We start from the raw sequence: 57,258 nt of genomic DNA on the forward strand, positions 1-57,258 counted from the left end.
GTGTCATCACCTATCTGGCGGAGAGCGCCAAACCCCATCGCCGGGCCACACTCACCTGCTGGAGCGAGAACTTCAGCTTTATGGCCTTTGTCTGCGGCTCGGGTCTGGTGCTCTTCCTGACCCATACGCTGGGTGAAAGCGCTATGAATGACTGGGGCTGGCGTATTCCGTTCCTGCTGGCGGCACCGCTGGGGCTGGGCGGGCTGTACATGCGTCGAAACATGGAAGACTCCGCCGAATTCCAGAAGTTGAAAGTCAGCGGCAAGCTGGAGAAATCCCCGCTGCGCAAATCGTTTTCCACCTCTTCGCGGGCATTGCTGTTCTGTACCGGTTTCGTGGTGGTGAAAGCGGTCAGCAGTTGGGTACTGCAATCCTTTATGCCGGGTTACCTCTCTACCCATTTGCACTACAGCAAAACCGATTCGTATCTCATCACCACCCTGGGGTTATTGAGCGTGGCGGTGTGCATGCCCTTTACCGGCTACCTCTCCGATATCTGGGGGCGTCGCCCGCTGATGCTGATGGGCTGCGGCGGTTTCATCCTGCTGACATGGCCGGCGATGCTGGTGATGAGTCAGGGCTCGGTCGGCTCTTCCATCGCAGCCATGAGCATGCTCGGGGTGTTTGTCGCCATGTTTAACGGTGGTTGCGGGGCGGCCATGGTGGAACTGTTCCCTACCGCCATTCGCTACGGCAGCATCGCCATTGCCTATAACCTCACCGTGGCCGTGTTTGGCGGGGTCACGCCGCTGGCTGCTGCCAGCTTAATCTCCTTCACTGGCGATCCGCTGTCGCCTGCGTGGTACGTGATGATCACTGCGCTTATCTCCTTCATTGTCGTATGGCTGGCCAAAGAGACCGCCGGCAAAGAACTGGACTAACCTCACCCGGAGTTGTTATGAAAATTCGTCACGTTGAATGTTTTCCGCTGAAGATCACCCCTGAGCAGGCCTATCTGGGGGGCAGCGCAGAGGGGCACGACAGCGATTACTATTATCGCCCGGAGTACCGCTGCGTCTATTCCCGCAAAATGGAAACTTGTCTGGTCAAGATAACGACCGACGACGGCTGCGTCGGGTGGGGAGAGGCGCTGGCCCCGGTGGTCCCGCAGGTGATTGCGGAACTCATCACCCAACTTTTTGCTCCGCTGCTGGAAGGGCAATCTCCTTTTGCCAGCGCAGTGCTTAACTCGCGAATGTACGATGCGATGCGCGATCGTGGCCATATTACCGGGTACCACATCGACGCCATCGCCGCCGTGGATATCGCCCTCTGGGACCTTAAAGGCAAGCTGCTCGGCCTACCGGTGTGGCAATTGCTTGGTGGTGCTTATCGGCAGACGATTCCCTGTTATGTTTCCGGGTTGCCCGAGCCGGATCTGCCCGCCCGCTGTCAGCTGGCCAAACGCTGGCAGAAAAAGGGCTTCAATGCCGTGAAGCTGGCTCTGGGCTACGGGGTACGCGAAGACATCGCTAACGTGCGGGCGATTCGCGAAACCTTGGGTACTGATGCACAGATTTTCCTCGATGCCCACTGGAATTACAGCGTGGCAGAGGCCGCTGAACTGGGTGGGGCGCTGCGGGAACTTGGGGTTGGTTTCCTTGAGGCACCGCTGCTGCCGGAAGATGTGGCAGGGCATCGGGAACTGCGGGCCAAAAGCCCGGTGGCCATTGCACTGGGTGAAACGGAGCGCACCCGCTACCAGTTCAAACCCTTTATCGAACAGCGGGCGGCCGATATCTTACAGCCGGACGTGGGCCGTACCGGTATCAGCGAACTCATGCACATCGCCTCGCTGGCAGAGACCTGGAATCTGAAGGTCGCTCCACACCTTAGCGTCGGTCTTGCGCCCTGCATTGCCGCCTCGCTGCACGTCGCGGCCGCTATCCCAAATCTCTTTATGCTGGAGTATCAACCGCCCGTTTTTGAGATTGCCAACCAACTTCTCACCACCCCATTAATCTGCCAGCAGGGGGCTTATCAGCTTCCGCAGGGGCCGGGCCTGGGTATCGAAATCAACGAAGCAGCAGTACTGGAGGCAACATGTTAAAAGGCAATATCCCGATCCTGGCCACCGCGTTCGACGCTCAGGGCGAGGTAGATTTCACCTCCATTGAGCGTCTGGTTAAGTTCCTGTTATGGCAGGGGGTTGATGGCCTGGCACTGTTCGGCAATGCTTCCGAAGGTTATGCCTTGACGCAGGGTGAGAAAGAAGCGCTTTTTACCTGCGTCAAAAAACTGACTGGCGATCTCCCGCTGGTGGCCGCCGCTGGGGGAGCCGCTTCCGCTGTCGCTATTGAAGACATTAGCCGGGTGCAACGCTGGGGGGCTCAGGTGGCGATGGTTAACCCGCCTGCGGTCGTCAAACCTGGTCCTGATGAAATCGTCACTTTCTACCGCGATATTTGCGAGGCCTGTGCAATCGACATCATGATTCAGGATGCGCCGCTGATGACGGGGGTGAACATGCCGGTGCCGACGCTGGTGAAACTTTGCCAGTCATTTCCGGCCATCAAATACATCAAAGTGGAGCAACCGCCTACCACACTGAAAATCTCCGCTTTGAAACAGGCGTTAGGTGATAGCGTCGGGCTGTTTGGCGGCCTGAATGCGGGTTTTCTGTATGAAGAGCTGCGTCGCGGCGTGACGGGTACCATGCCGGCCTGTGAATTCCCGGATGTCATTAATATGATTTTGCAGGCCTGGCAGCATAATCCGCGAGAAGCGCAATCGCTCTTTTATCGCTATCTGCCCTTCCTGCGCTATGGCGTGCAGTCAGGTATTGGCGTGGCCATCCACAAAACCGTGCTGCACCGCGCAGGGATCTTCGCTACCGATGTGGTGCGAGAACCGGCCAAAGGGCTGGACGCGGCCACACGAGAAGAACTTCAGGATCTCACCGACGCTCTGCCGCTGGCGGTGTTCGGAGTGCGCGCATGAACTACATTGCCGTCGACTGGGGAACCAGTAATTTCCGGGCGATCAGCGTGCGGGAGGGGCAGGTCATCCGCTCGGTGCAGGACACCTGCGGCGTGGCAAAGTGCGAACGCGACGCGCTGGCGGAAATCCTGCGCCAGCAGCTGTTACGGCTGGAAGAGGCCTGGGAGCCGAGTCTACCCGTGCTGCTCTGCGGCATGATTGGCAGCAATATTGGCCTTGCCGACGCGGGATATCTGACGCTACCGCTCAGTTTCAGCGATCTGTTGGGAAAGGGGCGGGTATTGAACGGCATCCTGCCCAACCCCCTGACGCTGCGACCCGGCATCAGCGATCCGCGGGTCAATGAGATTTGTCGTGGCGAAGAGATGCAGTTGGCGGGGGCCATTGCCCTGACGGATGCGCACACTTTCGCTGCCGTGGGGACCCACAGCAAATGGATGACCATCGACCGCCAGCAACAGCGCGTGACGGGCCTGCGCACTCTGATGACCGGCGAACTCTATCAGTTGGTGTTAAACCATTCGGTGGTGGGGAAAGGTCTGCCGCCACAGGTTGCCTCAGCTTCGGCCTTCAGCGAGGGCGTTGTCGTGGCGCAATCTGTGGGCGCGCAGCACAGCGATCTGGTCAGCGAGCTGTTTCGTTGCCGGGGCCGCTATATCTTCGGCAAGCTCGACCCGGCCTTCGCTGCAAGCTGGCTCTCGGGCCTGCTAATTGGCCACGAAATCCTGTGTGGTCATCCGATCAATGCGAGCGTCTGTTTTATCGGTAGCCAGGCTTTGCTCTCCCTGTATCAGCAGGCCAGCGAGGTATTAGGCGTCTCCTGCTCCACACTTGAGGCGGAAACTGCACTGATTGCCGGGCTTAATGAGGTATTTCGACATGCTGGTTGATTCACAAATTATTGCGATTTTACGCGGTATTACGCCCGATGATTGCGTAGAGCATGTGGCCTGCCTGCTGGATCATGGCGTTACTACCATTGAAATCACCACCAACTCGGTCGCGTGGGATACCAGCCTGCACAGGGTACAAAACGCTTTTGGTGGGCGGGTCAGAGCAGGGGCTGGTACGGTGTTAACCCCGGAGCATGTGGAAACCTGTGCCAGCGTCGGGGCGCATTTTATTCTGACCCCGAATCTGGATACCCGCGTCATCAGGGCGGCAAAACGCTATGGACTGAGTATCTGTGCAGGTGTCATGTCGCCCAGCGAAATTTTCAGTGCCTGTGAGGCGGGTGTCGACGTGTTGAAAATTTTCCCGGCGAGCGCATTGCCCTGCAACTATCCAGAGATGATCAAAGGTCCGCTATCGACGACAGTACGCTTTTGTGCGGTGGGCGGCGTCGACGTGGATAACGCCGCTGATTATCTGCATTACTACGATAGCGTGGGCATTGGCAGCTCGCTCTATCGCCCCGGGCAATCGGTGGCGACGACGGCTGCGCGTTGCGCCAGGCTGCTACAGTTGGGGGAGAGAAGCACCGCTGATTTTGCGTGCGGCAGAGATCAGAAAGTCACGTAACTTCGCGATGTCCAGCTTATCGCCCTGAATGTTCGACAGGGCGATGGCGGCCTGCATACCCGGAATGACGCAGGCCATCCGATAATCTGTGTCGTTAAAAGTTTTACCAAACACCTGATGACGGCGGGCCTCTTCGATATCACTTTTTAGCAACTGGTAATCATGGCTTCCGAGCCGGGCAACGATTTCTTCATCACTCATTGCGGCGAGCAATTTAATTCCGATAACCGAGTCATGCACCGGGTAAGACTCATAGTTGCCAATGGCTCTGGCAATGCTTTTTCCGCCACGCGTATGAATGAGGTACACCACATTCTTTCCGCTCAGCACCCCAACGACGATCGATACCGAGTGGCTGCCTGTCTCCTCCAGCATCTCCAGCACCGCGGTGTAAAACGCTGAGTTATGGATCGCGCTGGCCGAGAGCCGGTGGATACCCATCCCCAGGCTGTACTTGCGTTTCGCATCCTGCTGCACCATCTCCAGCGCCAGCAGCGTTTGCATCAGCCGGGATACTTTCGCGGGATCCAGCCCCATTTCGCGGCCGATTTCGCGAATACCAAAGGCACGGTTACCGGTCGCCAGCAAATTTAGACAACGGAATGCATCGAAGACCGTGCTGTTCATTTTATCTTCCGGGAATGGATTCAATGTCTTAAGTGTAATAGTGGACGGGAAGGAAAAGTATCGTCGGGTACGATGAGTGTGAATAAGGCGGGGAAAAAAGATCAACCGGGGAGCAAAGTCCCCGGTCATAACCCTTACAGCGACTTCACAAACGCCAGTAAATCTTCATTCAGCGGGTCCTGATGGGTCAGCGCAAAACCGTGCGGCGCATTGTCATACACCTTCAGTTCCGCGTGGCTAATCAACTCTGCCGCCACCTTGCCGGTGGTTTCGAACGGCACGATCTGGTCGTTGCTGCCGTGAATAACCAGCGTCGGTACGTCGACTTTCGCCATATCCGGGCGGAAGTCGGTCTCACCGAATGCGGTTACGCAGTCGATAGTCCCTTTCAGCGACGCCAGCAGGGCGATGTTCAGCGTCTGGGTCAGTGCGCCTTCCGACACAGTTTGTCCGGCGTTGATGCCGTAGAACGGGGTGGCGAAATCGCTGATGAACTGGGCGCGATCTTTGCGCAGCCCGTCGCGGATACCGTCAAACACCGACTGATCCACGCCCTGCGGATAGGAATCAGATTTGCCGAAGATTGGCGTGACTGCCCCCAGCAGCGCCAGCCCGGCCACGCGTGAAGTGCCGTAGGTGCCGATATAGCGACTTACGTCGCCGCCGCCCATCTAGAAGCCCACCAGCGTCACGTCCTGCAGGTCGAGCGTAGTGATCAGGTCGTTGATGTCGGAAGCAAACGTATCGTAGTCATAGCCCGTCCACGGCTGATCCGAGCGGCCAAAGCCGCGGCGGTCAAAAGCGATGGCGCGAAAACCGCGCTCGGCCAGATAGTTCAGCTGGCTGTCCCACATGTCTGCATCCAGCGGCCAGCCGTGGCTGAACAGCACCGGTTTACCTGCGCCACAGTCTTTGTAGTAAATCTGCGTCCCGTCTTGCGTTTTAATCGTCGCCATAGAGTGTTCCTCAAAAGTGTCTTTATTAGTATCAACAAACCGGCGCGACCAGATAACGGATCGCCGGAGGGGTAGCGCCCTGATGAAAAGCCAGCACGCGGCTTTGCAGCAGGTGATCGTTCATGGTGTGGCGCTCCTGCAGGCGCAGGTGTTCCACCCACGAACCCATCAGGAAGGTCTCGATATACAGTCCCGGCTGGTCGATATCTTCATACACCGCCCAGCTTATCGCCCCCGCCCGGCGCCGCACCCGGCGCAGCTCGTGTACCGCCTGCAAAAAGTCGTTGGCAGATTGTGGGTCGATTCGGTATTCCCAGGAGACCAGCACCGGACCACGTTCGTTGGGGATCGTCTCGCGTGCGTCATCGGCAATCTGGCCGCTGGTATCCAGGTTGAGGTTCGGATCTTTTTCCAGCTTCCAGCGCAGCACCGTGGCGCTGGCCAGCAGCATCCCGACGGTCGCCACGCACAGCGAGGTCGCGGTATTGAAGTGCGAGGCAATCTGCCCCCAGATGGCGCTGCCCGCGGTCATCGAACCGAAGAACACCGTCAGATACACCGCCAGCGCCCGGGCCTTCACCCAGCGCGCGGCACTCCGCTGCGCGCCCAGGTTCAGGGTTGAGAGCACCGCAATCCACGCAAAGCCGGTGAAAAACTCAAAGAGGTTCAGCAGCCAGAAGTGGCGCACAAACGCCAGCGCCAGCATGGTGAGAGCGAACATCAGGCTCGCGGCCACCATCAGCTGGTCGGCATTCAGCCGCTGGCGCAGGCGCGGCAGCAGGATCGCACCGCTCACGGCACCCAGTCCGATACAGGCCAGCATGATCCCGTATCCTGCCGGGCCGAGGCCGAGCTCGCGACGCGCCACCAGCGGCAGCAGCGCCCAACCGGCGCTGGCAAAGACAAAAAACGCCACGGTGCGGATCAGCACATTACGCAGCACCGGGGCGGCATGCACGTAGCGCACCCCGGCCCGCACCGCCGAGAAAAAGTGCTCCGGCGGCAGGCGCTGCACGCCGAGCGCAGGCTTCCAGCGCCATAGCACCCAGGCCACGCCCAGCACCGACAGGGCATTGAGCAGGAACACCATCCACGGCCCGGCCAGCGACAGCAAAAAGCCGCCCAGCGCCGGGCCAATGGCGCGACTGATGTTGACCCCCAGCGAGTTCAGCGCCACCGCCGGGCCCAGCTCGGCTTTGCTGACCAGATCCGGGACAATCGCCTGGAACGGCGGCGAGCTCATGGCGCTGCCGACGCTTAACAGGAAGGCTGCCGCCAGCAGCACCGTCGGCGTGACATGCCCGGTAAACGACAGCACCGTCAGCCCCGCAGCGGCGATAAACATCCACAGCTGTGAGAAAAGCAGGTACTTACGCCGGTCGACGATATCCGCCATCACCCCGGAGGGCAGGGCGAACAGAAACATCGGCAGGCTGCTCGCCGCCTGCACCAGCGCAATATCCAGCGGATCGGCGCTCAGGGTCAGCATGCTCCAGTTCACCCCCACGTCGCTCATCCATGAGCCAACGTTCGACACCACCGTGGCAATCCACAGCATGCGGAATACCCGCTGGCGCAGCGGCTGCCAGGTGGAGATCGCCGGGGTGCTGACGGGTGGCAGATGGGCATCGTTGAGCTGGGTCATGCGAATCGCTCCGTGACCCGCGTGCGTAGCCGCCACCCGCCGGGCCCGGTGATCGCAAGCGTGGTGAAGATGATCAGCAGCAGCCAGCCAAACTGACCTTCGGCAATCGACCAGCCCGGATGCACCACCAGCATCGCCACCAGCAGCACGGCGATGATCGGGACGCAGGCCAGACGGGTGGCAATGCCGAACAGGATCAGGACAGGGCAGACCACTTCGGCAACGATCGCCGGGATCAGGCTGAAATACGGCCCGAAGCCAAACGGATCTTCAATGCGGGTCAGCTCTTCGCTGAAGTGCAGCACCTTCGGCAGGCCGTGCACGTACAGCAACAGCAGGCTGCCGGTGATGCGCAGGAACAACAGCCCCAGGTCAATCCGGGGCGCGGTGAGGTGCGTTGAGTTCGTCATGATTAAAACGCGAAGCAGCTGCAGCCCAGCGCTCCCCAGAAGGCATTATCGTCGGCCACCGGCATCTCTGCGCTGCGGGCAAAGTCGTGTCCGTGGTTGTGCACGCCGCACGGGCCGCTGCAGTGGTGGACGGCACTCATGCCCACGCGGGCGGCCTGCGGTGGGGCACTGCGGTAGTGACCAGGTACTTTCACCACCGGGGACCAGTCCGGCAATACCGGGATCGACGGCGGCGACAGCGGGCCAAAGCTGCCTGCGGCATAGACGATATCGCCGTCCACCACCGTCAGCACTGACTCGATGCCCTTGATCTCTTCCTCTGGTACGCGGAAGTAGTCTTTGCTCAGTACCGCCAGATCCGCGAGCTGGCCTTTTTTGATCTGCCCTTTCTGGTTCTGCTCGTTCGAGAACCACGCGCTGCCCTGGGTCCACAGCATCAGGGCGGTATCGCGATCCAGACGTGCGCTGTGATCGTACATCTGCATCCCGCCGACGGTGCGGCCGGACACCAGCCAGTACAGCGCGGTCCACGGGTTGTAGCTCGCCACGCGGGTGGCGTCGGTGCCCAGGCCTACCGGCACGCCGGTCTCCAGCATGCGGGTAACCGGTGGGGTATGGCGAACCGCTTCCATGCCGTAACGCTCGGCGAAGTACTCACCCTGGAAGGCCATCCGGTGCTGCACGGCAATGCCGCCGCCCAGCGCCTTGATGCGGTCGATATTGCGCTGCGTGACGGTCTCGGCGTGGTCAAAGAACCAGTGCAGTCCGTCGAACGGGATCTCGCGGTTGACCTTCTCGAAGACGTTCAGCATCCGGTCGATCGATTCGTCATAGGTGGCGTGCAGGCGGAACGGCCAGCGATGCTCGACCAGATGGCGCACCACGCGCTCAAGTTCGTCCTCCATGCCGGGGGCCAGATCCGGGCGCGGCTCGAGGAAATCTTCAAAGTCGGCGGCGGAAAACACTAACATTTCGCCCGCGCCGTTATGGCGGAAGAAGTCGGTGCCCTGGCCCGGCTTGAGCATGTCGGTCCATTTCTCGAAGTCTTCCAGCTCGTGGCCGGGGCGCTGGGTAAACAGGTTATAGGCGATGCGGATCGTCATCTGCTTTTTGTCGTGCAGCTCGGCGATCACCTCGTAATCTTCCGGGTAGTTCTGGAAGCCGCCGCCCGCATCGATGGCGCTGGTCAGCCCCAGGCGATTCAGCTCGCGCATAAACTGGCGGGTGGAGTTCACCTGCTGTTCCAGCGGCAGTTTCGGGCCTTTGGCGAGGGTGGCGTACAGGATCATCGCGTTCGGACGGGCGATCAACATCCCGGTCGGGTTGCCGTTGGCGTCGCGCTGGATCTCGCCGCCCGGCGGGTTCGGGGTGTCTTTGGTGTAGCCCACTACCTTCAGCGCCGCGCGGTTGAGCAGGGCGCGATCGTACAGGTGCAGGATAAATACCGGGGTATCCGGCGCGGCGGCGTTGATCTCGTCGAGGGTCGGCATCCGGCGTTCGGCAAACTGGAACTCGTTCCAGCCACCCACCACCCGCACCCACTGGGGCGACGGGGTACGCAGGGCCTGCTCTTTGAGCATTCGCAGGGCATCGGCCAGCGACGGTACACCTTCCCAGCGCAGCTCGAGGTTGTAGTTCAGCCCGCCGCGGATCAGGTGCAGGTGCGAATCGTTCAGGCCGGGGATGGCGGTGTGACCTTTCAGGTCCACCACTTTACTGCTGTCGTCGTGGTACTGCATCACCTCGGCAACGGTGCCGACGGCGAGGAATTTGCCGTCGCGTACGGCAACTGCTTCGGCAAGGGGGTTTTCACGATCGACGGTATGAAACTGGCCATTAACCAGAATCAAATCTGCTTTAGCAGAGGAAGTCATAACTGCTCCTGACTGAGAGGGGAATGGTCAGGATTATTGGAACCGCTTACCGGAAAAAACCAGTTATACAATGGGATAGCTATACCAAAGTATAACTATACGAAAGGTTAATTATACAAAGAGATAATTACGCCCGCCGGGGGGGAAACATAGGATAAAGCCAACGTCTCGTCGCCACATTGTGCGCCGGGTTTCGCCTGCTAACCACACTGGATACCCTTATGTCTAACTCAAAGCTCGAAGTGTTAACCCCGGATAACTGTCAGATGATCTTCATCGACCAGCAGCCACAGATGGCGTTTGGCGTGCAGTCAATCGACCGCCAGGTGCTGAAAAACAACGTGGTAGGGCTGGCGAAAGCGGCCAGCGTGTTCAACATCCCCACCATCATCACCACCGTTGAAACCCAAAGTTTCTCCGGCAACACCTTCCCGGAACTGCTGGACGTCTTCCCGGGGAAAGACATTCTTGAGCGCACCTCGATGAACTCCTGGGATGACCAGAAAGTGCGTGACGCCCTGAAAGCCAACGGCAAGAAGAAAGTGGTGGTCTCCGGCCTGTGGACGGAAGTGTGCAACAACACCTTCGCCCTGTGCGCGATGCTGGAAGGCGATTACGAGATCTACATGGTGGCAGATGCTTCCGGCGGCACCTCGAAAGAAGCCCACGACTTCGCGATGCAGCGCATGATCCAGGCGGGCGTGATCCCGGTGACCTGGCAGCAGGTGCTGCTCGAGTGGCAGCGCGACTGGGCGCACAAAGAGACCTACAACGCGGTGATGGATATCGTGCGTGAGCACTCCGGTGCCTACGGCATGGGCGTTGATTACGCCTACACCATGGTGCACGGCGCACAGTCTCGCCAGAAAAGCGAGCACAACACCCTGGCCCCGGTTCCGGCCCGCTAAGTTCCGGCAGCAGGCTGGGCCCTCATCCGGCCTGCTCCCCCTCTCTGGAGTCGATCATGAGTACTGGGTTAATTTCCCTCGCAGCAGGCGTGCTAATCGGCCTGCTGTACGCGCTGCTGAAAGTCCGTTCCCCGGCCCCGCCCGCGCTGGCGCTGATTGGCCTGCTGGGTATGCTGGCGGGCGAACAGGCAATGCGCCATGTGCTGCACGCCGATGATACCGCGCAGCAGGCCCCCGTCACCCGCACCACAGGAGCATCATCATGAAGGCCTGGGTTGTCTCGCTGGGTTGTGGAATTTTGGCAGGGGTTATTTATGCCGCGATTACGGTACACTCGCCTGCGCCGCCGGTCGTCGCGCTGTTGGGGCTGTTTGGCATGCTGGTGGGTGAACAACTGATCCCGATTGGCCGCCGTCTGCTCAGCGGCCAGCTTACGCTGACGTGGTTCCGTCACGAATGTGTACCCAAAATCAGCGGCACGCCGCCTCCATCCCGTCCCAACGACGGTCGCGAGGAATAATCACACTCATTTGAGGAACGCCAGCATGCCGCAGCGCATAGCCATCATTGATGATGAACGTTCTGTCCGCAGCGGGTTAAGCAACCTGCTGCAGTCAGAGGGGTACGCAACGGAAGCCTTCGACTCTGCGGAGGGGTTTCTCAGCCACCCCACTGCGCTGGCTGAGTCGGCGCTGGTGATTGCCGATATCCGCCTGCGCGGGATGAACGGGCTGGAGATGCTCGACAAACTGAACCTCATCGCCACCTCGCCGCCGCCGCTCATTTTTATCTCTGGTCATGCGGATAACAACATCCAACGCTACGCTGTTCAGAACGGCGCAGTGGCTTTTTTACGCAAGCCGATTAATGTTGATGTACTGCTGGCGCATATTCAGCGCGCACTCGTCACCTGACGACACCGTCGCACCGTCCCCACGAGAACCATTAATCAAGAAAAATAAGGAACGTGGATGAACACCCCATCGCTGCCTGCCTGCTGGCCCGCCCCCGGACATTTATCCGAAGGGCGGGCTTTTGTGCTTAAAGAAGACGTTATTTTTACCCCGCTGGGGCAGGAGGGGAGCCTGTGCTGGCTGAATGCCCGCCTACCCAGCTCCGGCGGGTCGTTTATTATCGCCACCGGGGTGAGCGATGACGAAGAGGCCAGCGCAACGCGTCTGCTGCAGAACGAGTTTGCCCTGCGTGACTATCTGAGCGACGACTGGGCCATTCGCCCGGTCGCCAGCACCCAGTACCACGGGCGCTTTGCACTGGTTTATGCCCCCTTTTCGTTTGTGCTGCTGACCCGCATCGTCGGCGCGCCGCTGGCCTGTATTCAGAGCTTTCTGGAGCTGGCGATCCGCATCAGCCTGCCGCTGCGTCTGATGCATCTTCGCAACCTGGTGCACGGGGATATCAAGCCCGGCAATATTTTTATTCACGATGACAACAGCTGTCGGCTGGGGGGCTTTGGCCTGTCGTCCGGTAGCCCGGATACGCTGCAGCCGATGCCGCTGGCGGGCGGGACGCCTGCGTACATGTCGCCGGAACACACCACTCGCACCCATCGGTCGGTGGACAACCGCAGCGATCTCTACAGCCTGGGGGTGGTGTTTTACGAGCTGCTCACCGGCAGCCTGCCGTTTGAACTGGGCGGCGAAGATCAGGGCAAATGGGCGCACTACCATATCGCCTCTGAGCCGCGCGCGCCGGGTGAAGTATGCCCCGGCGTGCCCGCGATGCTCTCGGCCATCGTGCTAAAGCTGCTGGCAAAAAAACCGGAGCAGCGCTACCAGACGGTGGACGGCCTGATCGCCGACCTGCGCCGCTGCCAGGCGACGTTAAGCGACGACGGGGATATCGCCGCCTTTACCCCTGGGCTGCAGGATCGCTCCCCGGCGTTTCATCTTCTCGACACCCTCTACACTGCCCATCCGCAGGCGGGGGAGTTACTCCATGCCTTTGACCGGGTGAGCCGCGATGCCATCGCTGTTCTGGTGGCGATCAGCGGCCCGTCAGGGATCGGCAAATCATCGCTCATCGCCTCGGGACTCAGCATGCTGCAGCACCGCAACGCGCTGCTGGCGGTGAGCAAGGTGGATCAGTTTTCCCCCACGCTGCCCTATGCGGCATTGACCTCGGCATTTCGCAGCCTGGTGCTGCACCTGCTGGGGTTGTCGGCACAGGAGATGGCTCCGTGGAAAGTCCGCCTGTCGCGCGAGCTGGAGGGCTACGAAGCGTTGGCCGTCAGCCTGGTGCCGGAGCTGCGCTTGCTGCTGGATAACACGCCGCGTTTTGCCAGCGACACTTTTGCTATCGATGCCCGGGTGCGTTTCAGCCAGATGGTGCTGGCGCTGGTGAACACCTTCGCCAGTGCGGGCTGCCCGCTGGTTCTGCTGCTGGATGATATCCACTGGATCGACGCCGCCAGCCTGCAAATTCTGGAATACCTGCTGATTAACGCCAGCAACGTGCCGCTGCTGGTGGTGGTGGCGCACCGGGATGCCAGCGCGCTGCCGGATAACGCCTTGCGACAGCCGCTGGAGAGCCTGCAACGCGCCTCGCGCAACACCACCGAGCTGCGCCCGGAGGCGCTGTCGGTGAAGGCGGTGTCGCGCTGGCTGGCGAATATCTTTCATACCCGCTCGGCCAGCACCGCCGATCTGGCCGAGCTTATCCATCAAAAGACCGGCGGCAACCCGCTGTTCGTGCATGAGTTCTTTCGCCGCATCGTCGATGACGGGCTGGTGACGCACAATAAATATCAGGATAAGTGGTGCTACGATCTGCAGGCTATCCGCGCCCGGCATTACACCGAAAACGTGGTCGCTCTGGTGCTGCAGCAGCTGGAAGAGATGCCGGAGGACACCCGTCGGCTGCTGGGCAGCATCGCCTGTCTGGGCGGCAGCGGCGAGCTGGAGATGGTTTGTCGGGTGGTGGGAATGTCGGTGGCGGAGATCCGCTATACCCTGCATCCGGCAGTGACGGCGCAGCTTGTCACCCTCAGCGCCGACGGCTACGCCTTTACCCACGATCGGGTGCAGGAGGCAGCCTTTGCCCTGCTGGATAGCAGCGAAAAAAGCCGTCTGCACCTGACCACCGCCAGCCTGCTGGCGGAGTCGGCCCGGCAGGCGGCGGGCAACGAGATCCTGTTCCGCGCTGTGCATCACGTGACGGCGGCGCTGGACTGTATTCAACCTGCGCCCCAGCGCCAGATGTTCCGCGAGCTCAGCCTGCTGGCGGCCCGGCGGGCCCGCCGTTCGGGGGATTACCGCTCGGCCCTGAGCTATATCCAGACCGCCCGCACGCTGGGCAACGTGGGTTTAGCGCTGGACGTTGCCAGCGACTTTACCCTCGACAGCGAAGAGGCCGGGTGCGAATTCGCGCTGGGCAACCTCGACAGCACCCGCAGGCTCTGCGACCGCATTCTACGCTCCTCCGGCGGGCGGGCGGAAAAAGCGCTGGCGGCCAACCTGCTGGCCGAAGTCTATCTGCGCCAGTCAGACAACCGACTGGCATTGGAGACGGCCCTGAGCTGGCTGGCGGTGTTTGGTATTCACGTCAGCCGCGATCCGCAAGCCGCCGAGTGTGACGAGGCCTGGCATAGCCTGTGCAGCCGCGTCAGCGACAACCCGCAGGGCCATTTTGCCGGGCTGTCGCGGATGACCGACACGGAGACCGAAGCGGTGATGAACCTGCTGAATAGCGCCAGCCTGTTTGCCAGCTTTACCCGTTCGCGACTGCATTTCATTTTGCTGTGCCGGATGATGCACCTGACGCTGGATCACGGCATTACCGGGGCTTCCACTTCGGCGATGGCGTGGTTTGGGGTACTGATTGGCCAGCGCTACGCCGAATACCGGTTGGGCTTTCAGTACGGCACCCTGGCGCGGGAGCTGGTGAACCGTTACGGCTACGATGCCTTCGAAGCTAAAACCCTTCTGCCGCTGGAGCAGCTCAGCGTCTGGACTCAGCCGCTGGGCTACACCATAGAGTGCGCCAAAGCCTGCTTCACCTCGGCCGTCACCCACGGCGACATGACGGTGGCCTGCTTTGCCGTCTGCCATCAGGTGATCAACTTCCTCACCCGGGGCGACCATCTCGACGGGGTGCTCACCAGCATCGAGCGCGGGCTGGCCTTTGTGCGCAAAACCCATTTTCAGAATGTGGAAGCGGCCCTGCTGATCCAGCGCCACTACGTTGAACACCTGCGCACCCCGGTGAGCGGCAGCTGGAGCGCCCGCGCGGTGCTGCCGGAATCGCTGCTGCCTGCCGCCGCGGATCGGGGCAGCGAGCAGCTTTCGACCCTGCAGTTCTGGTTCTGGCTGTATCGCGGGATGGCGCACTTTGCCTGCGGTGAATACCCGCAGGCAGCCGAGAACCTCGAGCAGGCCGGGCGCTTTGCGTGGTCTGCGCCCGGGCATATCCATCAGCTGGATTACCATCTCTACAGCGCGCTGGCGCTGTCGCAGCAGCTTACCCCGGAGACCTTCAGTGCCGATCTGCGCCGTCAGATCCACCTTCATTACGACAAAATCGCCCTGTGGGCGCGGATCAATCCCGGCACCTTTGCCGATAAAGAGGCGCTGATTTACGCCGAAATTGTGCGGCTGGACGGCATGAACAGCATCGCCCTCGAGCAGTACGAAAAGGCAGTGCGCCTGTCGCGCGAGGGGGGCTTTCACCCGTTCAATGCGCTGGCCCACGAGCTGGCCGGACGCTTTGCCCACGCCTGCGGCTACCCCACTGCCGCCGATGCCCACTTCCGTGGGGCGATGACCGCATGGGGTCGCGCCGGCGCGCAGTCTAAAGTGTGCCAGCTGCAGCGGGATTTCCCCTACCTGCTGACCCCCGGCCAGGCCAATGCCTGGGATACGGTAGCCTTTGCGCGTAACGAGGAGATCCGCGACCTGCAGAGCGTGATCAAAGCTTCGCGGGCGCTGTCGGAAGAGATCAACCTTGAGCGGCTGATTGAGACCCTGATGACCATTCTGCTGGAGCGGGCCGGGGCGCAGCGGGGTTTGTTGATCCACGTCAGCGACAACAACATCCCGGAGATCGAGGCCAGCGCCCTCACCACCACCGACGGGGTGCAGGTGCGGATGATGAAAGAGGTGCCGATAGCGACCGACATGCCGCTGACGGTGCTGGCGGCGGTGATCCGCACTGGTCAGGAGATCCACACCGGTAAACCGGAAGCGTTTCACCCCTTCAGCCAGGATCCTTATCTGGTGACCTCCGGTGCGGCGGTCATGTGCGTGCCGATGTTCAAGCAGGCGCGGCTGGTGGGGGTGCTGTATCTGGAAAACCGCCTGATGCCGGAAGTGTTCACCGTGGAGCACTCCCGGGTGGTGAGCCTGCTGGGGGCGCACGCCGCCATCTCGCTGGAGACCGCCCGGCTGTATGCCGAACTGCTGGAAGAGAACCTGCAGCGCCGTCGGGTCGAGAAAGAGCTGCGGGCCAGCCAGACCTCGCTGATGCTCGGGGAGCAGATCAGCCACACCGGGAGCTGGCGCTGGGAGCTGCAGCAGGATCTGATGTATATGTCCGAGGAGTACGCGCGCATTCTGGGCCTGCCGGAGCAGCAAAAGATGATCTCAATGGCGGAGTTTCTGACGTTTGTGCATCAGGATGACTATCCGCGCATCAGCAGCCTGGTCACCGAGAGCGTGCGCGACGGCCTGACCATGCGCGCCGAATTCCGCATTATCCGTGCCGACGGGGCGACCCGCACTATTCTGGGGATTGGCGATCCGGTCGGGGTGGGGCGCGAAGTGAACGAGTATTACGGCATCATCACCGATATCACCACCCAGCGGATGGCCGAAGACGCGATGCGCGTGGCGCAGGCCGAGCTGGCCCGCGTCTCACGGGCCACCACCGTCGGGCAGTTAACCTCGTCGATTGCCCACGAGATCAACCAGCCGCTGATGTCGATCGTCGCCAACGCCGGGGCCAGCCTGCGCTGGCTCAACCGCGACCCGGCCCGGCTGGATAAGGCCCAAATCGGGCTGGAGGAGATCGTCTCCGAGGGCGAGCGGGCAGGGGAGATCATCCGCAGCCTGCAATCCCTCACCCGCAAACAGGATCCCGCCTTTACCCGCATCGATCTGCACTATCTGGTACGCCACATTATCACCCTGTCGCGCAGCGAACTGGAGCTGAGACGCATCAGCGTGACCTGGGCCCTGGCGGCGCAAAACAGCACGATCGTGGGCGACAGTGTGCAGATCCAGCAGGTGCTGCTGAACCTGGTGATGAACGCCGTCGAGGCGATGGCCGAGATCAAAGACCGCCCTGGCAGCCTGCTGCTGACGACGTCGAACCCGGAGGGCGGAGGGGTGACATTTGAAATTGCCGACAGCGGCACCGGCATCGAACCGGGGCTGACGGAACGCATTTTTGACTCGTTCTACTCCACCAAAGCCCAGGGGATGGGGGTGGGGCTGACCATCAGCTACAGCATTATCGAGCGCCATCGTGGCAAGCTGACGGCCCGCAACCGCGCGCCGCACGGCTCTGTTTTTGCCTTTACGCTGCCGCTGGCGGCAGACGAAACATCACATTGACGGCTGGCTGCGGGTCAGACGCTCGGCGGCCCTGACCAGGTCCGCCAGCGAACGGGCCTGCATCTTGTCCATCACCCGTCGGCGGTGCACTTTTACCGTGATTTCGCTGACGCCCAGCTCGGCGGCGATCTGCTTGTTCAGCAGGCCGCTGATCGCCAGCTGCAGCACCTGCTGCTCACGCGGGGTCAGGGAGAGGTGACGCTGCTTCAGGGCGTACTGTTCCCGCTGCTGCGAAGCGTTATTTTCCGCCAGTTTCAGTGCGGCGCTGATCGAGTCGATCAGATCGTTCGACGCCACCGGTTTGGTGAGGAACTCGTACGCACCGCCTTTGATCGCCTTCACCGACATCGGGATCGTGCCGTGCCCGGTGAGATAAATAATCGGGATCTCGCGCCCGCTGGCCTTCAGAGTATCCGCCACCTCAAACCCGCTGATGGTGGGCATCAGCATATCGAGGATCACGCAGGAGGGGATGTCTTCAAAGGTGTGTTGCAGAAAAGATTCTGCCGAGGAAAAGTCGAGGGCGTTCAGCCCGGCGGACTCCAGCAGCCCGACCACGGACCGCCTGACAGCGTGATCATCATCAACGACGTAAACAATGTGTTCCATTAATAGCCCCAATGATTCAGCCTGACAGAGATGAGAGGATTTTCGCTCAGTGTGAAAACTACCCCCTACTGTTCAAGTGGTTATGGTGGCAGCTTTCGAACGTAACCACTCTAACACATTAGTTATCATTATCATTTAACAATGTGATAACGGTATTAAGGCGATGGGTGAGTTTCAAAACCACTTTTCACATTGGGTAAGCGTAGGTCAGAAATGGTTAAGTTGTAGGCAATGAAGGGGCGCATCGACGGACCATCGTCTGTGTGGGAGAGGTGCGGGTACGCAAGCGCGATCGCCGAAGCGTTTCCTGTAGGCCGGGGCGAGGCGCAGGGATGCGCCGAGAGGGCGTGACCTACATGGACGTAGGATCGCGCCCGACCCGAAGCCGTAAGGAATAAGCTGAGGGTACCGCGTAGCGGCGATTTTCTTTGCCGGGAGCCGGGGTAGCCAGGGGGGAGGCGGTGCCCCCCCTGGCACGTTCACGGGTGGTGTGACTGACAGAGAAGCACAGAAAATAAAGTGAACGGAACCACCACCTAAGCCTCATGCTCCCCCTCACCCCAGCCCTCTCCCTGAATGGAGAGGGAGCCGACCGTGCCAATTTTTTGTGAGGATCCGTTAGCGCATTGCGGGCTTTTGCTTCAACGCTTATCCAATAGGCAGATCACTCCCCCACCTTCTCAATCCGCTTGCCGTCAGGATCCGCTATCTCTACTGCTGCTGGGCGTCCAGTTGCGGATCCAGAGTTTCATATTAACCCTCGTTTTGCGCCGTTTGGTTGGCGGTGACGGTCACGGACAGCGCGGCGACAATCAGCATCAGCACCATAATGACCATAAACGCCTGGGTGAGTGAGGTAGCGTGCGCCACGTAGCCGATAATGGCGGGCCCGGCGAGCACCCCGAGATAGCCCAGGGTGGTGATCGCCGGAACGGCAACCGCCTGCGGCATGTGGGTCTGGCGGCCGACGGCGGAGAACATCACCGGCACGATATTGGCGCAGCCCGCTCCCACCAGCACGTAACCCAGCAGCGACAGGTACCACACCGGCACGAACGTCACCAGCGCAAAGCCGATGGCGGCGATGATTGCGCCACCCACCACCGCGCGCAGGGCACCGATGCGGGCAATCAGTTTGTCGCCGGTCAGGCGTAACAGGGTCATCGCCATCGCAAAGCAGGTAAAGCCCAGCCCGCCCAGCGACTCCGGTACGCCGCGCACCTCGGTCAGGAACACCGCGCTCCAGTCCAGCACCGTGCCTTCGGCGAGGAATACCGCAAAGCAGATGGCACCAATCAATAACACCACGCCGCGCGGGATGGCGAACGCCGGGCCGGAGGCCGGATTGGCCCACGGCAGCAGCCCTTTCAGGCTCAGGGCCAGCATCACCGCCACGCTCAGGGTCAGGATCAGGCTGGCGGTAAACGCGCTGCTGCCCAGGGTCAGCAGCAGGGTCATCGCCCCCGCGCCCGCAATCCCACCCACGCTGTACATGCCGTGAAAGCCGGACATCACCGGCGTGGACGATCCGCGCTCGACGATAATCGCCTGAATGTTCATTGCGCAGTCCGTCACCCCCACACCGACGCCAAACATCAGCAGCACGGCGGCCAGCAGGCGTGGATCCGCAGTCGTTGCCAGCAGCGGGGTGGTCAGCATCACGATAACCATCGCCACCAGAATCACCCGGCGACAGCCGAAGCGGCTGGTCATCATCCCGGTGAGCGGCATGGCGATTAACGCCCCCATTCCCAGACACAGCAGCAGCGAACCGAGGGTGGCTTCATTCACCCCGGTATTGGCCTTGGCGAACGGCACGATCACCGCCCAGATCGCGGTAACAAACCCGGCGATAAAAAAGATCACCCGGGTCGAGAGGCGCTGTCCGGCGCTGGCGGTGTAAGCGGTCATCGTACTTCCTTAGGTTGGCGGAATTCGCCCGGCTGGGCATGAACGGGGGTCAGGGTGCCTAACTCTTCCCGCTGGACGGTTTCCCGGGCGCGATCGCCGAGGTGACGGGTTCAAAGTAGAACCCGTCATGAGGTTGACTGGCGACCACCTGTGGGTGGTGTGGATCATAGCGTTGCATCATGACGCTCCCGTTTCTGACTGCAGGATTTGACAGAGCGAGCCGTCATGCAACATTATGCGCATTGATGCTCGATTCAGATCCAGAGAAGATTAATTATGCTCGATTATGCAGCTTTCCCGGAACAACGACAAGACCTGATCCGCCAGATCCTGCAGGAGAATGGCAGGGTGGTTTGCGCCGAACTGGCGACCCAGATGCAGGTCTCCGAACACACCATTCGCCGTGATTTACATGAACTTAGCAAAGAGGGATTTTGCAAAAAGGTCTACGGTGGCGCGGTGTTACAGCTGGCCGATGCGGGTAATTTCTTTAGCCGTGAGCAAAAAAATCATGCAAAAAAAGACAGGATCGCGCAGAAAGCAGCAACGCTGATCGCACCCGGAAGCTGTATTTTTATCGACACCGGCACCACCAACCTCGCGCTGGCGAAGGCGCTGCCTGCGGATCTGGCGATCACCGTGGTCACCAACTCCCCGGCGATTGCCGCCGAGCTGCTGCGTCATCCGCTGTGTGAGGTAATCATTACCGGCGGGCAGCTCCAGCGCACCTCTGGCGGCACGGTGGGCGCGACGGCGGCCAGTCAGATCCAGGGGATTATTTTCGATCAGGCATTTATCGGCGGCTGCGCGATGGATCCCGGCATGGGGCTGACCGGGTTCGACTTTGCCGACTGCGAGTTCAAGAAAGCGGTGATCGGCCAGAGCAGCCAGACCATCGTGGCCCTGACCACCGACAAAATCCCCGGCGTGGCGCGTTTTGTGGTGGCAAAAAGCCGCGACATCGACGTGCTGGTGGTCGAAGCGAGCATGGATAACGCGCTCAGTGACGCGTTTACTTCGCAGGATGTGCGGATTGTCAGTGCCTGAAAGAGAGTACATTATCCGCTCGTTTGGGTGCATGTTTTCACCACCACCTGATGGCCCGGGCAAAACGCAATCACCGCCTCGCCATCCGTGCGGGGGATGACTGTCACGCCTGTGAAATCAGGAATAGTGACGCTGGCCCCGTATTTCAGCAATTCCGTGCCTCCGATCCCTACACAATATGCCCCCGCGGCGTGCGCAGAGGTTACTCCACTTCGGGAATCCTCGAAGACCAGAGTTTGACTGGCCGGGATGGCAAGGCGTTGTGCGGCAAGAAGGTAGGGATCCGGGAAAGGCTTGCCTCGTGATACGTCATCGCGCTCGACAATCACTGAAATGCACTCCTTAACCTGGAGCATGGCCGCCACGCGATCTATTTTCGCCTTCCAGCCGCTTGTCACAATACCCACGCAGATGCCCGTTACATCGAGGGCGGAGATCAACTTTGCCACGCCGGGGATAGGGTCGTATTCGGCAGTGTTTTCGACATGAATAATATGTGCCTGAACCTTTTGCTGATCGGAGAGGGGGAGATCGCTAAAGAGTGCCTGAATTGTATGTGGGCCCGGTTGCCCATGAATATGCTGGACAATATCGTCTTGCGTCAGATTTTTTCCATACATCTTAGCCGCTTCACGCCAGGCGTGCTCAATAACAGCATTGGAATCAATCAGCACACCATCCATATCGAATAGCACTGCTGTCATTCTTTTTATGGAATTAAACACGTTAAATTTCCTTTTATTATCCATTGACCCTAAACCGCAATCATGTCACTTATTGCGAGGGTTTGTATAATTCCATTACGTATGGATTCGATAAATGACTGGAATAGATATAAGACTGTTACGTGCATTTGTTACGTTAGCGGATAAAGGCAATTACCAAAAAGCTGCAGAGTTTCTATTTCTGACTCAACCTGCTTTATCTAAGCAGATTAATCAGTTAGAACGGGCAACTGGAGGGCGCTTGTTTCACCGAGGCAGGCATGGTGCCATGCTGACGCAGACGGGTAATCAACTGTATGCAAAAGCGCAGGATCTGTTAACGTCTCATGCTGAGTTTTTATCCTTCGCGCAAGAAATACATAAGGTTAATAACGGGAAAATAAAAGTCGGCTTTGGAATCTCGACATTTAAGAGTGCTCCGGCATGGATTAATATATTCCGAAAACAATTTCCCCAATGTGAATTCATGATTAGCCAAATGCCCTCTGCCTTGCAGGTCAAAATGTTGCTGGAAGGAACATTACAGGCGGGGTTTTTACGATTACCGGTACCCGACTCACTGGCCTACAAGGTGTTAATTGAAGAGCAACTTATGCTTGCTGTGCCTACGGAGAGTTTTGACGACCCCGGTAACATCCAGCAGGTGCTTTTATCGTATCCGTTATTACAAATCGATCCTGCTGCCAGCCCTTGTCTCGCACATCAAACAGCCTGCTTTCTGAAAGATAATCACCCTTCCACCACGCCTGTCTCCGTGACAGAGGATCTTCCATCTTTGCTGGCGTTGATTGCCGGAAAAAATGGTGTGGCATTTGTACCCGCCAGTATCAGCAATATTTTGCCCGCGGGCGTCAGATTGATGCCCCTTGCAACAAAGCAAATATGTTGGCGTATTGGCGTTGCGTGGGATCCAAAAATTACTAACCGACTAAGAGATGATTTTTTGCAGATCATTTGTGATAACGACGGACTTTCATCAGATATCACGTGGAATACCTGTGCCTGACGCCCCTGGCGGAAAAAACAGGTTACACTCTGTCTTTGTGCATCAGGCGCTGAGGATAAAAAACAATGCAATACATACAGAAGAACGACAACACCGAGAAAGCAGAGCAGAAAAACGACGCGGGTGCGCTGCAGCAAAAGCTCCTGGAGTCACGTTCAATTATTATTTCGGGTGAGATTAACCAGGCGCTGGCCGAAAAAGTGATCGCCCAGCTGATCCTGTTGCAAAGCATCAGCAACGATCCGATCAAACTGTACATCAACAGCCAGGGTGGCCACGTGGAAGCGGGCGACACCATTCACGATTTCATTAAATTTATCCGCCCGGACGTGCATGTCATCGGCACCGGCTGGGTAGCGAGCGCGGGGATCACCATCTTCCTGGCAGCGAAAAAAGAGCACCGCTACGCGCTGCCAAATACCCGTTTTATGATCCATCAGCCGCTGGGCGGCGTGCGCGGTCAGGCGACGGATATCGAGATCGAAGCGCGGGAAATTATTCGCATGCTGGATCGGGTGAACAAGCTGATTGCCGACGCCACCGGTCAGCCGCTGGATAAAGTGAAAAAAGACACCGACCGTAACTTCTGGATGTCCCCAGCAGAAGCCCTCGACTACGGCATTGTGGGTAAAATCATCACCCATTATGACGAGTTAAAACTGGATTAATCTCCGTATCTGGCGCCCGTTTCGCGGGCGCTAACGCACCTCAAATACCACCGCCGTCCATTTGGTTCGGGTATTTTCCGGAAACGCAGGATAGGGGTCGATGCGGGTACACGCCCCCGCCCAGATATACGTATCCTCATTAATCCGGTACCAGTGCGGATTACCCTGCACGGCATCGCCCAGCACCGCCGCCTGAATACTGACGCCGCTCCCTGCCGGCAGCGCGTCGGCAACGGGTGCGAACACGGACGGACTCTCTTTGCGGGTAAACGCGCCTGTCAGGGTATTTACCGTGCCAACAACAGGAATTTCACTATACGGGCTCATCGCAGGCCTCATAACAACACGCTCTTAGGGTTAACGATATAGGTCGCGGTTAATCTGGCGCTCACGATAAAGCGTGAAACTGTCAGGGCGTGTCATACGAATGGCTTAAAGCGTCGGGTTTTCATCAGCGCTTGACCCAAGACAAGGCAATGCGGCGGCCTCTCTTCCTATAATCAGCCCCGTTTGTCTTCTTACTGGTGCTTCTCATGGCGTATCAACTCAACCTGAACTGGCCGGAATTTTTAGAAAAATACTGGCAAAAAAAACCGGTCGTTTTAAAAAACGCACTGCCGAATTTTATCGATCCAATCAGCCCGGATGAGCTGGCAGGGCTGGCGATGGAGCCGGAAGTGGACAGCCGCCTGGTCAGCCATAAAGAGGGTAAATGGTCTGCCAGCAACGGTCCGTTCGAACACTTCGACAACCTGGGCGAAACCGGCTGGTCACTGCTGGCGCAGGCGGTCAACCACTGGCATGCGCCTGCGGCTGAGCTGGTGCGTCCGTTCCGCGTGTTGCCGGACTGGCGTTTAGACGATCTGATGATCTCGTTCTCGGTGCCGGGCGGCGGCGTGGGCCCGCATATCGATCAGTACGACGTGTTTATCATCCAGGGGATGGGCAGCCGTCGCTGGCGCGTGGGTGATAAGCTGCCGATGCGTCAGTTCTGTCCGCATCCGGCGCTGCTGCATGTCGATCCGTTTGAGCCAATCATCGATGAAGATCTGGCCCCGGGCGATATCCTGTATATCCCGCCTGGATTCCCGCACGACGGTTTTACCCACGAAACGGCGCTCAACTACTCGGTGGGCTTCCGTGGGCCGAACGGCCGCGATCTGATCAGCAGCTTTGCCGACTACGCGCTGGAAAACGATCTGGGTGGCGAGCACTACAGCGATCCGGATCTGACCTGTCGTGAACATCCAGGCCGCGTGGAAACCTACGAACTGGATCGTCTGCGCACGATGATGATCGAGATGATCAGCCAGCCGGAAGACTTCAAAAAATGGTTTGGCAGCTTTATCTCCACGCCGCGTCACGAGCTGGATGTCGCGCCTGCCGAGCCGGAATATGCCCCGGAAGAGGTGCTCGACGCGCTGCTGGGCGGCGAAACGCTGAGCCGTCTGAGCGGGCTGCGGGTGCTGAACATCGGCGGCAGTTTCTTTATCAACAGCGAGCAGTACGAGACGGTCGATGTTAACGCTGCCGATGCGCTGTGCCGCTATACGGAACTGGGCCAGGCCGAACTGGGCGCTGCGCTGCAAAACCCGGCGTTCGTGGCTGAACTGACCGGGCTGATTAACCAGGGCTACTGGTTCTTCGACGAGTAAAATACAGGCGGCGCAGGGCACAGGCCCCGCGCCGCCGCGTTTACACCAGCATATGACAGGCTTTCCAGTAACCCAGAAGCCGCTCGTCATCGTTCTCGCGCTCCGCTTTACTCTTCATGGCCCGTGCCAGATTTTCTCTCGACACTTCCTGGCCTTTTTGCACAATCTCTAACACCGCTTCACCAAGAGCCAGGGATATTTCAGTATCATGCGGTTCGCTTACCATATATGCCTCCATGTTGAGTAGGTGAAGGTAATTATGAATCATAATAACGGCTGTAAAATATTAATCGTCTTATTCTTATATCATCATTGCTATGCGCCTGATTATTTTCAGGTAGTCGTTGAATGTCGTTAAATCAATAATGTTTCGAAATGCTAATGAGGCGATTAATAGTGATTTTTTAAGCTACAGTTAATTTCGTGTGACAAGCCAAATAACCTTTTGAGGAGAATTGATAATGGTAAACAAGAGTGAAATCAAGGATCATGCTGAGGTTGTCGCGAGCTGCGGTACGCACGTAGGCGTTGTTGACCATCTTGATGGCGAACGTATCAAGCTGGCGAAAAGCGATCCGGCAGCCGGTGGGCAACACCACTTTATTCCGCTGGAATGGGTCGATAAAGTTGACGGTAATAAAGTGATTCTGAACAAGAATCATGAAGAGGCGACGGCCGACTGGCAATAAGCATAATAACCGCAGAAACGACGTTGTTATATTTACGCTCTGGCATTGTGCCGGAGCGTAATATTGATAATTCCTGCGGGAAATTTGCCTGCATTGCCGCCGCGCTGAAGGAGTGATACTGTTTTATTTTTATTATCTTCCCTCCAGGCGCAGGTATGTCCAACACAACGCTCAATGACCCGGCCCCGGCGGCGAAAAAAACCTTTTTCGTCGCAGATTTTAAGGTATTTGGTGAGCGCTACGGCATTGACTACCGCTTCCCGCTGCTGACGGATGCCTGTGCCACTACCAGCCCGGTGCTGCACGGCGATGTGGAAGAGATGACCCTGCCATCCGGCATTTCCTTAACCCATTCCGATGTGCGTGTTCTGCAACCTTATGAAACCACCTCCCGCCACAGCAGCCCGCTGTATGTGCTGGTGGTGCTGGAAGGCTGCGTGACCCTGACCCTCAGCGGCGAAGTGTATTCGGTGCGACCTGGGATGGCCTTCAGCGCCAGACTTAGCGAGCAGCAGGCGATGTCTGCCCGCCACGATGCCGATATCGCATTACGCACCCTTTCTTTTGGCGTCTATCCCAACGATGCCCGTCGGGAAAGTTTGCTCGCCTCGCTGCTGGAACAATGGGAAAGGCTGAAGGCGCCGACCTTTGTCTGGCAGGTGCCGGACTTTGTGCTGGCCGGGATCCAGCATGCCCGCCAGCGCGAGCGCAGCAGCCTGTCGCGCCAGCTGCTGCTGGAAGGGGTGATGTACCAGCTGCTCGGCCACGGTCTGCACCTGCGCGAGCAGCAGGGGGCGGCGCTGGTACGATCCTCAGGCAGCGAGCAGGCGCGGCTGGAGCAGGTCCGGCTGCTGCTGGAACAGGCCCCGGAACAGGATTACACCCTCGCCTGGCTGGCCATTCAGGCGGCGATGAGCCCCAGCAGCCTGCGCAGCAAGTTTCGCCAGACCTACGGCTGCACGGTGTTTGACTACCTGCGCGACTGCCGACTCGGGCTGGCGCGCCGCTATCTGCTGGAAGGCCACAGCGTTCAACAGGCTGCCTGGATGTCGGGCTATCAGCACGCCACTAATTTTGCCACCGCGTTTCGCCGTCGCTACGGCGTCTGCCCCGGCACGGTTCGCCCCGGGCGCTAACCCCTTTCTCCCCGATCGCCAACCCCCTGGGTGCGGTTTGGCGTTGCGCATACATAATCTGGCGGCGCGCATAGCTAACTTCGAAATGAAAAAGGTAATAATTCTTATTAACAATTAGAAATGCCTTTGGAGATTTTCATGTTCGCTAAATCGCGGCTGGCACTGCTGGTGGGATGGGTTACCGGAAGCGTCGCTTTCCCGGTACTGGCGCAGGATACGCCGAAAACAGAGACCGTTGTCGTCACCTCGCAGATGCAAAGCGGGGCCACCAAGCTGGCAACCCCGGATATCGAGACCCCGCAGGCGGTGTCGATTGTCACCCGCGAGCAGTTCGAAGAGCAGGGGGCCACCAGCGTCCGTCAGGCGGTGAGCTACACCCCCGGCGTCTACAGCAACCAGATTGGTGCCTCCAACCGCTTTGATTACATCGTGCTGCGCGGCTTCTCCGACGGCAGCCTCGACAATATCTATCTCGACGGCCTGAAGATGATGGGCGACACCAACTCGCACAGCTCGCTGGTGGTCGATCCCTGGTTCCTCGACAATATCGAAGTGGTGCGCGGCCCGGCCTCGGTGCTGTATGGTCGCTCATCCCCTGGCGGAATTGTGGCGCTCACCTCGCGTAAGCCGTCGTTCGATGCCGGCGGTGAAATCAAACTGTTCGCCGGGAATAACGAGCAGCGCGGGGCGATGTTCGACTTTACCGGCCCACTGGATGACAACGATCGCGTGGCGGCCCGTCTGAGCGGCATGACCCGCTATGCGGATTCCCAGTTCGATCCGCTGAAAGAGGAACGTTACGCCCTGATGCCGAGCCTGACCTGGCGCATCACCGATAACACCCGCCTCGATTTGATGGCCTATCTGCACCGCGATCCCGAGGGCGGCAGCCACTCCGGCCTGCCGTACGAGGGCACGGTGGTTCCGTACAACGGGCAGCGCATTTCTAACACCTTCTTCGAAGGCGAGGACGATTACGACAAGTACGATCGTCGCGAAAATATGGTTGGCTACAACATTGAGCATCAGTTCGACAGCGGCTGGTCCGTGCGCCAGAAGCTGCGCTACCTGCATACCGACGTTGAGCTGAATCAGGTGTATGCCGCAGGATGGCTGAACGCCACCGATCTTAATCGCGGCTATTCCGGCTCTGACGAGAAAATGGACGCCATTACCCTCGATAACCAGATCGACGGCAGCTTCGATACCGGGATAGTGAACCACCGGGTGCTGATTGGTATGGATTATCAGGATCGCAGCAACGATACCACCGGCTACTACGGCGGTTTCCCGCCGATCAACGCCTTCAACCCGGTGTACGGCGCGCAGCCGGATTACATCACCATGTATGGCCAGGAGAAGCACAAGCTGCGTCAGACCGGCTACTACCTGCAGGATCAGCTCTCGCTGGACCGCTGGCGTCTGACCCTGGGCGGACGTTACGACCAGGTGAGCGTGTCGAATATCGACAAGCTGAATAACACCCGCAGCGACCTGGATAAAAACAACTTCAGCAGCCGTGCGGCGCTGTTGTACCTGTTCGACAACGGGATTGCGCCGTACATCAGCTACTCCACCGCTTTCACCCCGACCAGCTTTGCCGATGCCAACGGCGATCTGCTGGAACCGATGGAAGGCAAACAGTGGGAAGCGGGCGTGAAAGTTGAGCCGGAAGGGATGAACAGCCAGTTCAGCGCCTCGGTGTTCCGCATCAACCAGACCAACATCGCCACCAAAGAGGAGCCAACCGATCCGTACCGTTCCATCGGTGAAATCGAATCCGAAGGGGTGGAGCTGGAAGCGGTGAGCCAGTTGACCGACAGCCTGCGCGTGCAGGCGGCGTATACCTATACCGATATTCGCTACAAGAAGAGCAGCCCGGAAGAGCAGGGTAAACGCGCAGTGTATGCGCCGCGTAATATGGCCAGCACCTGGCTGAGCTATGACGTCAAAACCGGCCCGCTCGATGGCCTGACGGTGGGATCCGGCGTGCGTTACGTGAATGGCGTGACCAGCGATCGCCTGAACACCCACACGCTGCCGTCGTACACGCTGGTGGATCTGGCGGTGGGCTACGATCTGTCGAAGGTGGGTCTGACGGGCGTGAGTGCCCAGCTGAACGTCAACAACCTGACGGATGAAAGCTACGTGGCGGCCTGTAACTCGCTGTCTTATTGCTACTTTGGTGCCGAGCGCAGCATTGTCGGCAGCGTGTCGTGGAAGTTCTGATCTGAAAAACGCCCGGTGGCGCTACGCTTACCGGGCCTACGGTTTTCTCCCTCTTCCAGTGGGAGAGAGCCGGGGTGAGGGCATCAGGCCGCACTATGCCGCACTACTCCTCCATCGCGATATGAATCGCCTCACCCATTTTCTTCAACGCCTCGCGGTTTCTCTCATTCGGCGGCAGGGCCACGTTAATGCGCAAGCAGTTGCGATACTTGCCCGAAGCCGAGAACAGCGATCCCGCCGCGGCCTGGATCTTCAACTGACAGAGCTGCTTGCTGACGCACACCATGTCCACCTGTTCCGGTAACTCCACCCACAGCAAAAAGCTGCCCTGCGGGCGCGTGACGCAAATCTCGGTCGGAAAATACTGCCGCACCCAGCAGGTGTAGCGCTCCATATTGAGCTGATAAATCTGGCGCATCCTGCGCACGTGGCGATGGTAATGCCCGTCGCGGATAAACGCCGCCACCGCCATCTGCGTGCCCGGCACGTTAAACCCGCCTGCAGCATATTTCATGTGCATCACCCGGTCGTAATAGCGACCTGGCACAATCCAGCCCACGCGCAGCCCCGGTGCCACGGTTTTGGTAAACGAGCTGCACAGCAGCACGCGGCCGTCGATATCAAACGAGTGAATGGTGCGCGGACGCGGGTAAACCGCCGCCAGTTCGCCGTAAATATCATCCTCGACGATGACGATATCGTGCCGCTGGGCCAGCGCCAGCACCTGACGTTTACGCGCTTCCGGCATGATAAACCCGAGCGGGTTATTGCAGTTGGGCACGAGGATCACCGCTTTAATCGGCCACTGTTCCAGCGCCAGCTCCAGCGCTTCGATGCTGATCCCGGTTTGCGGATCGGTCGGAATTTCAATGGCTTTGATATTAAATCCGCGCAGCATCTGCATGGTGCCGTGAAACGACGGCGATTCGACCGCCACGATATCTCCCGGCTGGCACACCGACAGCAGCGCCAGCGACAGCGCTCCGTGGCAGCCATTGGTGATCACAATTTCGTTGGCCGCCACCGTGGTGCCGCCGTCGAGCATCAGGCGGGCAATCTGTTCGCGTAATTCAAGGCGACCTTCCAGCACGTCGTAGCTCAGCATTTCGCCGGGATTATGCTGGGCGATGCGGCTCATCTCGCGCCACAGCGGTTTCAGGCTCGGCTGGGTAAGATCCGGCGAGCCGCCGCCGAAGGAGATCATCTCTTTATCGGCACGGGCATCGAGCAGCATCATCACCTCATCCCACTGGGTCACCTCCACCGGACGCTGTACCGGGCGGGTCATCGCCGGGACGGGCGGCTGCGCCCTGCGCGAAGAGACAAAATAGCCGGAACGCGGCTGGGGGATAATCAGCTGTAAGTTTTCGAGGATCTGATAGGCCTGCTGGATGGTGCTGATACTGACGCCGTGTTCCTGACTCAGTGCGCGCACAGAGGGTAAACGTTCCCCGCTGCGATACAGCCCTTGTTCGATGCGTTGGGCCAGGAGATTGGCCAGATGTTGATAGCGCGTCATGCTGTATCCTTTGTTTTCACCATACAGATCGAATAACCAGTACAGATGCCGGTGATAAACGGCATTCAGATACTGTTTTAACGGATCTGTATGTTAAACAAAAGTTGTTTTTGAATCTGTATTGCTGACCCCGATTTCCATGATGATCTCCCTACTGAAACCGGAGGAGAGCATCATGGAATTCAACGAGAACCGTGCCAGACGCCCGTTTGCCCTGTTTATCTGGACCGGACGCGCAGTGAAAAAGTGGTACCGCATCAACCGCACGCGCCGCATTCTGAGCCGCATGAGTGATGAGCAGCTTAAGGATGTTGGGTTGTCACGATTTGATGTGTAGTTTTGCTGGAAACGCCCGGTGGCGCTACGCTTACCGGGCCTACGGATTGTGTGGTTTGCAGGCCGGAGAACGGCTAAATGAGCCCTTTCTGGGCAAAGGTGATCCGGGTTGCTTCGTTCAAATCCATCTCTTTTAACGACTCAGGCGAGACCCAGGCGATGGCCTGAAATTCGTCGTTAAAGGTGATATCCCGGTTAGTGCTGATGCAGTCAAAGATAAGATAAATCATGTAGATCTCTTCGGTGGTGCCATCCGGATAGGTTTTGATTCGGGTGTCATCCCGAAAAGCCCATGGCTTAATCTCTGAGATGCACAGTTGTTCGCCGAGCTCTTCCCGGATTTCGCGTCTGAGCGCCGTTTCCATTGACTCACCCGATTCCATTCCCCCGCCTGACAGCGCCCACTGTCCCGGGAAAACGCCGCGATCGGCAGCCATTTTACACAGTAAATACTCACCTTCATTTTGGATTACGGGGCACACGATGACTCTCTGGCGCATCTTTTTTCCTTCGCTTTTTAGCTTTATGGGTGTGCCAATCCTATCACCCTGGAATCTGTAAGGCTAAGTCTGATGACGGTCAGGCAAGAAGCTCGCAGGTTTTTGCCTTCGGGCGGGTAAGCAGCGCAACCGCCTCGTCATAGCTGCGCACATTGTTGTACCCCATCACCAGCCCGTAGCGCTTGCCCGAGCCGCTGTACCAGGCCGATAGCGCATTCACCTGCAATTGCTGCTGTTGCCAGCAGTGGGCGATCTCCCGGTCGCAGCTGCCTTTCGTTAAAAACGCCACGATGTGCATCCCGCCGTCGTTTTGCTCAGTGAAGAACCGGTCCCCGTAGACGTCGTGCAGGGCGGCGATCATCCAGTCACGTCGCTGTTGATACAGGGCACGCATCTTTTTCAGATGACGGAAGAAATGCCCGTCGTTGAGAAAGGCGGTGAGGATCTTCTGCGTCAGCACCGGCTGGCCGCTGGCCAGCATGTCGGCGCAGTCGGTAAATGCCGATACGGTGCTGGCGGGCATCACCACGTAGCCCAGGCGCAGCGACGGCATCACGGTTTTGCTGAAAGTGCCCATGTAGATCACCCGATCATGCCGGTCGAGGCTTTTCAGCGACGGCAGTACCTTGCGGGTGTAATGAAACTCGCCGTCGTAATCATCTTCGATGATCCACGCCTCGTTTTGCCCCGCCCAGTCGAGCAGCTGTTGCCTGCGCGGCAGCGACAGCGTTACCGCCAGCGGGCTGTGGTGCGACGGGGTGACAAGGGCAAAGCGGGCGTCGGCATGGTGTTGCAGCAGATAGTCGGTGTCGATCCCCGCGCGATCGACCGGCACGGTGTGCAGGCGTGTCACGATCCGCCGTAGCAGCTGCTGGCCCATAAAATAGCCCGGATCTTCAAACACCACTTTGTCGTTGCGGGTGGCGAGCGTGTCGAGGATCAGGCGCAGGCTGCCGCTGTAGCCGCTGGTGATCAGCACCTGCTCCGGCGTGCACGACAGCCCGCGCGAGATGTTCAGGTAGCTGGCGATCGCCTGACGCAGCGGCGTCCAGCCCATCACTGGCGGGTTGAGCATCTCCTCCTGACGCATGGCGCGTACCGCCTGACCGGCCAGCAGCAGCCACTTCTTGTACGGGAAACTGTCCAGCGCCGGGATCCCAGGGCGCAAAAAGCCCGACCGTTCACGCTGGCTGACCAGCGACTCAGGTAGCTGGCCGGTAAGCGGATCAGCGGGCGGCGGCGGGGTGACAGAGAGGTTTAAATCCGGGTTGACCCGCGTGCCGCGCGCGCCCTGGCTCACCAGATAGCCCTCGCCGATGAGAATGGCATACGCGGTTTCGACGGTTTTGCGCGCCACGCTTAGCTCTTCTGCCAGCACGCGAATGGCAGGCACTTTGTCACCGGGTTTCAGCACGCCGCGGTTGATGTTGTCCCGGTAGCGGGAGTAAATGTCATGATAGCCCGGTTTCATGTCCTATCTCGTTTCAATCGTTTTGTATCTTTTTACTATGTCATGACTCAGGTAATTTATCCCCATCGCAACATCCTTACCGCACAAAAGAGGAACGACAATGAGCACCCGCGTAAACCATCACAAAATCACCCCAGCCCTGGTTAAATCGCTGTCCGACCTGAGCATGGCGATTGGCAAAACGTCCATCGAGCCGGGCCTGAAACACCTGATCGACATCCGCGTTTCGCAGCTGAACGGCTGTACCTTCTGTCTGGATATGCACGCTAAAGAGGCGAAAATCGGCGGCGAGCGCGAACTGCGCATTTATCATCTGTCGGTATGGCGTGAGTCGCCGCTGTTCAGCGCCCGCGAGCGCGCTGCGCTGACCTTCGCCGAAGCGCTGACCCACATCACCGCCGAAGGGGTGAGCGATGAAGTGTACCGCTGCGTGGCGGAGCATTTTTCTGAGACCGAGATTGCCGAGCTGAACTTTGTGATTGTGGCGATCAACGCCTGGAACCGCCTGGGCATTACCTCCCGCATGGCACCGGGTTCACTGGATGCCGCGTATGGCCTGAACAAGGCGAATCTGGAGTAACACTGTGCCGCGCCCGGTGGCGGCTACGCCTTACCGGGCCTGGAGTGTAAAAAGCTTCTCAATTGATTTCGTTGGATAAAACAGGGAGCTGGCATTACTCCCTGTTAATGGAATAAAGCCCAGCTTCAGGTAAAAATCTTTTGCCGTATCGTGAAGCGCATCGACAAACATCCCGTGAATGTCTACCGCTTGTGATGCCAGATAAACCACTTTCATCGCATGGGCCACCAGCGTCATTCCCCATCCCTGGCCCTGCAATGTGAGATCGATTGCGAGGCGGCCCAGGGTGACGCTGGGTACGTTGATATACGGCACTTTTCTCTGCTGGGTTCGGGAGGGCAGGGTCTCTTTCTCAAAGCAGCTCCCTGACAGCGTGTAGTAGCCCAACACTTTTGGCGTAACTTCGTCAGTAATGAGCAAATAGGCTCGTAAAAGCCGTCCATCGTGCTGGCGGGCAAGGTGATCGGTCAGAAAACGGTTCAGGCTACTTTCACCGCAGTCGAAGCCGGTTAAATCATAATCAGTCTCTTGCGAAAACATCCTTATCGTCAGATTAGCCACATCTTACTCCATGTTTTGCAGGCGTTTTGTTGCGGATTTCATCCTGTCGTTGGGTTCTGGCGGGGTGTCGAGCGCATCCATCACCTTGTTCCAGGAGCCTTCATTAAGAACCAACCGCCGATGCTGCTCAATGATTTCGGCAGCCCGCTCCGAGGCACTGTTAACCATGAACTGGGTTATTGTCTGGTTACTCATCGCCGCAGCTTCTTCGATCAGATTTTTGTCTTCGTCAGTGAGCCTGAGATCAATGCGCTGTTTTTTCACTGCTGGCATTTTTTACTCCGGGATAGTTATTTTTGTACGGATAAATTCCGTACGTAGACAGTAGCGCGTCACAGGTCAATTTTCAACCTTTCGCTCCTCGCCGAAGCATCCCGCTTTTCTTTCCGTCATGCTCTCCTGAACCTCATAACGGAGAGACCCCCATGATCGCAGTTATTTTTGAAGCCAAAGCGCAGCCCGCGCAGCAGGCGCGTTACCTGCAACTGGCCGCCGAGCTTAAGCCGCTGCTGGCGGATATCGACGGCTTTATCGATATTGAACGTTTTCAGAGCCTGACCAGCGACGGAAAAATCCTCTCCCTCTCCTGGTGGCGGGATGAAGAGGCGATCCGCCACTGGAAGCAAAACGTGTTTCACGCCGCGGCGCAGGCCGAGGGGCGCGAGTCGATTTTCGCGTTCTATCATATTCGCGTGGCGCAGGTGATTCGGGAATACACCTCTGAAAAGGGAGGACACGCCGATGTATGACGTACATGTGATATTCAACAATACGCCCGGTGCGAAAACCGCTGATCCGTAAACTGAAACAGGAACGTCCGGGCGAGCTGAGGGAGATAGCCGCCGCGCTGGCCGCACAGGGCGTGTCTGTCCTGACCCAGTACAGCGATCATGCGAATCACCTTATTCTGCTGACCGATAATGATAAGCTGGCCGCAGAGATCACCGAGCCGTGGGCAACCGATGCTAAAAACCAGTTTATCCCCCGATAACAGCGCTGCACTGGAGCGGGCCATGGCTGCGGTTGCAGCGGCGATGGCCGACCCGTCGCGGGTCAAAATGCTCTGCGCCCTGATGGATGGACGGGCGTGGACCGCCACCGAACTCAGTGCCGTGGCGGATGTTGCACCTTCAACCGCCAGCGGGCATCTCACCCGGCTGGTGGAAGGGACGCTGATCAGCTGTCTTTCTCAGGGGCGACATCGCTATTATCGGCTGGCGGGGCACGACGTTGCCGAAATGGTCGAACAGATGATGGGCTTGTCGTGGGGACGAATTACGCCGCCAGAAACGACAGCGCCAGAATCAATGCGCCACGCACGCACTTGCTACGACCATCTGGCGGGCACGGTCGCGGTACAGATTTATGATGCGATGCAGGCGCAGGGCTGGCTGGTAGCGGACGGTTCGGCGCTTACCGTATGCGGGCGCGAGGGGTTTCTGCAGTTAGGGATTGCGATGAATTCCCGCGCCCGGCGTAAAGCCTGTTGCGCCTGTCTGGACTGGAGCGAGCGCCGCTTCCATCTGGGCGGGGAGGCGGGTGCTGCGTTGCTGGTGCATCTGGAAAACAAAGGGTGGATCCAGCGCGAAGTGGGGTTTCGCGAGGTGACGGTGACCGCGTCAGGAAAGGCTGCTCTTCATAAACACTTCCATTGCTGAAACACGCCCGGCGGCGCACGCTTACCGGGCCTACAACGGCAACGAACCGTAGGCCGGATAAGCGCAGCGCCATCCGGCATAACCGCCCGCAGCGGCCTCAGCATAATTAAAACAGGAAAGTTATTTCTTTTATATATATTAAAATACCCAATCATTTCTCAAATAAATATGTGAACGTTAAGAATTGTCTTGCGTCACTATTTATTCGCATTGTTATTGCTAAAATTAATGACTCATGGAAAATCAACGTTGGCATTTTCAGGCTATAGAAACGGATAAGTACAGCCACTAAAAAAATGTTCAGGTTGAATATTGTCTAAATGGAATTATTGATTAGCAAGGAACCGTGTATGCCAAAATTGAAAAGCTATGCTGAAAGCGTGTTGTTTCAGAGCATTGTCGCGTTGTCGACCCGTTCGACAACCCCGGCAGAGCTGGCCTGCCTTTCAGAGGAGTATATTTCAAGACTCGGGGTTAAGGATGTGCCTATAGAACAAAAGCGTTTACTTCAGGACATCCAGGTACTTCTGAATACGCTCTGCGAATCAAACGGGAAAGTCATATTCAGTGATGAGGCCTGGACGGGTAAAAAGAAATTTTTGTTAACCTTGATTGCGGAATTATATTCTGATGTGGTGGCATGGAATGCCGTCGAGCAATATATTTCGGCATCCAGCTTTATTTCATTGGCGGAAGAGAGGGGCGTGTTTCAGGGCAGTGAGCAATACATTAACAATCAACATTAATATCGGCTTCTGAAACAAAGCCGCATACCTCAGTATGCGGCTCTTTTTTTGACTTAGAAGGCGAGTGCCCAGGTGGCGCTCACGATCTGATCGGTATCGTGTTGCGACGCGTTAACGTTGTAGCCTACACCGACGGTCATATTGCCTTTCTGCATTTTGACGCCCAGCCGGCCGTTAAAGGAGGTGTCATCCAGGATCTGCGCCCCGAGGGTATCGCTGCTGCTGATGCCCACCGTGTGCAGGGTGTTTTGACTGTCCCGGTCGCCGGTGACGGCCACCACGCCAACATCGGCCTGGGTGCTCATCTTCCAGCCAGAATCCAGCGCGAAGGTTTTGGCGACCTTCACCCCCACCGGGAACTGCCAGATATCCTGCGTGCCTTTGTCGGTATGGAACACGCGTTCATGCTGGCCGTTTTTGGTGTCAAACCCGTCCGTCGAGAGCTGGTTATAACGCACCCCGGCATGGGGAATAACATCCATCACCCCGGTCTCGATCAGATACTCGCCCCGCACGCCCACGCTGAACAAGGTGCTGTCCACGTTGGCCCGCAGCTTGTCGCCCGCCGCCATCCAGCCCGGCTGTTTCTGGCCGAGATCGCTGCTGGTCTGGGTCAGGCTGATGTCGCCCGTCAAGTTCCAGCGATCCTGGTTCCAGTTCTGGTACAGGGTAATGCCCCAGAAGCTGAAATCATTGTGGGTGGCGTTGACGTCGCCGCGTGAATCACTGTCGCCGTTTCCGGCATGGAATGCCGCGCCGCTGCGCAGGGTTCCCCGTTCCGTCTGCCAGGCTTTGTCGCCGCCCAGCATCAGGCCGTAAAAATCACTGCTCTGGCCGTAGCGCAGGTTCCCGGCGCTCAGGTCGCTGGTGTGCGGATTACCGTACAACGCATGAACCCAGACGCTGGCGTCGGTATCCGCCGGTTGCAGGGCAGCGTTGGCAATCGAGTTACGCTCCAGCACCGCATCTACTGCCGCATTGCCCGCCGCCCAGGTGTTGCGCTGCACGCCGCCAGCGGTGGCGATTTGCGCGGCGCTGTTAATCGTTCTGACCACCTCGTTCACCCCTACCTGCGGGGTGTCGATGGCGACCGACAGATAGCGCGCCCCAGCCTGGCTCGCCGTCCGCGAGTTGTCGCCACTGGCGATCAGCTGGTCCAGCGCATGAGTCGTCACAACCCCAGGCAGAACCTCCTGCGCCGAACGTGCCTGCGTGGTGACCACCACCTCGCCATCACGTTCCTCGGTGGTGGCGGTCAGCAGTTTGTTCAACTGCAGGTTGTCGTTCTGCCAGCCGTTGCCGACGATATTGACGTCGCTAAAGCCTTTAGCCACCGCGTAGGTCTGGTTGGCTTTGGCGTCCGCCACGTACAGCGCGGCGCTGTCTGCCACTTTCAGGCTGCCATTGGTCGCATTCAGCGCGGCCAGGCCGTTGGTCATCTCCTTGCTGTTCACCATCAGCAGGGAGTGGTCGGCAAACTCGGCCGTGTTAAAGGCCGCGTCACGGTCGGGTGAACTGCCGGTCAGCGAGCCGTCGACGCGCAGCCCGCCCTGGGTGGCGCTAAGGTACTGCGGGGTATGGACAGAGACCGCCGCGGTAATGGCGTTTTCACCCCAAATAAAGCCGCTGTCGGCGAAACGGGCTTCAGCCGCAGCGGTGGAGGTATCCCCCAGCACCAGCAGGGCGTTTTGTCCGACGGTAACGCGGCCATTGATCTCATTGCCGCCGCTTGCCACGCGGGAGGCATTGGCCAGCGTGCCACCGTCCGTCCAGGCCGGGTCGATAAACATCCGCCCGCCCTGCAGATCCAGACGCTCTGCCGTCAACAGACCTGCGGCAGAGCCGTTACCCACGGTTATCTGTGCCCCTTCGCTGGCGGTCAACTGGCCTGCCTGCAGCGAGCCGTTGACGCTCATTTGCGCGTTATCCTGCAACGCCACGTCGGCGTGCAGCGTGGCCTGCTGATCCACGTTAACCCGGCCGCTGCTGATGACGCCCGCCGTCGTGCCGCCAGAGACCAGGGTATGATCCCCCGCGACAATATTCAGCGTGCCATCCGGGGATACGGTGACGGTGCCGGTCAGATGGCCGGTGACATTTTGCATTGCGGCGGTGCCTAAGTTCAGGGTGCCATTATTGACCGCCACCGCAACCGGCGTATCCGCTGCACCCGCCACGTCAATTAGCGCGCCTGCCGCCCCGGTCAGGGTCAGCGACTGGCCGCCGCTAATGTCCACCGACGGTTGGCCTTCGCCTTCAAAGCGCAGCTGGGACGCGCCAAAGCCGTTCTGCACGAAAATGGTTTCATCGGTAATCGCATTTTTCTCACCGATATTGAGCTGGTTTTTACTGGAGGTGACCAGGGTATTGGCCAGCACCGCCTGGGTCATGGCGGCGTCGATAACGCTGGCGGTGCCCGCCACGTTATCGGCATTCTCTAGCGTGCCGAGCATCACCAGGCTGTTGCCTGCTGTCGTAGCGAGCAGGCTATTAACCGCCTTCACATAGTCCAGATGGTAACTGTCATCGGTGAGGATCAGCGTGCTGTCGGTGAAGCCCATGCCCGCGCCGGTCTCGTTATAGCCCTCTGGCAGCAGGGACGAGGCCGCCTGGTTAAACAGCTGGTCGGAACGGGTTTGCAACTGGCTATGGTTGACCATATTCAGCGATGCGCCACTGCTCAGGGCCAGCGTATCGGCAATCAGTTTGGTGTCGTCGAAGATTAATTTTCCGCTGCTCAGCTGCACCGGGGCGGTCACCGTGGTGCCTGTCACGGTCAGGGCGTTGCCGACGTTAGCGTCGCTAAAACCGTCGGTCAGCAGCAGATCGCCGGCGCTAGTCAGGGTGTCAAAGTTGCTGAACTGGGTCCCGCCAAATACCGGCATGTTCGCCAGATGCAGGGTGCTGGCGTTGCCGCTGCCGTACAGATAGCCCGCCACCGCCGTGTTATCCAGCCAGACATCGGAGCGCAGCAACGGCGTGCCTTTCAGGTCAACATCCCCGGAGAGGCTGCTGTCGGTCAGATGCAGGTCCACGGTGCCTGCCCCGGTGGTGGCATTGATGCTGCCTTCCAGCACCGAGCGGGTGATATCCATGGCGATCTGCGCGGCTTTGTTAGCAATCAGATTGCCTGTGAGGTGCGTATCTGTCAGAGAAGCTGTCAGCGTACCCGTCGCCGCGCCGGAGAGTGTCACATGGCCAACGATCTGGCTGTTACTGAGGGTCAACTCGGTGGTTTTGCCATTGGTCATGCTAATTGCGCTACCGTCTTTAAGCGTGGTTTTGGTGACGGTGGAATCGCTAACGGACAGCGTATTGGTGCTGCCTGAGCTGGCAAGGGTGACCGAACCGGTAAGCTGGCTGCGGTGGACGACAATGGCCTGCGTTTTGTCCGGCAGGGCGACCAGATTGGATATTTCAATCGCATTGGCGGATTTGGCCACGTTGCCGGTGCTGTCGATGACGCTGTTTTGAATGGCGATGGCGTTGTCATTTTTGGTCATGCTCAGCAAAATGCCGCCAGCCTGAATCCGGCTGTCCTGCACGCTAATATCGTGTGTTCCCGCCCCGCCCGCTAAGATCCGGCCGTTAATCAGGCTGTTGTTCTGGATATCAATATCGGCATTACCGTTGTCGGCAACATCCAGATAGATGGCGTACCCGGCAAGATAGTCCTTCGCCGTCGCCGCTTTATCCACATCATAGTGCCGCCCCTTAGTGGCGCCGTTCAGGGTGGACGCATCAACGACGATATGGGTGTTGGTCTGCGCCTTACTGTTTCCGCCCTCGATAACGTCCAGCGCGGCGTGATTGACCATTTCAACGTTGGCGGTGCCGCCCTTGCTGACGTTGATGAAATAGTTGCTCAGATTTGCGCCATCGACCAGAATTTGCTGGGTGTCGGAATCGCTACGAGAAGGGCCGGAAAAATAGATATTCTGGGCTTTTGCCGTACTATCAATGGCACCGTCTTGGGTCGCTTTGGTGAAAGACCATAAGGTGGCGTTTTCTTTTAATCCGCAGGTTCCTGTATACAGGGTTTCTGCGCAGGTATTTGCCAGGGCCGGTGTCAAAAGTAAACTGCTGCCCAGAATCACGCTCATGCTGACAGCCAGCTGATTCAGGCGAAATGATTTATTCATTAGGGTGTCCCTCTTTAATTGCGTAATGATTTTATTTCGCAGCCGCAAATATAAAAATCCATACACGGTTTAATCCTTGGTTACATTTCGCATCATATCAGGTGAATTAAACTGGAGAGGTCAGATTGGTCTACTCCCTATTGGATAAATCTTAATGAGGGAGATATCTGTCTGTTATTGTGTGGTTATATTTTCTGTATTTGTTGGGTTATGTGAAGAAGCGCACAATACGCCCTTACGTGACTAGGAATATTCTTATAATCCTGTGGAAAACTGTTAATTGAAAATTATTACATTCTCGACGATTATGGTTCAATCCACAGAGATGATAAGGTTATGGATGATGATTATTGTTTTGACATCCTGTAGATACTTTCAACAGGGCTTTGATATGTTAGTGGAAAACCTGATGGTAGAAGCGCCATCCTTCAAAAAAGTGCTGTATGTCGACGATATCAAAAAAGCGACCGCGGATGATTTTTCCCGCGCCAAAGCGATTGTTGTTGATTATGGGCAATCTGAAGTAAGAGTGTTAAATACGTTGCTGGAAATAAAGAACCGCTACGAACAAAGCTATTTTATTTTTATTACCCGCGATGCCTGCTTTGAAAGTACGATAGAAAATATTCTGATTAATACGATTGCCGATTTTACCATCGACTGTAAAAGCGCGGTACGTAAATTAAGCGCGTGCCTGGCCCATTTTGCGCTGGAAGATCAGCAGGTGACCATTTTTAAAAATATTCGCTGGCATCATCTCGAAAAAGAGCAGCGTTTAACCCGCATGGAAACCCTGCTCCTTCCCTATATTGTCTCGGGGAAAAAGAATAAAGAGATTACCCGTTATCTGGATTTAACCGGAAAAACGGTCAGTCACCATCGACGCAATATCTACCGTAAATTCGCGGTAACCAATCTCACCGGATTGTATAAAAAATTCGACCACAGCATCTGAGGCGGCAAGTGGCGCGCCATCCCCGACGCGTCGCTTTTGCAATTCCTGCGGTTTCTCCCTCTGTTTCTTGATACTTACCCTGATAACTATTATCTTCTCATCGTGTGAAGCGAGGTTCCCCCGATGAATGAAGATGACCTGTTCTGCCGCCGCCCAATGGGAATGCGCATGGCAATGATTGTGCGCCAGTGGCGTGCGGTGATTGACGACGCGATCCTCGAGACCGGGTTAACCCAGTCGAGCTGGACGGTGATGATGCAGCTTAAACAGCTTGGGGATAACGTCTCGGTGAGTGAACTGGCGGAAGTGCAGGGTATCGAACTGCCGCCGCTGATGCGCACACTCGCACAGCTGGAAAAGCAGGGTTATCTGCTGCGCACCACATCGCCTTATGACAAGCGCATCCGGCTGTTAACGCTCACGCCTGAAGGTAACGCGGTGCTGAAAACGCTGACCCAGGTTATCGAAACGTTCCAGGAACGGGTATCGCAGAATATCGCCCCGGAGCATATCGAGATTTTCAGCGCCACATTGAATCAAATCGCCTGCAACTTGCGGACAATCCGCGAAGAAGATAACAAGACCCCATAATCATGACCCCTGAACAAAAATTTGCCCGCTGGGTAAGGGTAAGTATTGCCTCTTTCCTGCTGATGTTTGTCTATTTTATCGTCGCCGACATCTGGATCCCGCTGACGCCGGACTCCACGGTGATGCGCGTAGTCACGCCTGTTTCGGCGCGTGTTTCCGGCTATGTGGCGGCGGTGCATGTGCACAACAACAGTCAGGTGAAGAAGGGCGATCTGCTGTTTGAACTCGACCCGACGCCGTTTCGTAACAAAGTCGAAGCGGCACAGATTGCGCTGGCGCAGGCGCGTTTGTCCAATCAGCAGCTCGACGCCCAGATTACGGCTGCCCAGGCCAGCCTGAAAACGGCCCAGCTCACCGCCCGCAACGACAAAGTCACCTTCGATCGCTACCAGCGTTTAAGCACCATGCAGAACGTCTCGCAGGCGGATCTGGATAAGGTGCGGACGACCTGGCAGAGCAGTGAGCAGTCGGTCGCCAGTCTGGATGCCAACATCCATCAGCTGCGCATTGAGCGCGGCGATCGTGACGAAACGCACAACGTGACCCTGCAAAAGTACCGCAACGCGCTGGATGAAGCCGAGCTGAATCTTGGCTGGACGAAGGTGTACGCCGAGGCCGATGGCACGGTCAGCAACGTGCAGCTGAGCCCCGGTTTTTATGCCACCTCAGGCAGCGCCTCGCTGGCGTTGGTCAATAACCAGAGCGATATCGTGGCCGACTTCCGCGAGAAAAGCCTGCGTCATACCCGCCAGGGCACCGACGCCGCCGTGGTGTTTGATGCCTTCCCGGGCCACGTGTTCCGCGCCCACGTCACCAGCAGCGATGCCGGTATTCTGGCGGGTCAGGAGGCGGTCAATGGCGAACTGTCGCAACCGGAAACCTCTAATCGCTGGGTGCGTGACGCGCAGCGGATGCGCATACACGTGGCGCTCGACGAGCCGCTGCCGAAACACCTGCCGACCGGCGCGCGCGCCACCGTGCAGCTGTATAATAGCGAAGGTCCGTTTGCCCGTTTCTTCTCCGGGATGCAGATCCACCTCGTCAGCCTGCTGCACTATGTGTATTAACCATGTCTATTAATACTCTCGCGCGGGTCTTTACCCCGCACGGCAACATCGTCTACACCGCCAACGATTTCCGCCAGACGCTGCGTATCGTGTTTGCCGGGATGATCGCCCTCAGCGTGTCGACCTTTTACAACACCAGCTATGGCGTCTTTTTTGTCATCTACCCGATCATGCTGTTGTCGCTGGTGCCGGTGTTTAATCGCCACGTCGCGAAGCAGTTTGTGTTCAGTTCGGTGCTGAACTGCATCGAAATGGTGTTTATTATCGGCTATCTGGCGCAGTGGCCGCTGATCATGACCCTGGTGGTGTTCGGCCTGTATGTGATCCGCTTTCGCTTTATGAGCCAGGGGCCGCTGTTCCTGTTTGGCTCGATGGGGGTGGTGTGCCAGAGCACGATGCTCAACTTTATGAGTTACCCCACCACCAACTGGCACACGCTGCTGTTTTCGAACATCGAAGCCAGCGTGATGGCGGTGTGCCTGAGCGCGCTAATGCACTATCTGCTGCCGGACGTCGAGCCGCGCAAGCCCCCGCCGAGGCTGGAGAAAGACGTTGCCCGCGTGCGCCACGAGTCGCTGCTCTCCGGCACCGTGGCGACGGTGATTTTTGTGGTGTTCCAGATAAGCGATCTCAGCGATTCCCTGTCGGCGCTGATGGCCGGGATCCTGATCCTCTTTCCGATGCACTACCGCGGGGCGGTGCTCAGTTCCCTGTGGCGGGTGGTTGGGGTAGTGATCGGCTGCCTGTACATCCTGCTGGTGCAGATGGTGTTGTACAACCACAGCAGCCACATGCTGTTGATGATGCCGCTGATTGGCCTCGGGCTGGCGTTTGGCGCCCGCCTGCACGTGATGGAGAAGGTCGGGGCCGGGGTCGGGTTCGCCAGTATCACCACCATCGGGATTATGTTCGGCCAGAACATGCACCCGGACGGGGACCTGATCTTCAGCGATCTGTACCGCATCGTCTCGGTGACGGTGGCGCTGGTGGCGACCCTGACGCTGGTATTTGTGATGCACCTGCTGCTCAACTGCTTTGCTCCCACGCGCTACGTCATTCGCGAACAGTAACGCACACATTTTCTGCATTCTGTGCTATCACTGTCGGTCGTTAAATTGAGCGATAACAAGGACAAAAGGCATGTGGCAGACGCGGGCGCTGGAGTTAAATAATCAGGCTTACTGGAACTGGGATAAGGCCTGTGAGCTGGTGGAATACGCCGTCGCGCATGACTTTAACACTGTGATTGTCGGGCAGGTGGCGCTGTTCGATATGCTGGTCTCGCCCAAAGGCTACACGCCGCATCACTACAACGACCGCCTCTCCAGCCAGCAGCGCGCTCGCTGCGTGTACCTCAACCGGCTGGGGGCATTGTGCCAGCAAAAAGGGCTGCGTTTTTATCTGCAGGCGAAGGAGTTTAACTTCCCGACCGACCTACTGCTGGCGCATCCCCACCTGTTTGATCCGGCGCAGGGCGTCCGCTTTGACGTGGATTTCTGGTGCGGCTACCTTGCCGCCAAAGTGTCGCTGATCTGCCAGCGCATTCCGGCGCTGAGCGGGCTGTTGATCGCCATTTCCAACACCGACGGCCTGCTGCCCATTTCGCGCCCGAACTGGGAGCTGTCCCCCGCCGATGCGATGAGTTTCTCCCCCCGGGATGAACGCAGCCTGACCCTCTACAGCCGCTGCTTTAACGCCCTGGCCCGCGCCATGCAAAACGAGAATAAGCATCTGGTGCTGCGCGTATTCCCGGCCGGGAATCACGATCTGGGCAACGTGCTGGAGGCTATTCGCCCGCTGCCTGAAAGCGTCAGCGTCTCTATCAAGCTAACCCCGGAGCGCTTCTGGCCCTCGTTCCCGAACAACCCGGCGCTGCTGGCGGTGCAGGAGCGTGAGGTATGGGCCGATATTGATCTGGTGGGCGAAGAGGTGGGCTGGGGGATTTTCCCGTTCCCGCGCATTGATGAGCTGCAGGGGCGTCTGCTGTGGTGTCGCAGTAATCCGGCGATCCGCGGGGCGGTGTGTAAAACCAGCTGGGAAGGCGTCGATAACCACTGGATCATGGGCACCCTCAGCGAGTGCAATTTACTGGCCTGCAGCCGCATGCTGGCAAGCGAGGATCGGCATCTTTCCCGGACGCAGCTGCTGATGTACTGGCTGGACGAATGCTACGGCTGGCACCCCGAGCCAGAGGTCTTTGCCCGGTTCAGCGCGCTGCTGGAGCAGGCCGGGCAGGTGCTGTACAGCGCGATCTACGTGCGCGATCACGTGTTCCATCGCCACAGCCAGGTGCCGGAAAGCTACGGCCAGGCGGTGTGGAGCCTCTACGGCCAGCTGAACCGCACCCACTGGCTCCCCGGTTCGGAGCGCGATATTTTCTTCAACGCCAGCGATGTCGACACCTCTGCCGCCTGCCTGTCGCGCATTGCGAAAGAGAAAGACGACGCCCGCGAGGCCTCCTCGGCGCTGCGCGAGCAGGCGCTGGCGTTTGCCCGCACCGCCGACTTCCCCCATGCCCTTCACCGTCGCTGGCTCGAGGAGTGGCAGGGCTTTGCCCTGTACTGCCATCTGTTCCTGCACGCGCAGAAAGCGTTTTTCACCCTGCGTTTTGCCCGCGAGGTGGAGAACAGCTGGAGCATGCGCGAGATTTGCCAGATCAACATTCAGGAGCTGTATCGCAGCGCCGCCGAGATGGAAGACTACTGCGAGAAGCATGTGGATGCCTCGCCCGGCCTGCATGTTTTGTTCGATCCCACGCGCGTTCGCGCCCTGGCGGACAGCCTGAGCGATGAGCTGAAAACCCTGAAAGGCTAATCCCGACCCGATGGACAATATAGCGTGATGCAGATCACGCTATTTTTTTGGCTGCAGATCGCGAGGTGATCTGTATCACATCCTCACGCATCCCTTCCGGGCGCAATGTGATGCCCGTCACGCCGCGTCGCGCCTGCGCTGACGGTTTGTGAGTCGCCGGGCAAATCCTGCCAATCCCTAATAATGGCTGCTCGCCACATCTATCAAACCCGCTGATGATATCGCCGCAATGTATTAGTTCCACGCAAGAAGAGGGCACTATGGACTGGCAGTTATCACAGGGCGACGCGCTGACGCGCTTTCTGTTTTCAGCGGCAAAAGCGGAGCGGTTTGCCGAGTTCTATACCGGCGAAGCAACGGATCCGGCGATCGATTACCACTTTCGCAACGGCGCGGGACCCAAAGACGCGTCGTTCTGCCGGCGGGTGTTTCGCGAAACCCACGCCCGGCGCACGGTTGATCCTCTTCAGGCTTTGCCCTGCCATGAAGTCACTTTCACCGGCGAAAGCGATACCGTTTCGTTCTCTGACTTTCGCCACGTCGCCTACCACGTTCAGCGCTGGCTGACGGTCGATCTTTTTGCGCCTGCCACCGGCGAGTTCCGCTTTCGTCTTGCCACCTGCGGCGGGGTGCGGATCTGGCATCAGGGCCAACAGGTGGTCTGTTTTACGCCGTTTACCCGCAATCAGATGCAGCCGATCGAGGTCACACTGCCGCTTACTGCCGGGCAAAACCGCCTGCTGATCCATCTTGATGAGCTGTTCGAACGTGACACTATTTTTGCCCTGCAGATGGTTTATCTGGATACGCCCGCGCTGGGCGTCGCCTTGCCGAATATCGATGGCAAGGCGGTCAATGCCCTGAACCAGTTTGCGGGCGGTCTGCGCCCGGAACTGGCTGCGTTCAACCATACCGTGCGGGTGCACTGCAAAGAACCTGCGCCAGATGGCCTGGTCTGCGGCGGCGAACTGCACGGGATGGGCAACGATAACTTTACGCCTCTGACGCTCGATTTTGGCTCGGTGGCGGCAGGCGCAACGGCGCTGTCGCTGCCGTTACCGCTGGAAACGGGCGAGGCGCACTACCAGCTGCGCCTGACGCTGACCCGGGACGGGGTGACCTTAACCCGCTACCTGGGCGTAAACGTGATGCCGGATACGCCCGTTAAGGCCAGCGCCGATACCCTGGCCGGGCGCAAGCAGGAAGCGCTGCGCTATACCGCTCAACACGGCATGGATCGCACCGGTCGCCTGCTGGCGATGCTGCACCTGGGCGAGGTTGGCCCGGAGAGCGAGCGCTTACTGCAAAGCACCCTGAAGCGCATCAGCGCCCGGGAAGACTGCGCTGATTTTTCGCTGGTGCCGCTGCTGTGGATCTGGCGCTATCACCAGGGAGAACATTTCCCGCCGACCCTGTGGCGGCGGGTGAAATCGACCCTGCTGGGCTATCGCTACTGGCTGGACGAGCCGGGCTGCGACGTGATGTGGTTCTGGAGTGAAAACCACGCCCTGTGCTTCCACACCGCCCAGTACCTGGCCGGGCAGTTTTTCCCGGACGAACGTTTTATCGCCTCCGGGCGCAGCGGGCGCGAGCAGCAGCAGATCGCCCACGCGCGCCTGATGCAGTGGTTCGACGCCATCGAAGTCCACGGCTTTGTCGAGTGGAACTCCGCGCCCTATTACCCGGTAGATTACATTGGCCTGTTTGCCCTGTATCAGATGGCGGAACACGCGGCGATCCGCGAGCGGGCACGCGGGCTGATCGACCGCCTGATGCAGCAAAGCGCGCTGCACTATCAGCACGGCGTGGCGGCGGGCACCATGGGCCGGGTGTATGAAAAAGAGCTGCTGGCCGGCAGTCTGACCGAGCTGTCTGCCTACGGGGCCGTGGCCTGGGGCCAGGGCGGCTATAACCGTAAATGCGCGTCGCTGCCGCTGTTTTGCGCCAGCGATTACGTCCCGCCTGCACAGGCGGCGCAGTCTGCGCAGCTGACCTACGGGGCGCTGTCGGCCTGGTATCGCTGCGGCGGCGGCAACATCGTGGTGTGGAAAGCGCCAGGGGTGAGTTTGTCCTCCTGCGTCGATCACCACACCGGCGAATCTGGCCATCAACAGCACCTGGTCGATCTGCAGTTTGCCTCGCGTTTCGACGCCAAAATCTGGATTAATCACCCTGGCGAAGCCGAGCCGGGCGGAGAAAAACGCCCCTCATTCTGGGCCGGGAACGCGGTGATGCCCCGCGTGGTGCAGGCGGACCATCGCGCCATGCTGTTATGGGATATCGCGGGCGAGGATTGCCTGCCGTGGACCCATGTTCATCTACCCAATGAAGCGTTCGACTGCGTCATCACCCTGGAAACCGGGCGGATTGTGCGCGCCGGTCAGGCCTTCGCGGCGGTGCTCTGTACCGCGCCGCTGCAGGCCATCACCGAAGGGTTAACCGCCGGGAGCGAATGCCGGGCGATGGGGCGCCAGGTGGCGTGGTATCTCGACGCCGGACAGGGTGACAACGCGGACTTTGCCGCCTTCTGCACCCGTATCGCGGGGCTGCAGTTCCAGCTTGATGCGGCGCAGCAGAAGGCCTGGGTAAGCGATGCTACGTCGGGCGAGGTGATGACCATCGATATGGCCGGGACACACCACCCGTTCCCGGCGCTGGAAACGAGCGAGCTGTGGGTGGAACACACAGGAGTGAAAGGATGATCAAGGACGACACCATGGCCACGCTGGATCGCGTGGTGCGCGGCTTTTGCCGCCTGAAGAACCTGAACGAGGTCGGCACAGGCGACGGGTTTGCGATCCATTTCGAAGAGTGGGAGTGGGAGGTTGGCGTCGGGCTGTACGGCTTCTGGCGTTATGCACAGTTTTGCGAGGATGCGGCCCTGCAGCGGTCGATCCTCGCATGGTATGAGCAGCAGATCGCTAAAGGGCTGCCGGCGATTCAGATCAACACCACCGCGCCGATGATCGCCCTGGCGCTGGTGGCCGGGCACCATCAGCGCCCGGATCTGCTGGCGACGGTCAACGATTGGGCCGACGCACTGCTGCGCGATCTGCCCCGCACCGAAGAGGGCGGGTTTCAGCACGTGGTGAAAGAGCAGCCCAACACCGGCCAGCTGTGGGATGACACCCTGTTTATGACCTGCCTGTTCCTCGGGGTGGCGGGGATTGTGCTTAAGCGCCGCGATCTGATTGATGAGGCGGGGTATCAGTTTCTGCTGCATACCCGCTACTTAAGCGACCCGGCCAGCGGGCTTTGGTATCACGGTTGGACGTTCGTGGATAAGCACCACTTTGCGGGCGCGTTTTGGGCGCGCGGCAATGCGTGGGTCACGGTCGCTATCCCAGAATTTATTGAACTGATGGGTGAACACCTGGATGCGGGGATCCGCCGCTATCTGGCGCAGGTGGTTGCCCGTCAGGTTCGTACCCTGTGCGCGTGCCAGGCCGACAACGGCATGTGGCACACCGTGCTCGACGATCCGCTCTCGCCGCAGGAGTCATCTGCCACGGCGGGGATCGCCTGGGGCATGCTGCGCGGCGTGCGGATGGGCATTCTTGATGACGCCGTGGCCGTGCATGCGCTGCGGGCGTTTGACGCTGTGCTGGCGCGGATCGACGACGGGGGCATTGTCCTTGAAGCGTCGCGCGGCACCATGCTGGGCTGGGATATTCAGTATTACTGCGATATCGCCATGGCCCCGGTTCCTTACGCTCAGGCGTTAACCATGCTGCTCCTGCTGGAGGTGGAGCAGGGTAACTGGCTGGGCACCACGCGGTGAAGTGATCCTTTCTGAACGATGATAGCTGGAGATAATAATAAGTGAAAAAACTCAACCTCATGGGCGCCTTCCAGACGTTTGGCGGTGCGATGGCGGTGCCGATAGCCTTCCTGCCGTTTACCGGTTTGCTGTTGGCCATCACCAATATTCTGACCATGCCGGAGATCATGGGATCGCTGGCCAGTCCGGAGTCTAACTTTTACAAGGTGATGACCATCCTGAAGTCCGGCGGCTGGACCATATTCCGCAACTTCCCGCTGCTGTTCTGCATGGCATTACCGATCGGACTGGCGCGATCGGCCCAGGCGCGTGCGGCGCTGGTGGCCTTTTTTGCCTACATGGCCTTTAACTATTTTACCAGCAGCATTCTGACCTTCTGGGGGCCGGATTTCGGCGTCGACTTTAGCCAGGAGATTGGCAAAGAGAGCGGCCTGACGATGATCGGCGGCATCAAAACGCTGGATACCAGCATCGTCTTTTCTCTGCTGGTGGGCGGCATCGTCACCTGGATCCATAACCGCTTCTTTGAGAAGAAACTGCACGACTACCTGTCCATCTTCCAGGGGATGGCGCTGGTGTTTATCATCGCCTTCTTCCTGATGCTGCCGCTGGCGTGGCTGACCTGCCTGCTGTGGCCGAAGGTGCAGCTGGGCATCAACGCCATGCAGACGTTCTACATTGGCGCGGGCGTGCCGGGGATGGGGATTTTTACCTTTATTAACCACTTCCTGGTGCCGACGGGTCTGCACCGCTTCGTCTACTTCCCGTTCTATTTTGGCCCGGCGGTGGTGGATGGCGGGTTGTACACTTACTGGATTGAGCACGTGGCGCAGTTTGCCGCTTCACCGATTCCGCTGAAAGAGCAGTTCCCGGCGGGGGGCTACAGCCTGGAAGGCAACATCTGCGTGTTCTGTTCCATCGGCGCGGGGCTGGCGATGTACTCCACCGCGCACAAAGATCAGAAGCGTAAAGTGGCGGCGCTGATTTTCCCGGCGATCATCACTGCGGTGACCGTGGGGATCACCGAGCCTATCGAGTTTACCTATCTGTTTATTTCACCGCTGCTGTTTGCCCTGAACGCGCTGGTAGGGGCCGTACTTTGTATGGTGCTGTATATGGCGGGCGTGGTCGGCTTTATGGGTGGTGGTCTGAACGACATGATCCTCTTTAACTGGGTGTTCTACGCCCAGAACCACGCCAACCTGATCTGGATCCACATTGCGATCGGGTTGAGCTTTGCGGCGATCAACTTCTTTGTCTTCCGCTTCGTGATCCTGCGCTACAACATCATGACGCCGGGGCGTAACCCGGATGAAGACGAAGTCCGTCTGTACTCGAAGCAGGATTACCGCGATAAAAAAGCGGCGGGCGTCCAGCCGGATCGGGAGAAAGCGATCGCCATTCTGCACTGCGTGGGCGGTGCGGATAACGTGGATGTGATCAGCAACTGCCAGACCCGTCTGCGGCTGGTGGTCAACGATCCGTCCCGGGTGCTGGATGACAAGGCGCTGAAAGCCGCCGGTGCGCTGGGGACCATCCGTAGCGGTAATAACCTGCAGATTGTGATTGGTCTGTCGGTGACGGTGGTTAAGGAATTCTTCGAAGCCGAGGTGATTCGCGAGCGGGAAAGCGGGCACGATGCCCCTGAACCGCAACCCGCGGGATAACGAAAACGGGGCGTGATGCCCCGTTTTTTTATGCCTGCAGCAAGGTCGGGAGCTGCGACAGCAGGAACAGAATCAACCCGATGGTGCCCCCCACCAGCGTGCCGTTGACGCGGATAAACTGCAGGTCCTTGCCGATGTTCAGCTCAATTTGCTGCGACATATCCTTCGCATCCCAGCCTTTTACCGTGTCGCTGATATGGCGGGTGAGAAAGCCGGCAAACTCCGGTGCCACGCGGTGCGCGGCCTGCTCCAGATGTTCGTTGAAAGAGGCGCGCAGGTTGGCGTCGGCAACCAGCGTCTCGCCAAACCACAGCCCGGCATTCGCCAGGCGCTGTTTCACCCGCGAGTCGTCGCTCTGCATATCCGTCTTTAACCACTGGCGCAGATCGGTCCACATCTCGCCCAGATAGCGGTTAAAGGCCTCGTCATTTTTCAGGTAGTGTTTGATGTTTTCCGCTTTTTCGGCGGTCTGCGGATCGTTTTTCAGGTTGTCGATAAACTTCATCACCGCGCGATCGAACGCCTGACGGATCTGGTGGGTGCGGTCGTGGCTGATGTCATCCAGCAGGGTGTTCACCGCATTCGACACCATTTCGGCGCTCTGATCCCCCAGCCACTCGGTGGGCAGGATTTTTGATTTGTTCGGGTGCTCGGTCTTCAGCCAGTGGACGATCTGCGCAGCGATAAAATCCCGGGTGCTGTCGCGCTGGATCAGGGTGATCAGCCGGTTGATAATGGCATCCAGCAGCACCTGATGACGGTTATTTTTGGTCATGCTCTCCAGCATCACCGCACTGGTTTGACTGAGATCGACCTTATCGATCGCCTTATGCACCGCGCGCTTGAGCATCTGCTGAATGCGCCCGTCGTCGGTAAGTTCCAGAAACCCGCTCATCACCTGAATCAGATGCTGCCCGACGCGCTGGGCGTTTTCCGGCTGGCTAAACCAGGTCCCGATCATCTGCGCCGGTTCGTGGCGGCGGATTAAGGTCACCAGCGACTGGGTATCGAGAAACTTCTCCTGCACGAACTGGCCGAGATTGTCGCCAATCCGGTCCTTATTACGCGGGATAATCGCCGTATGGCGGGAGATAAACGGGATCGGCACCCGGCGAAACAGCGCGACCACGGCAAACCAGTCCGCCAGCGCACCCACCATCGCCGCCTCGGCAATGGCCTTCACCCCGCGCACCCAGAAGGTTTGCGGCAAAAAGAGGGTAACGATAAAGGTCGCAACGGCAATCAGCAGTAACGACAGCGCCAGGAGCTTGGCGCGTTTGAGTTCAGCGAGTTTTTCCATAGGGTTAAGGATAGAGGGAGGTGTGGGGGAAAAGCAAAAATAAGGTTTGGGTGTCATCGAGAGGGGGATTTTTCCTGAAGCCGCATTCCATTTTTGATTGAAATTACAGCGGGTAGCGTGTGTATTGCACTGCATTTGTATATGCTTTTTTGTATATACAATCCAGGGAGGCTGCACTATGCTAACGGAGTTTGAATGGGATTCTCACAAGGCCAAAAGTAACCTGCAGAAGCACGGGGTTCGCTTTGAGGATGCGGTGTTAATTTTTGATGATCCTCATCATTTATCCCTGCAGGAACGATACGAAAACGGCGAGTTTCGCTGGCACAGTATTGGACTTGTGTACGGCGTAGCGGTGATTCTGGTTGCACACACGATTCGTTTTGAAAGTGGCTATGAAGTCATCCGGATTATCAGCGCACGTAAGGCAGACCGAAAAGAGAGGATTCGTTATGAGCATGGTTAAACATAAACGTGGCGACGCACCCGTTATCAGCGCCAAACGTGAGGCGGAACTCAAGGCGCTGGCAAATAAGCCGGATGAGGAAATCGACTATAGCGATATCCCCGCGACGGCGGATGAAACCTGGTCCGAGGCGGTGCGCGGTAAATTTTATCGCCCTTTAAAAACGCAGGCCTCAGTGCGTATTGATGCCGACGTTATGGAGTGGCTGAAAAGAGCGGGAAAAGGTTATCAGACCCGGCTTAATGCCATCCTGCGCGAAGCGATGCTGCGCGATCAAAACAAGAATTAATCCCCGGTGGCGCTGCGCTTACCGGGGCTACGAAGGCAATCCGTAGGCCTGATAAGCGCAGCGCCATCAGGCGTTTCCCCCGCAGTCAAAGTGACGCCAAAAATCGCCACACGATCCAGCCGCCAAACGCCAGCAGCACCGCGCCTGCCGCGCGTTCGATTTTCCACACGCTGTGTCGCAAGCGCTGTTGTACCGCGGGCAAGGCAATACACGACACCACCGCCAGATCCCATATCAGCACCACGGTCACCATCCAAATCCCACTTACCGACTGCTGCAGGAGCGTGACGTCCGGGCCGAGCAGGGCGGTCATCAGCGCCAGATAGAACAGGGCGTTTTTCGGATTTAAGACTGCCGAACCGAGGCCGAGCAGGAACTGTCTGCGCCACGAGGGGCAGGCAGCGTCTGCGCGATCAATGGCGAGCGTAGTGGGCCGACTTTGCGCCAGCTGCCAGCCAATCCACAGCAGATAAAGCGCGCCCAGCAGCTCAATCACGCTAAAAAGCAGCGTGAAAGAACGCAGTACATTAGCGCCAATAATCACCAGCAGGATATACAGCCCATTGCCTGCCGCGATACCGACGCACAACCCGGCGCTGCCGCGCAGGCGGTGACGCGCGGCAAAGCCCATCAGTAAAAAGAAATCCGGTCCGGGGCTGAGAAGCGCAACAAAATGCGCCAGGGCCAGCGCGAGAAAAGCGGAAGGGAATAACAGTTCCATAGCGACCTCAGATTCAAAACGGAGGCCAGAGTACGGCGATGCGGAACCTATTTATTGTCAGATATTGACCTGCCCGTCGCGTACTGGCGCGGCGTGGCGGCGGTATAACTGACAAAGGTTTTATGGAAATGGCTTTGATCGGCAAATCCGCTCTGGTAGCCCACGTCTGCAATATCATCCCCGGCGCGCAGTCGCGCTTTGGCGAATTCTATTCGCGAGATGGCCAGAAACGTGCCCGGCGTCAGGCCAGTATCCTGCTTAAAGGTTCTGATTAAGGTCTCTTTGCGCAGCGAAAAGCGTTGGGCGAGTGCGTCCAGCGAGGGGGGCGCGAGCAGGCTGTGGCGTAAAGCGTCCTGTAGCGCAAGGCTGGTGGGGCGCAGGGTGTCGGCTGGCGCGGGCCGGTCGGTAAGTGCCGATAACAGATGCTCAATGGCCGACGCCGACAGCGTCTCTACCGCAGACAGGTACTTACTGAACAGCGCCGGGCTGCGGATCACCTGCAGGGTGGGCTGCAGGTCGGTTTCGATCCACAGCATATGGTAGCTGCGCGGTTGCCCGGCGATGGGGTTGCAGCTGTGGGGCGCATCCGCCGGGATCACAATCAAATCGCCGGGATGCAGGATAAACGGCTCGCCGTTACAGGTGCAGCAGGTTTGCCCTTCGAGGATCGCGCCAATGGAAAGCTGCGCGTGGCTGTGGCGCTTATAGGCCTGGGTGCTTTGCCATGTGCTGCGCAGCTCAACGCCAGGTTTGCGGAGGAAGGTCTGATTGACGTTGCGCGTCTGGGTCATGGTGGCTACCTGTGCGGGGGGACAGGTGCTTATAGCATGGGGTGGCGGAAAAGTCTGATAGTGAGGCTCACTACAGCCTGTATACCCAACTTTACCTTCAAACCCGGCCATGTTGACTACCCTTAATAGCCTGTGTAGTCAAAAAGGAGGCAATAATGGCCTATCAGACAGTGAATCCTGCTAACAACAAACTCATCAAAGAATACGCTTCTCATACTGATGCCGATGTCGAGGCGGCGCTGAAAACGGCCGATGCGCTTTACCACTCCGAGTGGGCGAAAGGCAGCATCGACAAACGGCTGCCGGTGCTGCATAAGCTGGCGGACCTGATTGACTCCCGCAGCGAAGAGCTGGCGAAAATTGCCAGCGTGGAGATGGGCAAGCTCATCGAGCAGAGCCGTGCCGAAGTGAAACTCTGCGCGCAGATCGCCCGCTACTATGCCGATAACGCCAAACAACACCTTGCCCCGGTGAAATACCCGTCCGAACTCGGCGAAGCCTGGGTCGAACATCACCCCATCGGCGTGGTGATGGCGGTTGAACCGTGGAACTTCCCGTATTATCAGCTAATGCGCGTGCTGGCCCCGAACCTGGCGGCAGGTAATCCGGTTCTGGCTAAACATGCCAGCATCGTGCCGCATTGTGCTGAGACCTTCGCCCATCTGGTGCGCGAAGCCGGTGCCCCGGAAGGTGCCTGGACTAACCTGTTTATCTCTTCAGATCAGGTGGCGAAGATCATTGCTGACGATCGTGTGCAGGGCGCGGCCCTGACCGGATCGGAGAAAGCCGGTAGCGTGGTGGCCGCACAGGCCGCGAAGCACCTCAAAAAATCGACCCTCGAACTGGGCGGTAATGACGTGTTCGTGGTGCTGGACGATGCGGATCTGGAGAAGGCGGTCAAAATCGGCGTCAACGCGCGACTGGCCAATGCCGGACAGGTTTGTACCGCCGCCAAACGCTTTATCGTGCATGAAAAAGTGGCCGAGCAGTTCCTGACGAAATACACCGAGGCCTTTAAACAGGTGAAGATCGGCGATCCGCTGGACGCGAGCACCACCCTGGGGCCGCTGTCATCCAAAGACGCGCGGGAGACCCTGACCAAACAGGTTAACGAGGCGGTGAAAAACGGGGCGACGCTGCATTACGGCGGCAAGCCGGTCGCAGGTGAGGGCAGCTTCTTTGAGCCGACGATCCTGACCCACATTTCCCGTGATAACCCGGCGTATTTCGAAGAGTTCTTCGGTCCGGTGGCGCAGATCTACGTGGTGAAAAACGATGACGAGGCGGTGAAGCTTGCCAACGACTCGCATTACGGCCTGGGCGGGGCGGTGTTCAGTAAAGACATTGAACGCGCCAAAAAGATGGCCTCGAAAATCGAAACCGGAATGGTGTGGATTAACTGGCTAACCGATACCGCAGCCGAACTGCCGTTCGGCGGGGTTAAGCGCTCCGGCTACGGGCGCGAGCTGTCGGACCTGGGGATCAAAGAGTTTGTGAACCAGAAGCTGGTGGTGATCCGCCGCTGATCGTGCCGCCTGATGCCCTAACCCTCACCCTCACCCTAACCCTCTCCCACTGGGAGAGGGAACTGTTCGCAGCACCAAGTAAGTGATACCAATAATTGTCATTTAAAGGTAATTATGTGTCATTAATTGGTTAACGCCCTCACAGTTCGCAGAGAAATTATCCGTACTTTCTGGCTAAGCATGGGTCCATTGCTAGTATGAAATCGCTAATCATACACCTGCAAGAGGATACAATGATAAACAGAAATCGTATGATCGTGAACTGCATTGCTGTTTCCCTGGCCTGTAGCTGGACCCTGTCTGCGAGCGCAGAAACGGCCCCCACTGAAGTCAAAATCATACGCGACGAATACGGCATGCCGCATATCTATGCCGATGACACGTACCGCCTGTTTTATGGCTATGGCTACGTGGTGGCGCAAGATCGCCTGTTCCAGATGGAGATGGCGCGCCGCAGCACCCAGGGGACGGTCGCGGAAGTACTGGGCCAGACCTTTGTTAAATTTGATAAGGATATTCGGCAAAACTTCTGGCCGGCGTCGATTCGCGCGCAAATCGATGCGCTCGGTGAGGATGATAAAGCCATTCTGCAGGGCTACGCCGATGGGATGAATGCCTGGATCGACCGGGTGAACAGCGACCCCGGCAAGCT

53 protein-coding genes and 2 pseudogenes (2 of these 55 only partly in view) are annotated in these 57,258 nt (G+C 58.4%); 35 read left to right on the top strand and 20 right to left on the bottom strand.

What is annotated here, in order from left to right; genetic code table 11:
- The 5 genes in view from M8013_RS11870 to M8013_RS11890 are tightly spaced (at most 17 nt apart) and all read left to right on the top strand, a layout consistent with a single transcriptional unit that may run on beyond the window.
- Positions 1–881 carry the 3' portion of an MFS transporter gene (locus tag M8013_RS11870; protein ID WP_418939535.1) on the top strand. 442 nt of this gene lie to the left of the window's left edge, so only the last 881 of its 1,323 coding nucleotides appear in the window; the start codon falls outside the window, past its left edge; its stop codon occupies positions 879–881.
- Between the two features lie 17 nt (positions 882–898).
- On the top strand, positions 899–2,050 hold the full coding sequence (locus M8013_RS11875) for a mandelate racemase/muconate lactonizing enzyme family protein (RefSeq protein ID WP_271268006.1): 1,152 nt from the start codon (positions 899–901) through the stop codon (positions 2,048–2,050).
- Positions 2,044–2,940, top strand: coding sequence for a dihydrodipicolinate synthase family protein (locus tag M8013_RS11880; protein WP_271268007.1), 897 nt, complete (start codon positions 2,044–2,046; stop codon positions 2,938–2,940). The genes M8013_RS11875 and M8013_RS11880 overlap by 7 nt, the downstream gene beginning before the upstream one ends.
- Positions 2,937–3,830, top strand: a complete 894-nt coding sequence (locus tag M8013_RS11885) for a 2-dehydro-3-deoxygalactonokinase (protein WP_271268008.1) — start codon at positions 2,937–2,939, stop codon at positions 3,828–3,830. Before M8013_RS11880 ends, M8013_RS11885 begins: the two co-directional genes overlap by 4 nt.
- Positions 3,820–4,461: a beta/alpha barrel domain-containing protein gene (locus M8013_RS11890; RefSeq protein WP_271268009.1), complete on the top strand. Its 642-nt coding sequence runs from the start codon at positions 3,820–3,822 to the stop codon at positions 4,459–4,461. Before M8013_RS11885 ends, M8013_RS11890 begins: the two co-directional genes overlap by 11 nt.
- On the opposite strand, the gene M8013_RS11895 is transcribed toward M8013_RS11890, so the two are convergent.
- From M8013_RS11895 to M8013_RS11915, 5 genes and pseudogenes are all read right to left on the bottom strand, one after another.
- Positions 4,399–5,088 (bottom strand): helix-turn-helix domain-containing protein, encoded by a 690-nt coding sequence (locus M8013_RS11895; protein ID WP_271268010.1) that lies wholly within the window; start codon positions 5,086–5,088, stop codon positions 4,399–4,401. The genes M8013_RS11890 and M8013_RS11895 overlap by 63 nt on opposite strands.
- A 134-nt stretch (positions 5,089–5,222) precedes the next feature.
- Positions 5,223–6,044: pseudogene (locus M8013_RS11900) on the bottom strand (alpha/beta fold hydrolase).
- A 31-nt stretch (positions 6,045–6,075) separates the two neighbouring features.
- Complete coding sequence (locus M8013_RS11905) at positions 6,076–7,689, bottom strand: MFS transporter (RefSeq protein WP_271268011.1); 1,614 nt, start codon at positions 7,687–7,689, stop codon at positions 6,076–6,078.
- Positions 7,686–8,099, bottom strand: coding sequence for a DoxX family protein (locus M8013_RS11910; protein ID WP_271268012.1), 414 nt, complete (start codon positions 8,097–8,099; stop codon positions 7,686–7,688). Before M8013_RS11910 ends, M8013_RS11905 begins: the two co-directional genes overlap by 4 nt.
- 2 nt (positions 8,100–8,101) lie before the next feature.
- Positions 8,102–9,973: an amidohydrolase gene (locus M8013_RS11915; protein WP_271268013.1), complete on the bottom strand. Its 1,872-nt coding sequence runs from the start codon at positions 9,971–9,973 to the stop codon at positions 8,102–8,104.
- Positions 9,974–10,194: 221 nt separating this feature from the next.
- Here M8013_RS11915 and M8013_RS11920 point away from each other — a divergent pair, with 221 nt between their 5' ends.
- Genes M8013_RS11920 through M8013_RS11940 form a run of 5 tightly spaced genes read left to right on the top strand, consistent with a single transcriptional unit; the run spans position 10,195 to position 17,450 of the window.
- The gene (locus tag M8013_RS11920) at positions 10,195–10,881 is read left to right on the top strand and encodes a hydrolase (RefSeq protein ID WP_271268014.1); all 687 of its coding nucleotides are present in this window, start codon (positions 10,195–10,197) and stop codon (positions 10,879–10,881) included.
- Positions 10,882–10,937: 56 nt separating this feature from the next.
- Positions 10,938–11,147: a DUF1427 family protein gene (locus M8013_RS11925; protein ID WP_271268015.1), complete on the top strand. Its 210-nt coding sequence runs from the start codon at positions 10,938–10,940 to the stop codon at positions 11,145–11,147.
- Positions 11,144–11,401 (top strand): XapX domain-containing protein, encoded by a 258-nt coding sequence (locus M8013_RS11930; protein ID WP_271268016.1) that lies wholly within the window; start codon positions 11,144–11,146, stop codon positions 11,399–11,401. The genes M8013_RS11925 and M8013_RS11930 overlap by 4 nt, the downstream gene beginning before the upstream one ends.
- A gap of 25 nt (positions 11,402–11,426) precedes the next feature.
- Positions 11,427–11,795, top strand: coding sequence for a response regulator transcription factor (locus M8013_RS11935; protein WP_271268017.1), 369 nt, complete (start codon positions 11,427–11,429; stop codon positions 11,793–11,795).
- A 57-nt stretch (positions 11,796–11,852) separates the two neighbouring features.
- Positions 11,853–17,450: a trifunctional serine/threonine-protein kinase/ATP-binding protein/sensor histidine kinase gene (locus M8013_RS11940; RefSeq protein ID WP_271268018.1), complete on the top strand. Its 5,598-nt coding sequence runs from the start codon at positions 11,853–11,855 to the stop codon at positions 17,448–17,450.
- Here M8013_RS11940 and M8013_RS11945 read toward each other — a convergent pair.
- The 3 genes from M8013_RS11945 to M8013_RS11955 all read right to left on the bottom strand — a co-directional run bounded on the left by M8013_RS11945 (position 17,442) and on the right by M8013_RS11955 (position 20,151).
- On the bottom strand, positions 17,442–18,059 hold the full coding sequence (locus M8013_RS11945) for a response regulator transcription factor (RefSeq protein WP_271268019.1): 618 nt from the start codon (positions 18,057–18,059) through the stop codon (positions 17,442–17,444). The genes M8013_RS11940 and M8013_RS11945 overlap by 9 nt on opposite strands.
- Positions 18,060–18,812: 753 nt before the next feature.
- Positions 18,813–19,970, bottom strand: coding sequence for an MFS transporter (locus M8013_RS11950; RefSeq protein WP_271268020.1), 1,158 nt, complete (start codon positions 19,968–19,970; stop codon positions 18,813–18,815).
- 58 nt (positions 19,971–20,028) lie between these two features.
- Entirely contained in the window at positions 20,029–20,151 is a 123-nt protein-coding gene (locus tag M8013_RS11955) for a hypothetical protein (RefSeq protein WP_271268021.1), read from the bottom strand.
- 95 nt (positions 20,152–20,246) lie between these two features.
- On the opposite strand from M8013_RS11955, the gene M8013_RS11960 reads away from it, so the two are divergent.
- On the top strand, positions 20,247–21,017 hold the full coding sequence (locus M8013_RS11960) for a DeoR/GlpR family DNA-binding transcription regulator (protein WP_271268022.1): 771 nt from the start codon (positions 20,247–20,249) through the stop codon (positions 21,015–21,017).
- A gap of 11 nt (positions 21,018–21,028) precedes the next feature.
- Here M8013_RS11960 and M8013_RS11965 read toward each other — a convergent pair whose 3' ends face one another.
- Complete coding sequence (locus M8013_RS11965) at positions 21,029–21,742, bottom strand: HAD family hydrolase (protein ID WP_271268023.1); 714 nt, start codon at positions 21,740–21,742, stop codon at positions 21,029–21,031.
- Positions 21,743–21,836: 94 nt separating this feature from the next.
- Between M8013_RS11965 and M8013_RS11970 the strand changes: the two genes are divergently transcribed.
- A complete protein-coding gene (locus M8013_RS11970) occupies positions 21,837–22,748 on the top strand; it encodes a LysR family transcriptional regulator (RefSeq protein ID WP_271268024.1) in 912 nt (303 codons plus the stop codon).
- A gap of 65 nt (positions 22,749–22,813) precedes the next feature.
- Positions 22,814–23,416 (top strand): ATP-dependent Clp protease proteolytic subunit, encoded by a 603-nt coding sequence (locus M8013_RS11975; RefSeq protein WP_271268025.1) that lies wholly within the window; start codon positions 22,814–22,816, stop codon positions 23,414–23,416.
- Positions 23,417–23,446: 30 nt separating this feature from the next.
- Here M8013_RS11975 and M8013_RS11980 read toward each other — a convergent pair whose 3' ends face one another.
- Complete coding sequence (locus M8013_RS11980; protein ID WP_271268026.1) at positions 23,447–23,743, bottom strand: SH3 domain-containing protein; 297 nt, start codon at positions 23,741–23,743, stop codon at positions 23,447–23,449.
- A gap of 206 nt (positions 23,744–23,949) precedes the next feature.
- On the opposite strand from M8013_RS11980, the gene M8013_RS11985 reads away from it, so the two are divergent.
- The gene (locus M8013_RS11985) at positions 23,950–25,071 is read left to right on the top strand and encodes a ribosomal protein uL16 3-hydroxylase (protein WP_271268027.1); all 1,122 of its coding nucleotides are present in this window, start codon (positions 23,950–23,952) and stop codon (positions 25,069–25,071) included.
- A 40-nt stretch (positions 25,072–25,111) separates the two neighbouring features.
- Here the strand turns inward: M8013_RS11985 and M8013_RS11990 are convergent, their stop codons facing one another.
- Entirely contained in the window at positions 25,112–25,297 is a 186-nt protein-coding gene (locus M8013_RS11990) for a DUF2767 domain-containing protein (RefSeq protein ID WP_271268028.1), read from the bottom strand.
- A 235-nt stretch (positions 25,298–25,532) separates the two neighbouring features.
- Between M8013_RS11990 and M8013_RS11995 the strand changes: the two genes are divergently transcribed.
- The 3 genes from M8013_RS11995 to foxA all read left to right on the top strand — a co-directional run bounded on the left by M8013_RS11995 (position 25,533) and on the right by foxA (position 29,125).
- Complete coding sequence (locus M8013_RS11995) at positions 25,533–25,760, top strand: DUF2171 domain-containing protein (RefSeq protein WP_271268029.1); 228 nt, start codon at positions 25,533–25,535, stop codon at positions 25,758–25,760.
- 155 nt (positions 25,761–25,915) lie between these two features.
- A complete protein-coding gene (locus tag M8013_RS12000) occupies positions 25,916–26,896 on the top strand; it encodes an AraC family transcriptional regulator (protein ID WP_271268030.1) in 981 nt (326 codons plus the stop codon).
- A gap of 120 nt (positions 26,897–27,016) precedes the next feature.
- Positions 27,017–29,125, top strand: a complete 2,109-nt coding sequence (gene foxA, locus M8013_RS12005; RefSeq protein WP_271268031.1) for a ferrioxamine B receptor FoxA — start codon at positions 27,017–27,019, stop codon at positions 29,123–29,125.
- A 103-nt stretch (positions 29,126–29,228) separates the two neighbouring features.
- On the opposite strand, the gene M8013_RS12010 is transcribed toward foxA, so the two are convergent.
- Positions 29,229–30,644, bottom strand: a complete 1,416-nt coding sequence (locus tag M8013_RS12010) for an aminotransferase-like domain-containing protein (RefSeq protein ID WP_271268032.1) — start codon at positions 30,642–30,644, stop codon at positions 29,229–29,231.
- Between the two features lie 175 nt (positions 30,645–30,819).
- On the opposite strand from M8013_RS12010, the gene M8013_RS12015 reads away from it, so the two are divergent.
- Positions 30,820–30,981: a DUF1127 domain-containing protein gene (locus M8013_RS12015; protein ID WP_271268033.1), complete on the top strand. Its 162-nt coding sequence runs from the start codon at positions 30,820–30,822 to the stop codon at positions 30,979–30,981.
- Positions 30,982–31,054: 73 nt separating this feature from the next.
- Here the strand turns inward: M8013_RS12015 and nudI are convergent, their stop codons facing one another.
- Both nudI and pdxR read right to left on the bottom strand, forming a co-directional pair.
- On the bottom strand, positions 31,055–31,480 hold the full coding sequence (gene nudI, locus M8013_RS12020) for a nucleoside triphosphatase NudI (protein WP_271268034.1): 426 nt from the start codon (positions 31,478–31,480) through the stop codon (positions 31,055–31,057).
- 79 nt (positions 31,481–31,559) lie between these two features.
- Positions 31,560–32,951, bottom strand: coding sequence for a MocR-like pyridoxine biosynthesis transcription factor PdxR (pdxR, locus tag M8013_RS12025; RefSeq protein WP_271268035.1), 1,392 nt, complete (start codon positions 32,949–32,951; stop codon positions 31,560–31,562).
- Between the two features lie 100 nt (positions 32,952–33,051).
- Here pdxR and M8013_RS12030 point away from each other — a divergent pair, with 100 nt between their 5' ends.
- Positions 33,052–33,531: a carboxymuconolactone decarboxylase family protein gene (locus M8013_RS12030; protein ID WP_271268036.1), complete on the top strand. Its 480-nt coding sequence runs from the start codon at positions 33,052–33,054 to the stop codon at positions 33,529–33,531.
- Positions 33,532–33,561: 30 nt separating this feature from the next.
- On the opposite strand, the gene M8013_RS12035 is transcribed toward M8013_RS12030, so the two are convergent.
- Both M8013_RS12035 and M8013_RS12040 read right to left on the bottom strand, forming a co-directional pair.
- Positions 33,562–34,092 (bottom strand): GNAT family N-acetyltransferase, encoded by a 531-nt coding sequence (locus M8013_RS12035; RefSeq protein WP_271268037.1) that lies wholly within the window; start codon positions 34,090–34,092, stop codon positions 33,562–33,564.
- Positions 34,093–34,095: 3 nt separating this feature from the next.
- Positions 34,096–34,365: a type II toxin-antitoxin system TacA family antitoxin gene (locus tag M8013_RS12040; protein WP_271268038.1), complete on the bottom strand. Its 270-nt coding sequence runs from the start codon at positions 34,363–34,365 to the stop codon at positions 34,096–34,098.
- A gap of 152 nt (positions 34,366–34,517) precedes the next feature.
- Here M8013_RS12040 and M8013_RS12045 point away from each other — a divergent pair, with 152 nt between their 5' ends.
- The 4 genes and pseudogenes from M8013_RS12045 to M8013_RS12060 all read left to right on the top strand — a co-directional run bounded on the left by M8013_RS12045 (position 34,518) and on the right by M8013_RS12060 (position 36,496).
- Entirely contained in the window at positions 34,518–34,841 is a 324-nt protein-coding gene (locus M8013_RS12045) for an antibiotic biosynthesis monooxygenase family protein (RefSeq protein WP_271268039.1), read from the top strand.
- A 20-nt stretch (positions 34,842–34,861) separates the two neighbouring features.
- Positions 34,862–35,083 (top strand): annotated as a pseudogene (locus tag M8013_RS12050) (amino acid-binding protein); the annotation flags it as partial.
- A complete protein-coding gene (locus M8013_RS12055) occupies positions 35,055–35,750 on the top strand; it encodes an ArsR/SmtB family transcription factor (RefSeq protein WP_271268040.1) in 696 nt (231 codons plus the stop codon). The pseudogene M8013_RS12050 and the gene M8013_RS12055, both read left to right, overlap by 29 nt.
- A 350-nt stretch (positions 35,751–36,100) precedes the next feature.
- Positions 36,101–36,496, top strand: coding sequence for a hypothetical protein (locus tag M8013_RS12060; protein ID WP_271268041.1), 396 nt, complete (start codon positions 36,101–36,103; stop codon positions 36,494–36,496).
- Between the two features lie 53 nt (positions 36,497–36,549).
- On the opposite strand, the gene M8013_RS12065 is transcribed toward M8013_RS12060, so the two are convergent.
- Positions 36,550–40,638, bottom strand: coding sequence for an autotransporter outer membrane beta-barrel domain-containing protein (locus M8013_RS12065; RefSeq protein ID WP_271268042.1), 4,089 nt, complete (start codon positions 40,636–40,638; stop codon positions 36,550–36,552).
- Positions 40,639–40,978: 340 nt separating this feature from the next.
- Here M8013_RS12065 and M8013_RS12070 point away from each other — a divergent pair, with 340 nt between their 5' ends.
- From M8013_RS12070 to M8013_RS12105, 8 genes are all read left to right on the top strand, one after another.
- The gene (locus M8013_RS12070; RefSeq protein ID WP_271268043.1) at positions 40,979–41,593 is read left to right on the top strand and encodes a LuxR C-terminal-related transcriptional regulator; all 615 of its coding nucleotides are present in this window, start codon (positions 40,979–40,981) and stop codon (positions 41,591–41,593) included.
- Between the two features lie 123 nt (positions 41,594–41,716).
- On the top strand, positions 41,717–42,184 hold the full coding sequence (locus tag M8013_RS12075; RefSeq protein ID WP_271268044.1) for a MarR family winged helix-turn-helix transcriptional regulator: 468 nt from the start codon (positions 41,717–41,719) through the stop codon (positions 42,182–42,184).
- Complete coding sequence (locus tag M8013_RS12080) at positions 42,184–43,251, top strand: HlyD family secretion protein (RefSeq protein WP_271268102.1); 1,068 nt, start codon at positions 42,184–42,186, stop codon at positions 43,249–43,251. The genes M8013_RS12075 and M8013_RS12080 overlap by 1 nt, the downstream gene beginning before the upstream one ends.
- A gap of 2 nt (positions 43,252–43,253) precedes the next feature.
- The gene (locus M8013_RS12085) at positions 43,254–44,321 is read left to right on the top strand and encodes a DUF2955 domain-containing protein (RefSeq protein ID WP_271268045.1); all 1,068 of its coding nucleotides are present in this window, start codon (positions 43,254–43,256) and stop codon (positions 44,319–44,321) included.
- A 70-nt stretch (positions 44,322–44,391) separates the two neighbouring features.
- The gene (locus tag M8013_RS12090; RefSeq protein ID WP_271268046.1) at positions 44,392–46,065 is read left to right on the top strand and encodes a hypothetical protein; all 1,674 of its coding nucleotides are present in this window, start codon (positions 44,392–44,394) and stop codon (positions 46,063–46,065) included.
- A gap of 260 nt (positions 46,066–46,325) precedes the next feature.
- Positions 46,326–48,767 (top strand): hypothetical protein, encoded by a 2,442-nt coding sequence (locus M8013_RS12095; protein ID WP_271268047.1) that lies wholly within the window; start codon positions 46,326–46,328, stop codon positions 48,765–48,767.
- Entirely contained in the window at positions 48,764–49,846 is a 1,083-nt protein-coding gene (gene bglB / locus M8013_RS12100; protein ID WP_271268048.1) for a beta-galactosidase BglB, read from the top strand. The genes M8013_RS12095 and bglB overlap by 4 nt, the downstream gene beginning before the upstream one ends.
- A 41-nt stretch (positions 49,847–49,887) precedes the next feature.
- Positions 49,888–51,513, top strand: coding sequence for an alpha-glucoside-specific PTS transporter subunit IIBC (locus tag M8013_RS12105; RefSeq protein WP_271268049.1), 1,626 nt, complete (start codon positions 49,888–49,890; stop codon positions 51,511–51,513).
- Positions 51,514–51,541: 28 nt separating this feature from the next.
- Here the strand turns inward: M8013_RS12105 and M8013_RS12110 are convergent, their stop codons facing one another.
- Positions 51,542–52,813, bottom strand: a complete 1,272-nt coding sequence (locus tag M8013_RS12110) for a DUF445 domain-containing protein (RefSeq protein WP_271268050.1) — start codon at positions 52,811–52,813, stop codon at positions 51,542–51,544.
- A 178-nt stretch (positions 52,814–52,991) separates the two neighbouring features.
- Between M8013_RS12110 and M8013_RS12115 the strand changes: the two genes are divergently transcribed.
- Together M8013_RS12115 and M8013_RS12120 are read left to right on the top strand one after the other, a co-directional pair.
- Positions 52,992–53,279 carry a BrnT family toxin gene (locus tag M8013_RS12115; protein WP_271268051.1) on the top strand — a complete coding sequence of 96 codons (288 nt, stop codon included), beginning with the start codon at positions 52,992–52,994 and terminating at the stop codon, positions 53,277–53,279.
- On the top strand, positions 53,266–53,568 hold the full coding sequence (locus M8013_RS12120; protein ID WP_271268052.1) for a BrnA antitoxin family protein: 303 nt from the start codon (positions 53,266–53,268) through the stop codon (positions 53,566–53,568). The genes M8013_RS12115 and M8013_RS12120 overlap by 14 nt, the downstream gene beginning before the upstream one ends.
- A gap of 85 nt (positions 53,569–53,653) precedes the next feature.
- On the opposite strand, the gene M8013_RS12125 is transcribed toward M8013_RS12120, so the two are convergent.
- Positions 53,654–54,289 (bottom strand): LysE family translocator, encoded by a 636-nt coding sequence (locus tag M8013_RS12125; protein WP_271268053.1) that lies wholly within the window; start codon positions 54,287–54,289, stop codon positions 53,654–53,656.
- 47 nt (positions 54,290–54,336) lie between these two features.
- Positions 54,337–55,080: an AraC family transcriptional regulator gene (locus M8013_RS12130; RefSeq protein ID WP_271268054.1), complete on the bottom strand. Its 744-nt coding sequence runs from the start codon at positions 55,078–55,080 to the stop codon at positions 54,337–54,339.
- A gap of 155 nt (positions 55,081–55,235) precedes the next feature.
- On the opposite strand from M8013_RS12130, the gene M8013_RS12135 reads away from it, so the two are divergent.
- Positions 55,236–56,606: an NAD-dependent succinate-semialdehyde dehydrogenase gene (locus tag M8013_RS12135; protein ID WP_271268055.1), complete on the top strand. Its 1,371-nt coding sequence runs from the start codon at positions 55,236–55,238 to the stop codon at positions 56,604–56,606.
- Between the two features lie 233 nt (positions 56,607–56,839).
- Positions 56,840–57,258, top strand: partial view of a penicillin acylase family protein gene (locus M8013_RS12140; RefSeq protein ID WP_271268056.1) — the 5' end (the start) only. 2,119 nt of this gene lie beyond the right edge of the window; the window shows 419 of its 2,538 coding nt (coding positions 1–419); its start codon is at positions 56,840–56,842; its stop codon lies beyond the right edge, outside the window.

Origin of the sequence: Silvania confinis, from assembly GCF_025564085.1 — a bacterium.
Lineage (GTDB): Bacteria > Pseudomonadota > Gammaproteobacteria > Enterobacterales > Enterobacteriaceae > Enterobacter > Enterobacter confinis.

Coding starts and splice junctions, on each gene's coding strand:
- M8013_RS11875 (WP_271268006.1), top strand. CDS start 899: ATGAAAATTCGTCACGTTGAATGTTTTCCGCTGAAGATCACCCCTGAG.
- M8013_RS11880 (WP_271268007.1), top strand. CDS start 2,044: ATGTTAAAAGGCAATATCCCGATCCTGGCCACCGCGTTCGACGCTCAG.
- M8013_RS11885 (WP_271268008.1), top strand. CDS start 2,937: ATGAACTACATTGCCGTCGACTGGGGAACCAGTAATTTCCGGGCGATC.
- M8013_RS11890 (WP_271268009.1), top strand. CDS start 3,820: ATGCTGGTTGATTCACAAATTATTGCGATTTTACGCGGTATTACGCCC.
- M8013_RS11895 (WP_271268010.1), bottom strand. CDS start 5,088: ATGAACAGCACGGTCTTCGATGCATTCCGTTGTCTAAATTTGCTGGCG.
- M8013_RS11905 (WP_271268011.1), bottom strand. CDS start 7,689: ATGACCCAGCTCAACGATGCCCATCTGCCACCCGTCAGCACCCCGGCG.
- M8013_RS11910 (WP_271268012.1), bottom strand. CDS start 8,099: ATGACGAACTCAACGCACCTCACCGCGCCCCGGATTGACCTGGGGCTG.
- M8013_RS11915 (WP_271268013.1), bottom strand. CDS start 9,973: ATGACTTCCTCTGCTAAAGCAGATTTGATTCTGGTTAATGGCCAGTTT.
- M8013_RS11920 (WP_271268014.1), top strand. CDS start 10,195: ATGTCTAACTCAAAGCTCGAAGTGTTAACCCCGGATAACTGTCAGATG.
- M8013_RS11925 (WP_271268015.1), top strand. CDS start 10,938: ATGAGTACTGGGTTAATTTCCCTCGCAGCAGGCGTGCTAATCGGCCTG.
- M8013_RS11930 (WP_271268016.1), top strand. CDS start 11,144: ATGAAGGCCTGGGTTGTCTCGCTGGGTTGTGGAATTTTGGCAGGGGTT.
- M8013_RS11935 (WP_271268017.1), top strand. CDS start 11,427: ATGCCGCAGCGCATAGCCATCATTGATGATGAACGTTCTGTCCGCAGC.
- M8013_RS11940 (WP_271268018.1), top strand. CDS start 11,853: ATGAACACCCCATCGCTGCCTGCCTGCTGGCCCGCCCCCGGACATTTA.
- M8013_RS11945 (WP_271268019.1), bottom strand. CDS start 18,059: ATGGAACACATTGTTTACGTCGTTGATGATGATCACGCTGTCAGGCGG.
- M8013_RS11950 (WP_271268020.1), bottom strand. CDS start 19,970: ATGACCGCTTACACCGCCAGCGCCGGACAGCGCCTCTCGACCCGGGTG.
- M8013_RS11955 (WP_271268021.1), bottom strand. CDS start 20,151: ATGATGCAACGCTATGATCCACACCACCCACAGGTGGTCGCCAGTCAA.
- M8013_RS11960 (WP_271268022.1), top strand. CDS start 20,247: ATGCTCGATTATGCAGCTTTCCCGGAACAACGACAAGACCTGATCCGC.
- M8013_RS11970 (WP_271268024.1), top strand. CDS start 21,837: ATGACTGGAATAGATATAAGACTGTTACGTGCATTTGTTACGTTAGCG.
- M8013_RS11975 (WP_271268025.1), top strand. CDS start 22,814: ATGCAATACATACAGAAGAACGACAACACCGAGAAAGCAGAGCAGAAA.
- M8013_RS11980 (WP_271268026.1), bottom strand. CDS start 23,743: ATGAGCCCGTATAGTGAAATTCCTGTTGTTGGCACGGTAAATACCCTG.
- M8013_RS11985 (WP_271268027.1), top strand. CDS start 23,950: ATGGCGTATCAACTCAACCTGAACTGGCCGGAATTTTTAGAAAAATAC.
- M8013_RS11990 (WP_271268028.1), bottom strand. CDS start 25,297: ATGGTAAGCGAACCGCATGATACTGAAATATCCCTGGCTCTTGGTGAA.
- M8013_RS11995 (WP_271268029.1), top strand. CDS start 25,533: ATGGTAAACAAGAGTGAAATCAAGGATCATGCTGAGGTTGTCGCGAGC.
- M8013_RS12000 (WP_271268030.1), top strand. CDS start 25,916: ATGTCCAACACAACGCTCAATGACCCGGCCCCGGCGGCGAAAAAAACC.
- foxA (WP_271268031.1), top strand. CDS start 27,017: ATGCCTTTGGAGATTTTCATGTTCGCTAAATCGCGGCTGGCACTGCTG.
- M8013_RS12010 (WP_271268032.1), bottom strand. CDS start 30,644: ATGACGCGCTATCAACATCTGGCCAATCTCCTGGCCCAACGCATCGAA.
- M8013_RS12015 (WP_271268033.1), top strand. CDS start 30,820: ATGGAATTCAACGAGAACCGTGCCAGACGCCCGTTTGCCCTGTTTATC.
- nudI (WP_271268034.1), bottom strand. CDS start 31,480: ATGCGCCAGAGAGTCATCGTGTGCCCCGTAATCCAAAATGAAGGTGAG.
- pdxR (WP_271268035.1), bottom strand. CDS start 32,951: ATGAAACCGGGCTATCATGACATTTACTCCCGCTACCGGGACAACATC.
- M8013_RS12030 (WP_271268036.1), top strand. CDS start 33,052: ATGAGCACCCGCGTAAACCATCACAAAATCACCCCAGCCCTGGTTAAA.
- M8013_RS12040 (WP_271268038.1), bottom strand. CDS start 34,365: ATGCCAGCAGTGAAAAAACAGCGCATTGATCTCAGGCTCACTGACGAA.
- M8013_RS12045 (WP_271268039.1), top strand. CDS start 34,518: ATGATCGCAGTTATTTTTGAAGCCAAAGCGCAGCCCGCGCAGCAGGCG.
- M8013_RS12055 (WP_271268040.1), top strand. CDS start 35,055: ATGCTAAAAACCAGTTTATCCCCCGATAACAGCGCTGCACTGGAGCGG.
- M8013_RS12060 (WP_271268041.1), top strand. CDS start 36,101: ATGCCAAAATTGAAAAGCTATGCTGAAAGCGTGTTGTTTCAGAGCATT.
- M8013_RS12065 (WP_271268042.1), bottom strand. CDS start 40,638: ATGAATAAATCATTTCGCCTGAATCAGCTGGCTGTCAGCATGAGCGTG.
- M8013_RS12070 (WP_271268043.1), top strand. CDS start 40,979: ATGATGATTATTGTTTTGACATCCTGTAGATACTTTCAACAGGGCTTT.
- M8013_RS12075 (WP_271268044.1), top strand. CDS start 41,717: ATGAATGAAGATGACCTGTTCTGCCGCCGCCCAATGGGAATGCGCATG.
- M8013_RS12085 (WP_271268045.1), top strand. CDS start 43,254: ATGTCTATTAATACTCTCGCGCGGGTCTTTACCCCGCACGGCAACATC.
- M8013_RS12090 (WP_271268046.1), top strand. CDS start 44,392: ATGTGGCAGACGCGGGCGCTGGAGTTAAATAATCAGGCTTACTGGAAC.
- M8013_RS12095 (WP_271268047.1), top strand. CDS start 46,326: ATGGACTGGCAGTTATCACAGGGCGACGCGCTGACGCGCTTTCTGTTT.
- bglB (WP_271268048.1), top strand. CDS start 48,764: ATGATCAAGGACGACACCATGGCCACGCTGGATCGCGTGGTGCGCGGC.
- M8013_RS12110 (WP_271268050.1), bottom strand. CDS start 52,813: ATGGAAAAACTCGCTGAACTCAAACGCGCCAAGCTCCTGGCGCTGTCG.
- M8013_RS12115 (WP_271268051.1), top strand. CDS start 52,992: ATGCTAACGGAGTTTGAATGGGATTCTCACAAGGCCAAAAGTAACCTG.
- M8013_RS12120 (WP_271268052.1), top strand. CDS start 53,266: ATGAGCATGGTTAAACATAAACGTGGCGACGCACCCGTTATCAGCGCC.
- M8013_RS12125 (WP_271268053.1), bottom strand. CDS start 54,289: ATGGAACTGTTATTCCCTTCCGCTTTTCTCGCGCTGGCCCTGGCGCAT.
- M8013_RS12130 (WP_271268054.1), bottom strand. CDS start 55,080: ATGACCCAGACGCGCAACGTCAATCAGACCTTCCTCCGCAAACCTGGC.
- M8013_RS12135 (WP_271268055.1), top strand. CDS start 55,236: ATGGCCTATCAGACAGTGAATCCTGCTAACAACAAACTCATCAAAGAA.